The 52,722-nt window shown below is 52.6% G+C and carries 75 protein-coding genes (1 of these 75 only partly in view); 41 read left to right on the top strand and 34 right to left on the bottom strand.

The window, feature by feature from the left end; genetic code table 11:
* The 4 genes in view from FKW31_RS03260 to FKW31_RS03245 are tightly spaced (at most 56 nt apart) and all read left to right on the top strand, a layout consistent with a single transcriptional unit that may run on beyond the window.
* Positions 1–182, top strand: partial view of a ferredoxin family 2Fe-2S iron-sulfur cluster binding protein gene (locus FKW31_RS03260; protein WP_006115619.1) — the 3' portion only. The gene continues 133 nt to the left of window position 1, outside the view; only the last 182 of its 315 coding nucleotides appear in the window; its start codon lies beyond the left edge, outside the window; the stop codon is at positions 180–182.
* A gap of 27 nt (positions 183–209) precedes the next feature.
* The gene (gene mnmA, locus FKW31_RS03255) at positions 210–1,292 is read left to right on the top strand and encodes a tRNA 2-thiouridine(34) synthase MnmA (RefSeq protein ID WP_063354763.1); all 1,083 of its coding nucleotides are present in this window, start codon (positions 210–212) and stop codon (positions 1,290–1,292) included.
* 23 nt (positions 1,293–1,315) lie between these two features.
* Positions 1,316–1,987, top strand: coding sequence for a glutathione S-transferase (locus FKW31_RS03250; protein ID WP_166443375.1), 672 nt, complete (start codon positions 1,316–1,318; stop codon positions 1,985–1,987).
* Positions 1,988–2,043: 56 nt separating this feature from the next.
* Complete coding sequence (locus FKW31_RS03245) at positions 2,044–3,141, top strand: glycosyltransferase family 4 protein (RefSeq protein WP_150177685.1); 1,098 nt, start codon at positions 2,044–2,046, stop codon at positions 3,139–3,141.
* Positions 3,142–3,161: 20 nt separating this feature from the next.
* Here FKW31_RS03245 and FKW31_RS03240 read toward each other — a convergent pair whose 3' ends face one another.
* From FKW31_RS03240 to rfbB, 7 genes are all read right to left on the bottom strand, one after another.
* A complete protein-coding gene (locus FKW31_RS03240; RefSeq protein ID WP_238332730.1) occupies positions 3,162–3,782 on the bottom strand; it encodes an RluA family pseudouridine synthase in 621 nt (206 codons plus the stop codon).
* Positions 3,783–3,835: 53 nt separating this feature from the next.
* Positions 3,836–6,493, bottom strand: a complete 2,658-nt coding sequence (locus tag FKW31_RS03235) for a DNA translocase FtsK (RefSeq protein ID WP_193562036.1) — start codon at positions 6,491–6,493, stop codon at positions 3,836–3,838.
* 235 nt (positions 6,494–6,728) lie between these two features.
* Positions 6,729–7,703 (bottom strand): glycosyltransferase family 2 protein, encoded by a 975-nt coding sequence (locus FKW31_RS03230; RefSeq protein ID WP_193562035.1) that lies wholly within the window; start codon positions 7,701–7,703, stop codon positions 6,729–6,731.
* A gap of 80 nt (positions 7,704–7,783) precedes the next feature.
* Entirely contained in the window at positions 7,784–8,689 is a 906-nt protein-coding gene (gene rfbD, locus FKW31_RS03225; RefSeq protein WP_150177679.1) for a dTDP-4-dehydrorhamnose reductase, read from the bottom strand.
* 2 nt (positions 8,690–8,691) lie between these two features.
* Positions 8,692–9,264, bottom strand: a complete 573-nt coding sequence (rfbC, locus tag FKW31_RS03220; RefSeq protein ID WP_006115609.1) for a dTDP-4-dehydrorhamnose 3,5-epimerase — start codon at positions 9,262–9,264, stop codon at positions 8,692–8,694.
* A gap of 47 nt (positions 9,265–9,311) precedes the next feature.
* Complete coding sequence (gene rfbA, locus FKW31_RS03215) at positions 9,312–10,223, bottom strand: glucose-1-phosphate thymidylyltransferase RfbA (protein WP_035353063.1); 912 nt, start codon at positions 10,221–10,223, stop codon at positions 9,312–9,314.
* Positions 10,220–11,278, bottom strand: a complete 1,059-nt coding sequence (rfbB, locus tag FKW31_RS03210) for a dTDP-glucose 4,6-dehydratase (protein WP_006115606.1) — start codon at positions 11,276–11,278, stop codon at positions 10,220–10,222. Before rfbB ends, rfbA begins: the two co-directional genes overlap by 4 nt.
* Before the next feature lie 201 nt (positions 11,279–11,479).
* Here rfbB and FKW31_RS03205 point away from each other — a divergent pair, with 201 nt between their 5' ends.
* The 6 genes from FKW31_RS03205 to FKW31_RS03180 all read left to right on the top strand — a co-directional run bounded on the left by FKW31_RS03205 (position 11,480) and on the right by FKW31_RS03180 (position 18,975).
* Positions 11,480–13,627 (top strand): GMP reductase, encoded by a 2,148-nt coding sequence (locus FKW31_RS03205; RefSeq protein WP_150177677.1) that lies wholly within the window; start codon positions 11,480–11,482, stop codon positions 13,625–13,627.
* A gap of 54 nt (positions 13,628–13,681) precedes the next feature.
* Positions 13,682–14,377, top strand: coding sequence for a histidine phosphatase family protein (locus FKW31_RS03200; RefSeq protein ID WP_035353066.1), 696 nt, complete (start codon positions 13,682–13,684; stop codon positions 14,375–14,377).
* A gap of 125 nt (positions 14,378–14,502) precedes the next feature.
* Positions 14,503–15,960, top strand: a complete 1,458-nt coding sequence (gene tldD / locus FKW31_RS03195; protein ID WP_150177675.1) for a metalloprotease TldD — start codon at positions 14,503–14,505, stop codon at positions 15,958–15,960.
* A gap of 119 nt (positions 15,961–16,079) precedes the next feature.
* Positions 16,080–17,348: a tyrosine--tRNA ligase gene (gene tyrS / locus FKW31_RS03190; RefSeq protein ID WP_006115601.1), complete on the top strand. Its 1,269-nt coding sequence runs from the start codon at positions 16,080–16,082 to the stop codon at positions 17,346–17,348.
* A 21-nt stretch (positions 17,349–17,369) separates the two neighbouring features.
* Positions 17,370–17,759, top strand: a complete 390-nt coding sequence (locus FKW31_RS03185) for a hypothetical protein (protein ID WP_081461414.1) — start codon at positions 17,370–17,372, stop codon at positions 17,757–17,759.
* Between the two features lie 124 nt (positions 17,760–17,883).
* On the top strand, positions 17,884–18,975 hold the full coding sequence (locus tag FKW31_RS03180) for a glycosyltransferase family 4 protein (protein WP_193562034.1): 1,092 nt from the start codon (positions 17,884–17,886) through the stop codon (positions 18,973–18,975).
* A 258-nt stretch (positions 18,976–19,233) separates the two neighbouring features.
* On the opposite strand, the gene FKW31_RS03175 is transcribed toward FKW31_RS03180, so the two are convergent.
* The 23 genes from FKW31_RS03175 to FKW31_RS03065 all read right to left on the bottom strand — a co-directional run bounded on the left by FKW31_RS03175 (position 19,234) and on the right by FKW31_RS03065 (position 29,004).
* Entirely contained in the window at positions 19,234–20,124 is an 891-nt protein-coding gene (locus tag FKW31_RS03175) for a site-specific integrase (RefSeq protein ID WP_150177671.1), read from the bottom strand.
* 8 nt (positions 20,125–20,132) lie between these two features.
* On the bottom strand, positions 20,133–20,420 hold the full coding sequence (locus tag FKW31_RS16645) for a helix-turn-helix domain-containing protein (RefSeq protein ID WP_370513043.1): 288 nt from the start codon (positions 20,418–20,420) through the stop codon (positions 20,133–20,135).
* 25 nt (positions 20,421–20,445) lie between these two features.
* A complete protein-coding gene (locus FKW31_RS03165) occupies positions 20,446–20,781 on the bottom strand; it encodes a DUF551 domain-containing protein (protein WP_150177667.1) in 336 nt (111 codons plus the stop codon).
* Positions 20,774–21,013, bottom strand: a complete 240-nt coding sequence (locus tag FKW31_RS03160) for a hypothetical protein (RefSeq protein WP_150177665.1) — start codon at positions 21,011–21,013, stop codon at positions 20,774–20,776. Before FKW31_RS03160 ends, FKW31_RS03165 begins: the two co-directional genes overlap by 8 nt.
* Positions 21,013–21,357, bottom strand: a complete 345-nt coding sequence (locus FKW31_RS03155) for a hypothetical protein (RefSeq protein ID WP_150177663.1) — start codon at positions 21,355–21,357, stop codon at positions 21,013–21,015. The genes FKW31_RS03160 and FKW31_RS03155 overlap by 1 nt, the downstream gene beginning before the upstream one ends.
* Positions 21,354–21,596: a hypothetical protein gene (locus FKW31_RS03150; RefSeq protein ID WP_150177661.1), complete on the bottom strand. Its 243-nt coding sequence runs from the start codon at positions 21,594–21,596 to the stop codon at positions 21,354–21,356. Before FKW31_RS03150 ends, FKW31_RS03155 begins: the two co-directional genes overlap by 4 nt.
* Positions 21,593–21,958, bottom strand: coding sequence for a hypothetical protein (locus tag FKW31_RS03145; RefSeq protein WP_150177659.1), 366 nt, complete (start codon positions 21,956–21,958; stop codon positions 21,593–21,595). Before FKW31_RS03145 ends, FKW31_RS03150 begins: the two co-directional genes overlap by 4 nt.
* Before the next feature lie 162 nt (positions 21,959–22,120).
* Complete coding sequence (locus FKW31_RS03140; protein WP_150177657.1) at positions 22,121–22,315, bottom strand: Lar family restriction alleviation protein; 195 nt, start codon at positions 22,313–22,315, stop codon at positions 22,121–22,123.
* Complete coding sequence (locus FKW31_RS03135; protein WP_150177655.1) at positions 22,312–22,743, bottom strand: hypothetical protein; 432 nt, start codon at positions 22,741–22,743, stop codon at positions 22,312–22,314. Before FKW31_RS03135 ends, FKW31_RS03140 begins: the two co-directional genes overlap by 4 nt.
* Positions 22,740–22,979: a hypothetical protein gene (locus tag FKW31_RS03130; RefSeq protein ID WP_150177653.1), complete on the bottom strand. Its 240-nt coding sequence runs from the start codon at positions 22,977–22,979 to the stop codon at positions 22,740–22,742. The genes FKW31_RS03135 and FKW31_RS03130 overlap by 4 nt, the downstream gene beginning before the upstream one ends.
* Positions 22,976–23,224 carry a hypothetical protein gene (locus tag FKW31_RS03125; RefSeq protein ID WP_150177651.1) on the bottom strand — a complete coding sequence of 83 codons (249 nt, stop codon included), beginning with the start codon at positions 23,222–23,224 and terminating at the stop codon, positions 22,976–22,978. The genes FKW31_RS03130 and FKW31_RS03125 overlap by 4 nt, the downstream gene beginning before the upstream one ends.
* Positions 23,209–23,811 carry a 3'-5' exonuclease gene (locus FKW31_RS03120; RefSeq protein ID WP_150177649.1) on the bottom strand — a complete coding sequence of 201 codons (603 nt, stop codon included), beginning with the start codon at positions 23,809–23,811 and terminating at the stop codon, positions 23,209–23,211. The genes FKW31_RS03125 and FKW31_RS03120 overlap by 16 nt, the downstream gene beginning before the upstream one ends.
* Complete coding sequence (locus tag FKW31_RS03115; RefSeq protein WP_150177647.1) at positions 23,808–24,434, bottom strand: lambda exonuclease family protein; 627 nt, start codon at positions 24,432–24,434, stop codon at positions 23,808–23,810. The genes FKW31_RS03120 and FKW31_RS03115 overlap by 4 nt, the downstream gene beginning before the upstream one ends.
* Positions 24,431–25,189 carry an ERF family protein gene (locus tag FKW31_RS03110; protein WP_150177645.1) on the bottom strand — a complete coding sequence of 253 codons (759 nt, stop codon included), beginning with the start codon at positions 25,187–25,189 and terminating at the stop codon, positions 24,431–24,433. Before FKW31_RS03110 ends, FKW31_RS03115 begins: the two co-directional genes overlap by 4 nt.
* The gene (locus FKW31_RS03105) at positions 25,189–25,383 is read right to left on the bottom strand and encodes a hypothetical protein (protein WP_150177643.1); all 195 of its coding nucleotides are present in this window, start codon (positions 25,381–25,383) and stop codon (positions 25,189–25,191) included. The genes FKW31_RS03110 and FKW31_RS03105 overlap by 1 nt, the downstream gene beginning before the upstream one ends.
* Entirely contained in the window at positions 25,380–25,733 is a 354-nt protein-coding gene (locus tag FKW31_RS03100; protein WP_150177641.1) for a hypothetical protein, read from the bottom strand. The genes FKW31_RS03105 and FKW31_RS03100 overlap by 4 nt, the downstream gene beginning before the upstream one ends.
* Before the next feature lie 77 nt (positions 25,734–25,810).
* On the bottom strand, positions 25,811–26,269 hold the full coding sequence (locus FKW31_RS03095) for a hypothetical protein (protein WP_193562033.1): 459 nt from the start codon (positions 26,267–26,269) through the stop codon (positions 25,811–25,813).
* Positions 26,266–26,574, bottom strand: a complete 309-nt coding sequence (locus FKW31_RS03090; protein WP_150177639.1) for a hypothetical protein — start codon at positions 26,572–26,574, stop codon at positions 26,266–26,268. The genes FKW31_RS03095 and FKW31_RS03090 overlap by 4 nt, the downstream gene beginning before the upstream one ends.
* Positions 26,574–26,798, bottom strand: a complete 225-nt coding sequence (locus tag FKW31_RS03085; RefSeq protein WP_150177637.1) for a hypothetical protein — start codon at positions 26,796–26,798, stop codon at positions 26,574–26,576. Before FKW31_RS03085 ends, FKW31_RS03090 begins: the two co-directional genes overlap by 1 nt.
* Complete coding sequence (locus FKW31_RS03080) at positions 26,798–27,484, bottom strand: hypothetical protein (protein ID WP_150177635.1); 687 nt, start codon at positions 27,482–27,484, stop codon at positions 26,798–26,800. The genes FKW31_RS03085 and FKW31_RS03080 overlap by 1 nt, the downstream gene beginning before the upstream one ends.
* Positions 27,485–27,846: 362 nt before the next feature.
* Positions 27,847–28,248 carry a hypothetical protein gene (locus FKW31_RS03075; protein WP_150177633.1) on the bottom strand — a complete coding sequence of 134 codons (402 nt, stop codon included), beginning with the start codon at positions 28,246–28,248 and terminating at the stop codon, positions 27,847–27,849.
* A complete protein-coding gene (locus FKW31_RS03070; RefSeq protein WP_150177631.1) occupies positions 28,241–28,579 on the bottom strand; it encodes a hypothetical protein in 339 nt (112 codons plus the stop codon). The genes FKW31_RS03075 and FKW31_RS03070 overlap by 8 nt, the downstream gene beginning before the upstream one ends.
* A 26-nt stretch (positions 28,580–28,605) precedes the next feature.
* A complete protein-coding gene (locus FKW31_RS03065; RefSeq protein WP_150177629.1) occupies positions 28,606–29,004 on the bottom strand; it encodes a helix-turn-helix transcriptional regulator in 399 nt (132 codons plus the stop codon).
* Positions 29,005–29,295: 291 nt separating this feature from the next.
* On the opposite strand from FKW31_RS03065, the gene FKW31_RS03060 reads away from it, so the two are divergent.
* Complete coding sequence (locus FKW31_RS03060; protein ID WP_238332729.1) at positions 29,296–30,090, top strand: P63C domain-containing protein; 795 nt, start codon at positions 29,296–29,298, stop codon at positions 30,088–30,090.
* Between the two features lie 131 nt (positions 30,091–30,221).
* Here the strand turns inward: FKW31_RS03060 and FKW31_RS03055 are convergent, their stop codons facing one another.
* Together FKW31_RS03055 and FKW31_RS03045 are read right to left on the bottom strand one after the other, a co-directional pair.
* Complete coding sequence (locus FKW31_RS03055) at positions 30,222–30,452, bottom strand: hypothetical protein (RefSeq protein WP_150177627.1); 231 nt, start codon at positions 30,450–30,452, stop codon at positions 30,222–30,224.
* Between the two features lie 507 nt (positions 30,453–30,959).
* Positions 30,960–31,199 (bottom strand): hypothetical protein, encoded by a 240-nt coding sequence (locus FKW31_RS03045; protein WP_150177624.1) that lies wholly within the window; start codon positions 31,197–31,199, stop codon positions 30,960–30,962.
* A gap of 98 nt (positions 31,200–31,297) precedes the next feature.
* Between FKW31_RS03045 and FKW31_RS03040 the strand changes: the two genes are divergently transcribed.
* From FKW31_RS03040 to FKW31_RS02905, 29 genes are all read left to right on the top strand, one after another.
* Positions 31,298–31,687: a hypothetical protein gene (locus FKW31_RS03040; RefSeq protein ID WP_150177622.1), complete on the top strand. Its 390-nt coding sequence runs from the start codon at positions 31,298–31,300 to the stop codon at positions 31,685–31,687.
* A 58-nt stretch (positions 31,688–31,745) separates the two neighbouring features.
* A complete protein-coding gene (locus FKW31_RS03035) occupies positions 31,746–31,979 on the top strand; it encodes a helix-turn-helix domain-containing protein (RefSeq protein ID WP_150177620.1) in 234 nt (77 codons plus the stop codon).
* Entirely contained in the window at positions 31,979–32,251 is a 273-nt protein-coding gene (locus FKW31_RS03030) for a GapR family DNA-binding domain-containing protein (protein WP_150177618.1), read from the top strand. The genes FKW31_RS03035 and FKW31_RS03030 overlap by 1 nt, the downstream gene beginning before the upstream one ends.
* Positions 32,252–32,253: 2 nt before the next feature.
* Positions 32,254–32,613: a VRR-NUC domain-containing protein gene (locus FKW31_RS03025; RefSeq protein ID WP_150177616.1), complete on the top strand. Its 360-nt coding sequence runs from the start codon at positions 32,254–32,256 to the stop codon at positions 32,611–32,613.
* Positions 32,610–33,290, top strand: coding sequence for a hypothetical protein (locus tag FKW31_RS03020; protein WP_202878717.1), 681 nt, complete (start codon positions 32,610–32,612; stop codon positions 33,288–33,290). The genes FKW31_RS03025 and FKW31_RS03020 overlap by 4 nt, the downstream gene beginning before the upstream one ends.
* 12 nt (positions 33,291–33,302) lie before the next feature.
* Positions 33,303–33,659 carry a hypothetical protein gene (locus FKW31_RS03015; RefSeq protein WP_063353446.1) on the top strand — a complete coding sequence of 119 codons (357 nt, stop codon included), beginning with the start codon at positions 33,303–33,305 and terminating at the stop codon, positions 33,657–33,659.
* Between the two features lie 50 nt (positions 33,660–33,709).
* Entirely contained in the window at positions 33,710–34,498 is a 789-nt protein-coding gene (locus FKW31_RS03010) for a hypothetical protein (protein ID WP_150177614.1), read from the top strand.
* Between the two features lie 3 nt (positions 34,499–34,501).
* A complete protein-coding gene (locus FKW31_RS03005; protein ID WP_150177612.1) occupies positions 34,502–35,245 on the top strand; it encodes a hypothetical protein in 744 nt (247 codons plus the stop codon).
* 66 nt (positions 35,246–35,311) lie between these two features.
* Positions 35,312–35,545: a hypothetical protein gene (locus tag FKW31_RS03000; protein ID WP_166443368.1), complete on the top strand. Its 234-nt coding sequence runs from the start codon at positions 35,312–35,314 to the stop codon at positions 35,543–35,545.
* A gap of 1,249 nt (positions 35,546–36,794) precedes the next feature.
* Positions 36,795–37,337 (top strand): hypothetical protein, encoded by a 543-nt coding sequence (locus FKW31_RS02995; RefSeq protein WP_150177609.1) that lies wholly within the window; start codon positions 36,795–36,797, stop codon positions 37,335–37,337.
* Between the two features lie 65 nt (positions 37,338–37,402).
* Complete coding sequence (locus tag FKW31_RS02990; RefSeq protein ID WP_150177607.1) at positions 37,403–37,813, top strand: hypothetical protein; 411 nt, start codon at positions 37,403–37,405, stop codon at positions 37,811–37,813.
* A 65-nt stretch (positions 37,814–37,878) separates the two neighbouring features.
* A complete protein-coding gene (locus FKW31_RS02985; RefSeq protein ID WP_150177605.1) occupies positions 37,879–38,343 on the top strand; it encodes a hypothetical protein in 465 nt (154 codons plus the stop codon).
* A complete protein-coding gene (locus tag FKW31_RS02980) occupies positions 38,324–39,823 on the top strand; it encodes a hypothetical protein (protein ID WP_150177603.1) in 1,500 nt (499 codons plus the stop codon). The genes FKW31_RS02985 and FKW31_RS02980 overlap by 20 nt, the downstream gene beginning before the upstream one ends.
* Entirely contained in the window at positions 39,823–41,340 is a 1,518-nt protein-coding gene (locus FKW31_RS02975) for a phage portal protein (RefSeq protein WP_150177601.1), read from the top strand. The genes FKW31_RS02980 and FKW31_RS02975 overlap by 1 nt, the downstream gene beginning before the upstream one ends.
* A 45-nt stretch (positions 41,341–41,385) precedes the next feature.
* On the top strand, positions 41,386–42,030 hold the full coding sequence (locus tag FKW31_RS02970) for a phage scaffolding protein (RefSeq protein WP_150177599.1): 645 nt from the start codon (positions 41,386–41,388) through the stop codon (positions 42,028–42,030).
* 80 nt (positions 42,031–42,110) lie between these two features.
* Positions 42,111–43,505, top strand: coding sequence for a DUF4043 domain-containing protein (locus tag FKW31_RS02965; protein ID WP_150177597.1), 1,395 nt, complete (start codon positions 42,111–42,113; stop codon positions 43,503–43,505).
* Positions 43,505–43,726 carry a hypothetical protein gene (locus FKW31_RS02960; RefSeq protein ID WP_150177595.1) on the top strand — a complete coding sequence of 74 codons (222 nt, stop codon included), beginning with the start codon at positions 43,505–43,507 and terminating at the stop codon, positions 43,724–43,726. Before FKW31_RS02965 ends, FKW31_RS02960 begins: the two co-directional genes overlap by 1 nt.
* Positions 43,726–44,115 carry a hypothetical protein gene (locus FKW31_RS02955; protein WP_019089335.1) on the top strand — a complete coding sequence of 130 codons (390 nt, stop codon included), beginning with the start codon at positions 43,726–43,728 and terminating at the stop codon, positions 44,113–44,115. Before FKW31_RS02960 ends, FKW31_RS02955 begins: the two co-directional genes overlap by 1 nt.
* 6 nt (positions 44,116–44,121) lie before the next feature.
* The gene (locus FKW31_RS02950; RefSeq protein ID WP_089178514.1) at positions 44,122–44,511 is read left to right on the top strand and encodes a hypothetical protein; all 390 of its coding nucleotides are present in this window, start codon (positions 44,122–44,124) and stop codon (positions 44,509–44,511) included.
* Positions 44,471–44,680, top strand: coding sequence for a hypothetical protein (locus FKW31_RS02945; RefSeq protein ID WP_019089333.1), 210 nt, complete (start codon positions 44,471–44,473; stop codon positions 44,678–44,680). Before FKW31_RS02950 ends, FKW31_RS02945 begins: the two co-directional genes overlap by 41 nt.
* Complete coding sequence (locus FKW31_RS02940; RefSeq protein ID WP_150177593.1) at positions 44,680–44,868, top strand: hypothetical protein; 189 nt, start codon at positions 44,680–44,682, stop codon at positions 44,866–44,868. The genes FKW31_RS02945 and FKW31_RS02940 overlap by 1 nt, the downstream gene beginning before the upstream one ends.
* Positions 44,868–45,557 (top strand): hypothetical protein, encoded by a 690-nt coding sequence (locus FKW31_RS02935; protein ID WP_150177591.1) that lies wholly within the window; start codon positions 44,868–44,870, stop codon positions 45,555–45,557. The genes FKW31_RS02940 and FKW31_RS02935 overlap by 1 nt, the downstream gene beginning before the upstream one ends.
* Positions 45,557–46,603 (top strand): hypothetical protein, encoded by a 1,047-nt coding sequence (locus FKW31_RS02930; protein ID WP_150177589.1) that lies wholly within the window; start codon positions 45,557–45,559, stop codon positions 46,601–46,603. Before FKW31_RS02935 ends, FKW31_RS02930 begins: the two co-directional genes overlap by 1 nt.
* Positions 46,604–46,617: 14 nt before the next feature.
* A complete protein-coding gene (locus FKW31_RS02925; RefSeq protein ID WP_089178518.1) occupies positions 46,618–46,824 on the top strand; it encodes a hypothetical protein in 207 nt (68 codons plus the stop codon).
* The gene (locus FKW31_RS02920) at positions 46,824–48,308 is read left to right on the top strand and encodes a phage tail protein (protein ID WP_150177587.1); all 1,485 of its coding nucleotides are present in this window, start codon (positions 46,824–46,826) and stop codon (positions 48,306–48,308) included. The genes FKW31_RS02925 and FKW31_RS02920 overlap by 1 nt, the downstream gene beginning before the upstream one ends.
* 3 nt (positions 48,309–48,311) lie before the next feature.
* A complete protein-coding gene (locus FKW31_RS02915; protein WP_089178520.1) occupies positions 48,312–48,743 on the top strand; it encodes a hypothetical protein in 432 nt (143 codons plus the stop codon).
* Positions 48,740–49,063: a hypothetical protein gene (locus FKW31_RS02910; protein WP_150177585.1), complete on the top strand. Its 324-nt coding sequence runs from the start codon at positions 48,740–48,742 to the stop codon at positions 49,061–49,063. Before FKW31_RS02915 ends, FKW31_RS02910 begins: the two co-directional genes overlap by 4 nt.
* A 23-nt stretch (positions 49,064–49,086) precedes the next feature.
* On the top strand, positions 49,087–49,248 hold the full coding sequence (locus FKW31_RS15970; RefSeq protein WP_162870734.1) for a hypothetical protein: 162 nt from the start codon (positions 49,087–49,089) through the stop codon (positions 49,246–49,248).
* Positions 49,232–49,738 (top strand): hypothetical protein, encoded by a 507-nt coding sequence (locus FKW31_RS02905; protein WP_150177583.1) that lies wholly within the window; start codon positions 49,232–49,234, stop codon positions 49,736–49,738. The genes FKW31_RS15970 and FKW31_RS02905 overlap by 17 nt, the downstream gene beginning before the upstream one ends.
* A 6-nt stretch (positions 49,739–49,744) precedes the next feature.
* On the opposite strand, the gene FKW31_RS02900 is transcribed toward FKW31_RS02905, so the two are convergent.
* On the bottom strand, positions 49,745–50,089 hold the full coding sequence (locus tag FKW31_RS02900; protein WP_089178523.1) for a type II toxin-antitoxin system HicB family antitoxin: 345 nt from the start codon (positions 50,087–50,089) through the stop codon (positions 49,745–49,747).
* Positions 50,086–50,340 carry a type II toxin-antitoxin system HicA family toxin gene (locus FKW31_RS02895; RefSeq protein WP_089179873.1) on the bottom strand — a complete coding sequence of 85 codons (255 nt, stop codon included), beginning with the start codon at positions 50,338–50,340 and terminating at the stop codon, positions 50,086–50,088. The genes FKW31_RS02900 and FKW31_RS02895 overlap by 4 nt, the downstream gene beginning before the upstream one ends.
* Positions 50,341–50,452: 112 nt before the next feature.
* Here FKW31_RS02895 and FKW31_RS16180 point away from each other — a divergent pair, with 112 nt between their 5' ends.
* On the top strand, positions 50,453–52,666 hold the full coding sequence (locus FKW31_RS16180) for a hypothetical protein (protein WP_202878716.1): 2,214 nt from the start codon (positions 50,453–50,455) through the stop codon (positions 52,664–52,666).
* Positions 52,667–52,722: the final 56 nt, after the last annotated feature.

The raw sequence follows: 52,722 nt of genomic DNA, 5'->3' as shown, positions 1-52,722 counted from the left end.
GTGCAACGTGCCATGTGATTGTAGATCCAACTTGGGCCCCCAAGCTGGCAGCCCCTACAGATGATGAAGAAGATATGTTGGATCTGGCTTTTGGGCTGGAAAAAACATCTCGCTTGGGCTGTCAGATTGTCATGACAGATGCACTGGATGGTTTGGTTGTACGCCTGCCCAGCAAGGCCTGAAGCCGTTTTAAAAAGGATATAGCGCTCATGCGTATACTTGTTGCCATGTCTGGTGGGGTGGATAGCTCTGTTGTAGCTGCTCGCCTTCTGGAGGAAGGGCATGAAGTTGTGGGTGCTACCTTGCAGCTTTACGATTCGCGTGGGGCTGCAAAAAAAGGTGCGTGCTGCGCGGGGCAGGATATTCGGGATGCCCGTGCAGTGGCAGACCTTCTGGGCTTTCCGCATTACGTGATTGATGCGGAACGCCGTTTTAAGGATAGCGTTATAGAGCGTTTTGCAGATGCCTATGCATCGGGTGAAACGCCAGTGCCCTGTGTGGCGTGCAATCAGGGTGTAAAGTTTACGGATCTGTTGGGCCTTGCGCGTGAAATTGGCGCAGATGCTATGGCAACAGGCCATTACGTTCGTCGTGTAGAAGGGCCAGAGGGCGCAGAACTGCACCGCCCGTGTGATGAAGACCGGGATCAGAGCTGGTTCCTGTTTGCTACCACGCGGGATCAGCTTGAGTTTCTGCGCTTTCCGCTAGGCGATATGCCAGACAAGGCTGCCGTTAGAAAAGAAGCCGAGCGTTTTGGTCTGGTTGTTGCGGGCAAACCAGATAGCCAGGATCTATGCTTTGTAAGCGATGGCTCCTACGTGGATCTGGTTGAAAAAATGCACCCTGAAATGGCTGGTCCGGGTGAAATTGTGGATCAGCAGGGGCAGATTGTCGGCCAGCACGAAGGTGTTATGCGGTTTACTGTAGGCCAAAGCAAAAGGCTGGGGAATGCCGCGCGCCTGAATGGCGAACGCCAGATGGTGGTTGGTGTAGAACCGGGCCGCAGGCGTGTGATTATTGGCCCGCGGGAAAAATCTTTTGTTACGGCCCTTTCCGTGCGGAATGTGAACTGGCTGGTAGATGCCCCCCCAGAAGGTTTGGTCTGCCGCGTGCAGATGCGCGCGCGGGAAGAGCCTCGGGCCGCCCGCGTGGTGCCTACGCCGGAGGGGGCTATGGTGTATCTGGAAGAACCAGCTATGCCCGCCCCTGGGCAAGCCTGTGTATTCTATCAGGGCACGCGTATTCTGGGTGGTGGGTTTATCCGCCGTATGGAAGAAACTGTTCCAGCATAATTTTGGGGTAAAGGGCACGAATGATGGCTGATGGTCGGCTTGTTATTGGTACGCAGCGGTATTCTTCGTGGTCTTTGCGGGGCTGGCTGATGGTAAAGCTGGCACAACTGAATGTGGATATAGATGTTGTGCCGCTAGCAGGTGGTGGCAGAACCACAGTGCTTAAAACACTGTCTCCCAACGGGTGCGTGCCGTATTTGGAGCATGAAGGCGCTGTTGTGTGGGATTCGCTTTCCATTGCGGAATACTGCGCAGAACACCAGCCTGCACTATGGCCGTCTGAACGGTGCAAACGTGCGATCGCACGCTCCATATCAGCAGAAATGCATTCAGGATTCCGTGGCGTGCGTTCTGCTCTGCCGATGAATCTGGGGCGAGATTCTCGTCCGCTGGCAGAGCCTTTAGCGGAAGATGTGTTAAAGGATATCGCCCGAATTGATGCCATCTGGACAGATGCCAGAGCCCGTTATGGGGCTAATGGCCCGTATCTGTTTGGTGCATCTTTTGGAAATGCAGATGCCATGTTTGCCCCGATTGTCTGCCGATTCCTGTCCTATGACGTTACAGGGCTATCCGATGTTTCCCGCGCTTATATGGAAGCCGTGCGGCAGCACCCGCTGATGCGGGAATGGTATAAAGAGGCGGCAGATGAACCGGCAGAGTGGCAGTTGGATATGTATGAATCCATCCCCTGATACGGTGTGACGTTCTACAGTGTGCCCCACAGAATGTATGATACCGGAGGGGTAAAATGGCGCGTGCCTTACGGGTTTTAACAGTTTTACCCCCTCGAGAAAGATTTGCACCGCAACAGGCTGGGGCCATTGCGTTACTGGTGCATCGCACAGCCTTAGAAGGTGAAACTGTTGTAGGGTCACCTCTATCTGTTCCAAGTTTTCAGGGTGTGGCTTTCCAGCCCGTTCCTTCCATTTTGTATCTGTGGGGGCGGATTGGCCGATATATAGCCGGAGTAGCCAGAAAAATTCGGCAGCTTCAACCAGAACTCGTTGAGGTTCATAACCGGCCAGATATTGCACTGGGGCTACGCAAGCGTTTCCCTCATCTTCCTGTTTCTTTAGTGCTGCATAATGATCCGTGCGGCATGAAGAAAGCGCACACAGCAGCAGAACGAGAAACGCTAGCACGCAACGTGGCGGTGGTTGCCGTATCTGAATGGGTGCAAAAGCGCTTTAAAAGTTCAGTACCTGCTGCGGATGTGTATGTGCTGCCCAATTGTTTGGACTTTTCAGCTTTGCCTGAAGTTTCTCAAAAGCGCGAGAATCTGTTGCTGTTTGCGGGCCGTGTTGTTGCCGATAAAGGTGTGGATTCCTTTGTAGCAGCTTGTGCTGAAATATTACCCTCCCATCCTGTATGGCGTGCTGAAATTATTGGTGCAGACAGGTTCGGCCCGGATTCTCCGCAAACGCCTTTTTTAAAGCAGTTGCGTGTGCAAGCACAGGCAGCCCATGTGGCGATGGCCGGGTATCAACCCCATCATAAAGTGTTGGATGCTATGGGGCGGGCAGCTATTGTTGTCATACCTAGCCGTTGGCCAGAACCTTTTGGCATGGTAGCCTTGGAAGCTATGGGAATGGGTGCGGTTGTGGTCGCTTCCTCTCGTGGTGGTCTGCCAGAAGTGGTCGGAAATGCCGGGTTATATGCTAACCCGGATGATGTTCCGGCTTTAGCGAATGTTTTGCGTGGTTTGATGAACAATACGCAAAAGCGCAGCCAGATGTCTGTTGCAGGTAGTAAACAGGCCCAAAAATTTGATGCAGAAATTATCCGAAAAAAACGGCAGCTTTTACATGAGGACATTGTCAAAACGTGGCTGCATAAAAGAAAATAAACTTCCATCTTTTGGGGCGCTTAAAGTTTGGCTTCCTCGTTAGGTTTCCATCCGCAAGCTTGCAAAGCTGGCACCATGCCGGGGCGAGGCGGTGCAACCGCTGTAATGGGGGGAGAAAGTGGCAGGGTTAAACTTCTGGCCAGAAGGTGCAATCCTTCAGAGTGCGGCGTGCCATAAAGAGGATCACCTATAATAGGCCAGCCCATGGCGGCACAATGCACGCGGGCCTGATGTGTGCGCCCTGTTTCAAGGGTAAGCTCCAGCCAGCACATCCCCTTGCTTCGGCCAAGAACTTTCCATTTTGTGGCGGCATGCGTGCCAGAAGGAGATGCAACCATCTGCCAGCCTTTTTTAGAGGATTGTTTTTCAAGTGGCAGGTCTATGCGGCCAGTGTTTGCCTGTGGGCCGGTTTGTACAACGGCCCAATAGGTTTTCTGTGCCGTTTTGGTGGCAAAGGCTTGTTGTAAGGCCAGAAGGGGTTGCTTGCGTAAGGCTATGGCCAAGCAGCCTGATGTATCTGTATCCAGCCTATGCGCCAGCCATGGCCCATCCTTACGACGAGAAAGCAGCGGAAACCAGTCTTCAACACTTGGCCCACCAGCAGGGCCTGCATGAACAGGCAGGCCTGCCGGTTTATTCAAAATAACCAGATGATGATTCTGATAGAGGATGGGGGGCGAAGAAGGAGGAATGTTTAATCCTCCCGATTAGCGCCAACCAACACCTTGCGGCGGCCAACGCGGTCGGCTTGGCTGATAATGCCGTCTTTTTCCATCTGCTCAATCAACTTGGCGGCACGATTATAGCCAATGGAAAGCTTGCGCTGAATGAAGGAGGTAGAGGCTTTGCCTTCAGCAGTTACAATGGAAACGGCTTCATCATACATTTCGGATTCACCGTTATCACCGCCGCCAGAACGGCCAGAACTACTATTGGAGGATGCTGTTTCATCCACGGGTTCTGCCAACACGTCATCATCGTAAACAGGTTCTCCCTGTTCTTTCAGGAAGTTAACAACCTGCTCCACTTCACTATCGGCCACAAAGGGGCCGTGCACGCGGGTAATGCGGCCGCCACCTTGCATGAATAGCATGTCACCTTGGCCCAATAGCTGTTCAGCCCCCTGTTCGCCCAAGATGGTGCGGCTATCAAACTTGCTGATAACCTGAAAGGAAATACGGGTGGGGAAGTTGGCTTTAATAGTGCCGGTAATTACATCCACAGAGGGGCGTTGCGTGGCCATAATAACGTGAATACCAGCAGCACGCGCTTTTTGGGCCAGACGCTGCACGCAGGCATCAATTTCTTTCCCGGCTGTCATCATCAGGTCAGCCATTTCGTCAATAATCACGACGATATAGGGCATGGGGTCTAGCGTAACAGATTGTTCCTCAAAAACCGGGTTTCCAGTTTCGGGGTCAAACCCTGTCTGCACGCGGCGCACAACCACTTCACCATCGGCACGGGCTTCTGCTGCACGGGCATTATAGCCCGCAATATTCCGCACCTGCATATGTGCCATGGTGCGGTAACGGCGGTCCATTTCGCGCACAACCCATTTAAGGGCGTTTACGGCTTTTGGCGGCTCTGTCACCACCGGGGTAAGTAAATGTGGAATGCCATCATAGATGGAGAGTTCCAACACCTTAGGGTCAATCATGATCAGGCGGCATTCATCGGGGGAAAGCCGATAAAGCAGCGACAGAATCATGGCGTTTACACCAACAGATTTACCCGAACCCGTGGTGCCAGCTACTAGCAGGTGCGGCATACGCGCCAGATCACTGAATGTCGGCTCACCAGCAATATCTTTGCCCAAAGCCAGAGGAAGCTGGCCCGGATCATCCCGCCATGTCGGCTGGTTGAGCAGCTCAGAAAGGTAAACCGTTTCACGCGTTTGATTAGGCACTTCAATGCCCATCACGTTACGGCCCGGCACCGTGGCAATACGCACACTCAACACAGAAAGAGAGCGTGCCACATCATCTGAAAGGCCAATAATACGGGCAGAACGAATACCCGGCGCTGGCTCCAGTTCATAGAGCGTAACAACGGGCCCTGCGCTCATGCCTACAATTTTGCCCTGCACACCATAATCGGCTAGCACCTGTTCTAGAAGTCGTGCTGTTGCGTGAAGCGCTTCTGGGGAAGGGCCTGTGCGTGTATTGCTCGGGGCCGGTTTGAGAAGGCTGAGAGGTGGGAGTTCCCATCCACCTTTACGCACAGTGGCGCCTGCACGGGCCGTAGGGTTGGTGCTGCCTTCCTGATTTGCACTTCCAGAAAACAGACGCCCCAGAATACTCGATTTAGCCGCTTTTTCTGCAACGGGTTGCAGAGGCGGAGGGGGCGCTTGTGTGACGACTGGAGCCGGCGTAGCAGCAGGCGCAGGGTCTGGCATATGATGTGCTAATTCCATGGAAGAAGAAACCGCAGGTTTTTTGCTGTCTTCTTCATTATGCAAAACCAAGGCTGTGCCAGCAGATGCGGGCGTAGATATTGGTGCCGCGTGGGAAACTTCTTCTACCTCTGGTTCATCATGAGCAAAGAGAGACTGTGAGGAAGCTTGAGGTCGGTTTTTATAAAGATCGGCTGTTTCCGTGGGAGTATAGGCATCGGTCTGGGGTTTGCGGCTGGCATAGTAACGCACAAAGCGCACCCCAAGCTTGCCCGGCAAGCGCAGCAACGTAAGTGTTACCCGCCAGATGGCAAACCATTCCTCCCGCCGCAGGCCTGTTGCTAAAGCCATAAGCAGAAAAGCCAGTAGCAACCCAAGCAGCCACAGCACCATACCACCAGCCGGACCAATGGCCGCCATACCAGCGGCAATGGATGTTTGGGCAATGGAATGGCCAATGCCCCCGCCAACACCCGCTTGGGTTGGCCAGTTGATGGCGGGCAGGGCAGTGAAGAGCAGAGGAATAGCAGATAGCAATGCGCCAGAAACTGGTAACAGGCACAGAATAGCTACAACACGCATGGCAAATACAGGCCATGATTCGTGGCCCAGTAGCCGGTGGCTCATAAACCGCCAGCCCCATGCAATCAGAATTAACGCGGGCAGAATGGCTGCCAACCCCACGCCCTGCAACAGCGTATCGGCAAAAAAGGCCCCGCTTATGCCTAACAGGTTGGTAGGCGGCTGGCCTGTTGCTGTGTTGAAGGATGGATCATTGGGATTATAGCTGACAAGTGCAGCCAATAAAGCGCAGGCCAGAACGCATAGCGCAAGCCCACCACCTTCCTCCAGGCGCAAACGCAACGTGCTTTTGTGTGAGGATGGGGGATAATGATCGGATTGCGTAGGGCTTATGCGCGCCAAGGGTGTTGATCCTGACTCCAGAAGCCGAAACACGTTTCCAGCATGCCAGAAAAATGTTTGCGGGTGATTGATGAGAATGATTCGGTTTTAGCAGTAGCGGTAATCTATCGTGAACAGCTTTATAGCAGAAGCACTGGAACGTGGTTTTGTTAAGGAAGGTGTAAAGAAAATGCAGGTGTTGAGCACATTATCTTGCTCATAATGTTTTGTTTGCACGCTATCGGTAATGGAAAAGCGCAAAGCCAATCTCAAAACTACGAGATATTATTCAGCCCAGCAGAAACCACAGCCTGAAAATAATTTGTTCCGGCCAAGTATATCTACGCAGTTTGGGGGAGTGCTGTAGCATCTGCCATCTGTGCCATCTTCCTATTATACCTGATTGTGACAGCACTCTCTGTAATGCATCTAAAAAATGGCGGTTGTTTGCTGAAAGGTAAGTTTGTTTGCCAAGATAGGCCAGATTATCCCGAAAGATAGACATAAACTGCCAAGGCCCGCGCCGAAGGGCGGCTAATGCCCGTTGCGTAAATAAGGCAGGTGCGCCCACGGCATTATTATCATGCTGGCGATAAAATAGTGTGGGCTGATTGTCTGTAATAACTGTGCCATCTGCGCCAGTTACAACCAGATAAGCCCACCAATCATGCAAAATATGATTTGGCGGTGGAAAGCTGCCTTGCAAGAGGGAGACCGCCGCGGGGGCAAGCATAATGGTGCAGCCTGTGGCAATATTCTGCGTTAATGCCATTTGAAAACATGGATTTGGCGGTAACTGCGGTGAAATGCTGATTGGGCGCAGCTTGGTGTCTGTTAAGCGTTGGCGTGAGCAATAAAGCGCAGGTTTTTGGGTGGTTGTTAGCGCTGTGAGCCCACGTTCCAGTTTATGCGGAAACCAGACATCATCCTGATCACAGAAGGCAACAAAAAAGCCCGCGGGCACATCTTTCAGAAGTGTTGCGTAAGAAAGTACAACCCCCACATGCGCAGGGGATGACGTAATTTGCCTGCAACGTTGATGGCCGACATCCATGGTAAACTGATGCATGCATGCGATACTTGCATCTGTAGATCCATCATCTCGCCACAGCAGAACCCAGTTTGTATGCGTTTGCTGTTTAAGAGATGTTAGCAGATCATTTAAAAATGCAGCACCATTGTAAACAGAAAGTAAAACGGCAACAGGAACGGTTTCCTGAGATTGGGGAAGATCCATCCCGTGTTGCACGTTTGGTGTCTGCACCTGACTGTTCACTTCTGTATTTTGTCAGGCGGTATTGATTGAAATAACCTTCTGGGGCCGCCTGTTTCCCCAGAGAGGTGTCAGGAAGGTGTGGTGAAGATTTGGTGTACCACCTTGTTCACGCTTTCCTGCCATTGCGGCATTTGAATACCAAATACGTGCGCGAGTTTGCTGTTATCCATGCGGGAATCAGCCGGACGCTTGGCAGGGGTTGGCCAATCTTCTGTGCGAATGGCTGTAATGGTGGGTTTGGCTTGGCCATATTCAGCCGCTTTTTGTAGCGCGGCTTCGGCCAGACCATGCCACGTTGTCTCACCCGTGCCACAAGCATGGTAAATGCCTGCGTATTCATCTTTCCAGCCGGTGTTTTCAATAGTGGCCAGAATGGAAAGAATAGCCTGCGCCAGATCATCTGAACAGGTTGGGTTGCCGCGTTGATCCCCCACAACCTTCAAGGCTGGGTTTTTGGCGCCAACATTTAGCATTGTGCGCACAAAGTTTTTCCCGTGCGCTGAATAAACCCAAGAGGTGCGCAGAATGATGCTACGCGGATCAGCCGCCAGAATACGTTGTTCACCTTCAGCTTTGGTGCTGCCGTAAACAGTCTGTGGAGAAACAGGGTCTGTTTCCACATAAGGTGCGCCTTTGTCTCCAGCAAAAACATAATCTGTGGAAACATGGATAAAAGGTATGCCGCGTTCTGCACACAGGCGGGCCAGCAGTTCTGGCCCCGTTGTATTGGCACGAGCTGCGGCTTCAGGTTCACTTTCTGCCAGATCAACAGCCGTCCATGCTGCGGCGTTTACCACAGCAACCGGTTTGATGGCGTCTAGCGTAGCTTTAAGTGTTTCAGGGCGCTCAAAATCAAAATCAGGACGGCCGACGCAACGGATGCGCGGGCCACCGAGATTTACCAGAGATGTTGCCAGTTGGCCTTTTCCGCCAGTTACCAGAACAGGGCCGCCAGTTTCAGACAGAATGCTCATGCTTAGCCTTCTTTCCCCGTATACTGAAACCATCCCTTGGCTGCTGAAAATTCTGGGGCCAGCAAGTCTTTTTCAGACAATACGGCATCCTCAGCCTTAACGGGCCACTCAATCCCGAGTTCCGCGCTGTTCCAGATAACGGCGCGTTCAGATGCTTTGCTGTAAAGAGCCGTGCATTTGTATTGCACTTCTGCATTTTCAGTCAGGGTGCAAAAGCCGTGAAGAAAGCCAGGTGGAATCCAGAGCTGAGACCAATTTTCTTCAGAAAGTTCAGCCGCAACCCATTTGCCATAAGTAGGGGAGCCTGTGCGCGCATCTACGGCAACATCCCAAATGGCACCGCGGGTGCAACGTACCAGTTTGCCCTGTGCAAACGGATCAAGCTGGCAATGCAGGCCACGGATAACGCCTTTCTGGCGGGAAAGGCTCTGGTTATCCTGCACGAAAGGTTCCGTAATGCCTGCTTCGCGCATGCGTTCGATATTGTAGGTTTCTGAAAAGAACCCACGATTGTCACCAAAGCGTGGTGGCGTAATCAGAATAACATCGGGAATGGCAAGGCGTTCGGATTTCATGCGCGGGAAACTCCTGCGTTGCTATAGGGGAAAGGAAAAAGCAGGCCTTAGTGGCCTGCACCTTCAGATGAAGCGAGGTTGAACAATACCCGGCCCAGTTCTGTTTTACCCATGCGTTTGGCATGTTCTTTAAGATGATCGGCAGAAATATACCCCATACGGAAGGCCACTTCTGCAGGAGAACCGACAAGCATGCCCTGACGTGCCTGAATGGTGTGCACAAACTGGCTGGCTTCTAACAGGCTGTCGGGAATACCCGCATCCAACCAGGCGCAACCACGGCCCAGACGCTCAACTTGCAGGTTGCCTTCTTCCAGGTAAAAACGGTTTAGATCTGTAATTTCCAACTCACCACGTGCGGAAGGTTTTACCTTTTTGGCAAAATCCAACACACGGTTATCATAGAAATACAGGCCAGTTACTGCCCAGTTTGAAGGTGGGTTGGTGGGCTTTTCCACAATATCAAGCGCACGGTCTGTTTCATCAAAGGAAACAACCCCATAACGTTCGGGGTCACGTACCTGATAAGCAAAAACAGTAGCGCCTTGTGGGCGTGCAGCCGCTTTTTGCAAGGAAGCGCTGAGGTGATCGGCAAAGATCAGGTTGTCACCCAGAGCCAATGCGCAAGGTGCATCCTGTAGCCAGTCTTCAGCAATCAGGAAGGCCTGTGGAATACCATCTGGTGAAGGCTGGACACGGTATTCAAAGTTTACACCAAACTGAGAGCCATCTCCTAGCAGGCGCTTAAACTGCGGCAGATCCAGCGGGGTGCTGATGATCATGATATCCTTGATACCTGCCAGCATAAGCGTGGAAAGCGGATAATAGACCATTGGTTTATCATAAACTGGCAGCAACTGTTTGCTGGCTGCCAGTGTCATGGGGTAAAGCCGCGTGCCAGATCCGCCAGCCAGCAGAATGCCCTTCATGGGGGTAGGAGTAGCAGGTTTTTGAATCATGGAGCAGTGGTTCCCAGTCTCTGGCCAGTATAGCGGCGGGCGCGAATGCTTTCCCACCACGCGCGGTTGTCCAGATACCACTGGACAGTGCGGCGGATGCCGGTTTCAAAATTATGCTTGGCTTTCCAGTCCAACGCTTTTTCTGCGTGGGAAGGATCAATTTCGTAACGGAAATCATGGCCGGGGCGATCTGTTACATAACGGATCAGCCGTTCATGTGGGCCTGCGGCATCTGGAGAGAGTTCATCCAGAATGCGGCAGATTGTCTGCACAACTTCCAGATTGGTGCGCGGCTGGCGGGCGCCAATAGCGTAGGTTTCACCAGGTTTACCCGTTTCAACGGCTTTCACCAGAGCTTCTGCGTGGTCTTCCACAAACAGCCAATCACGCACATTGTCACCCTTGCCATATACGGGCAGTTCTTTGCCCTCAATGGCGTTAATGGTGATAAGCGGGATCAGTTTTTCAGGAAAATGCCAGATGCCGTAGTTATTTGTCGTGTTGGTGACAAAAGTGGGCAGCCCGAAGGTATGATACCAAGCCCGAACCAGATGATCGGAAGATGCCTTGCTGGCCGAATATGGGCTGCGTGGATCATACGGCGTTGTTTCGGTAAACGGCGGATCATTGGGGCCGAGTGCACCAAAAACCTCATCCGTGGAGATATGATGAAAGCGGAAGGCTTCTTGCGCTTCCTTATCCAGAGTCATCCAGTATTTGCGGGCGGCCTCCAGCATGGAGTATGTGCCCACCACATTTGTCTGGATAAAGACGCCCGGCCCATCAATGGAGCGATCAACATGGCTTTCCGCCGCCAGATGCATAACTGCATCTGGTTTAAAACTGTTGAACAGCTTTTCCAGCGCAGGTGTATCTATGATGTTGGTCTGTGAGAACGTATAGCGTTCGCTCTCTGGGGCGTCTTCAACTGTCTCAGGAGAAGCTGCATAAGTCATGCAGTCAACATTCAGGACAGAATGTGAGGTATTGTGTATGATGTGGCGAATAACGGCAGACCCGATAAACCCACAACCACCGGTTAATAAGATGCGCATGCTATGTCGTTCTTCAAGACCAGAATGATATAATTGCCTGATAACAGCTTATCAGTCATATGGGAGAAGAAAGCAATTCTCCAGCATTCTTACGTTTTTTCTATGCAAATCTGGATAGAGAAGGATATCTCACCCGTTAGACAAAAATATACACAGTCTAATTGAGGTAGAACTTCTATAAATGAGGGTGTTTTTAATTCAATGACAGGAACCCGCCAAACAGATCCAATGCAGTGGGTGCATATGGTTCCGGAACTGGCATTTCTGGCTGCTTCCTCTCCTGTTATTGGAAAACCAGAGCAATCAAAACCGTTTGTTTGTGAGCAACACAATGGAGCATGGACGCCGGTTTTTGGGAAACTGTTTCTGGAAAATAAAGAACAAATTTCTTTTTATGGGCGCATGGCGCTGGAATTGGCTTTTCTGCTGAATAGCCTGCCTGCGCATGATGTGAAGAAATATTTAAATCGCATTTGGGTAGCTTGCGCCCGCAGTGCGGCGCGGTGGTGGAAGATTTTTGGTGGGCCTGTAGAAAACTGCCCGGAAAGATGGGTGGAAGCGCTGGCAGCAGATAGGCTGCCTGATATGGAATGGTTGCAGCAGGTATGCCAACAGCAGTTATCTTCTGTATTTCAGGTAGGAAACGATCCGCAGGTTTTTTCTGGTCAAACTGAAAATGTTAATGATTTTTGCCAGTGGGTGCAGCGCGTCTGGCCTTATCTCGGATCTTCTGACGTGCTTATGGCAGAAGGTGGGGATGAAAGACTCGGCCTTAATCCTCAAACCCATCAGAATCGTTATGGCTGCACCTATAGTCCTTCTGTAACAGGCGGACAGTATTCTTCTTCCACGGCCTCATCGCCGTCTTTGCATGCATTTAATGCTGTGGAGAAATGTCGGCTGGGGCTGGTGCGGGAGATGCTTGTGCAGCCTCCAGAAGTGCCATTGCTTGCGCTTGAAGCAGATACCAAGGTCTTTTTGGCGCAATATTACGGTGTTGAAAAACCAGATAACTGTATTTTAGCGCCATCAGGTACGGATTCCGTGCTGGCTGCGTTGGCTCTTTCTTTGGTTGTTAACCCTGCCGTAGGTGTGGTTTTGGCAGGTGTGGAAGAAACCGGCAGCGGTGTGCCATTGGCAACGCAAGGTCGGCATTTTGCAAGCACAACTGCATTGGGTTTCCGTGTTCGCAAAAGCGAGAAGATATCTGGGTTTCCAGCAGGCACACAGTTGGTAACAGCTCCATTGCGCACCGAAAATGGCGAGCTGAATTCTCGGCAAAATATTTTCCATATTTGTCAGCAGCAGATTCATAAAGCCATACAGGCCGGGCAACGCGTGCTGCTTTATTTGCTGGATACCTCTAAAACGGGCCAGCTTGTTCCCGATATGCAGGTCGTGCAGGCGCTTTGCCATACATATCCGGGTCAGATTGATGTTGTGGTGGATGCTTGCCAAGCGCGCCTGATGCCTGAGCGTATCAAGGCCTATTTGCAGCGTGGCTGGGCTGTTATGGTTACGGGTTCCAAATTTTATACAGGCCCGGCGTTTTGTGGGGCACTGTTATTGCCAGAAGCGTGGCGGCAACGGCTGGATCATGCTGTGTTGCCATCAGGGCTGGTAGCCTATTTTAATCAGGCGGAATGGCCCGCCTGTAAGGCAACAGCTTCTTTAAACAATGGGTTTAATTTGGGGCTATTGCTGCGCTGGGTTGGTGCATGTGCGGAAATCAAACGTTTTTCTGACGTGCCTGCCACAGAAAAAATCCATCGCTTGGGGCAGTTTCTGGGTGGAATACGCCATATTCTGGAGCAGGATCAGACAATAGAGCTATTGCCAGATACCTTTGCAAAGCGGAGCGCTCTGCCCGATGCGTGGGATCAACAGCAAACCATTTTTTCTTTTCTGATCAATGGTGGGGGTAATAGCGGCATGACTCCCGTCTTAAACCTTGAGGAATGTCGCCAGCTACATGTGTGGTTAAAACAGGATATCTCTGGCTATCTGCCATTCGGCTGTCCAGATTCTGTGTATCAGATTATGGCCAGAAATTATCAGCTAGGGCAACCTGTTGCTGTGCCTTATGCACAGGTGCGCGGGCAAATGGCGGGTGCTTTAAGAATTTCTGTTAGTGCCCGCCATATTTCTGGGTCAGATATGCCTACAGGTATGGCGTATCAAACGTATCTGGATCAGGAGATACAAAATGTTCAATATGTCATGGAAAAGATTTCCCTGATCCTGCGCTATTGGCCATTTTTGCAGAAAGCGGAGGAAAAGGCGGCTTCTGCGCAGTCTGAAAACGTGGTGGATGTTGAGGCGGAAGTATTGCTTCCTGTTGCATTGTAGGGGGCACCATTTCGGCTCTTGCGTCACAAGTTAGCTGGCCGCACAACACACTTTATGAACGAAATAAGAGACCTTCCCAAAGTTTTACCTTCATCTCAGGATCATTTTCTGGATGGCCCTAAATTGGCACCGGGTATTACGCGTTTTTGGCTGATCCGCCACGCATTGGTGGAAGAAAATGCCCGTATGTGCATGTACGGCGCAATGGATGTGCCTTTGTGCCCCGATAGCCTTATTGCACAACGCCCTATGTATCGGGCTTTGGCAGAACGCCTGCCTAAGCCAGCACATTGGCTTGTAAGCCCGTTATCTCGCACACAACGCACAGCGCAGGCCGTGCAGGAAGCTGGCTATGGCCCCGCCAAGCTGACAGTAGAGCCAGATCTGATTGAACAGAATCTGGGCTCATGGCAGGGCCTGCCTTATGAGGAACTGCCCCAGTATCTTAATCTTGCACCGCATCCGTTCTGGGCTGTTGGGGCAACAGAATGTCCGCCAGAGGGTGAAAGCATGATTGATGTCTGCGCGCGCGTGGGCCGCTTGCTGGACAGGCTGGCAGAAAAATATGCGCAGCAGGATATTATAGCGGTAACGCATGGTGGCGTAGTGCGTGCGGCATTGGCCCATGCCTTGCGCATTCATGCGGAAACAGCACTTCATTTTTCCGTGCAGAATCTGGCGCTAACCATTCTGGAACGTTTGGACGTGGGCTGGCGCGTTGTAACTGTAAATGAATTGCCTGGCGTATAAGCCGGGCCCAGCCAAAATTACTACGGAAAAGCCAGCCATGCCGGGTTTACGTGGCGGTTTAACTTCCTATGTTTTGTGTATGCGCCATTACGGTGTGGCCATTTCTTCCTGAAGGGTTGTCGTGCATGTCTTCTTCCTCTCAGCATCCGGGTGCTCTCGCCGTTACGGACCAGCTGTTTTTTCATCGCCCAAATGCACAACTGCATAAAGATGATGCGGAAAAGCTGACAAAAACGGCATTGGCCGGAATGGAGGATGGTGAACTTTTTCTGGAATACAGAGAAAGTGAAGGCATTGCATTGGACGATGGTGTTATCCGTTCGGCATCCTTTAATACCAGCAGCGGATTCGGTCTGCGCGCTGTATTGGGGGAAGAAACGGGTTTTGCCCATTCGGATGAACTCAGCCGGTCTTCCTTATTGCGTGCTGTAGATGCTGTAAGCGCCGTGCGTGCCGGACGCTCAGGCCAGATGGCATCACCGCCACGGGCCACCAACCAGCGGCTTTACACAGACGCCAACCCGCTGGGTGATAGCGATTTTGCAACACGTTCTGGCCTGCTTTCAAAAATAGATGCCTATGCGCGAGGCAAAGATAATCGTGTGGTGCAGGTTATGGCCTCCCTTTCGGGGGAATGGCAGGCTGTGCAGATCATGCGGGCCGATGGCACACGTGCGGCAGATTTGCGTCCCTTGGTGCGGCTGAATGTCTCTGTTGTGGTGGAACATGATGGCAAGCGTGAAAGCGGAAGTTACGGGCTAGGTGGCCGGTATGAGATCAACCGCTTGCTGAATGAAGAAACATGGCAGGGCGCTGTGGATGAAGCGTTGCGGCAAGCATTGGTTGCATTAGAAGCACAACCCGCACCAGCAGGTGCCATGGAGGTTGTGTTAGGCGCAGGTTGGCCCGGCATTTTGCTGCATGAGGCCGTTGGCCACGGGTTGGAGGGGGATTTCAACCGCAAAGGCACATCCGTATTTGCTGGGCGCATCGGTAAGCGTGTGGCTTCCCCCGGCGTTACGGTTGTGGACGATGGATCTCTACCCGACCGGCGCGGCAGCCTGACTATTGATGATGAAGGCACGCCCACAGGCCGCACCGTGTTGATTGAAGACGGTATTTTGCAGGGGTACCTGCAGGACAGGCTGAATGCACGCTTGATGGGCATGGCGCCTACAGGAAATGGGCGTCGCCAGTCATACGCGCATATGCCTTTGCCGCGCATGACCAACACCATCATGCAGCCCGGGTCTTCTACAACGGAGGAAATGATCTCCTCCGTAAAGCGTGGCCTGTACGCGGTGCACTTTGGGGGTGGGCAGGTGGATATCACCTCAGGCAAGTTTGTGTTTGCCGCATCTGAAGCTTATCTGATCGAAAATGGCCGTGTAACGGCGCCTGTAAAAGGTGCTACCCTGATTGGAAGCGGGGCGGAGGCCATGACACAGGTTTCCATGATTGGCGGCAATCTGGAGCTAGACCCCGGTATCGGCACCTGCGGTAAAGCTGGGCAAGGCGTGCCGGTTGGGGTGGGCCAGCCTGCCCTTAAAATGACTGGCCTGACCGTAGGCGGCACAGCTTAAGGCTTTTTTCAGCCAAATGCTTTTGGGCTGAGTGTTTCTGTTCTCTGCTCTCTCATGCTAGAGCGTCTGTCTGCTGGTTCTGCCCTGCAGACAGGGGCCGGAGAGAAGGGACAGGATAAATGGTCGAGAACGGGTTTAAGAGTTCTTTCATGCGGGAGGCCGCTGCACGCGGCTTTATTTTCCAGTGCACGGATGCCGATGCGCTGGATGCGCTGATGGCAGAAAAATCCGTGGCGGCCTATATCGGGTTTGATCCTACGGCAGATAGCCTGCACGTTGGCAGCCTTATCCAGATTATGATGTTACGGCTGTTGCAAAAACACGGCCACCGGCCAATAGCGCTGGTGGGTGGCGGCACAGCCCGTATTGGTGATCCATCCTTCCGGGAAGAAGCCCGGAGGTTGATGACGGAAGATATCATTCAGACCAATCTGGCCGGTATAGAAGGTTGCTTGCGCCAGTTCCTCACCTTTGGTTCTGGTGCATCAGAAGCAGTGCTTGTGAACAATGCAGATTGGCTGGACAAGCTGGCCTATATTGACCTGCTGCGTGATGTGGGGGTGCATTTTTCCATCAATCGCATGCTGGCGTTTGATTCCGTAAAAAATCGCCTTGAGCGCGAGCAGGGGCTGACATTTCTGGAATTCAACTATTCCATTCTTCAGTCTTACGATTTCCGTGAATTGAACCGCCGCATGGATGTCGTGTTGCAGCTTGGCGGGTCAGATCAATGGGGCAACATTATTTCTGGTGTGGAACTGGTGCGCCGCACAGACCAGAAGAGCGTTATGGGGCTAACTACACCACTGCTTACAACGGCATCTGGCGCCAAAATGGGCAAGACAGCCAACGGTGCCGTGTGGCTTTCTGAAAAACGTTTACCAGTGTTTGATTACTGGCAGTTCTGGCGCAACACGGAAGATGCAGATGTAGGCCGTTTTCTGCGGCTGTTTACCGAACTACCGCTTGAAGAATGTGCACGTCTGGAAGCCCTGCAAGGCGCGGAAATTAACGAAGCCAAGAAAGTTCTGGCAACAGAAGCAACGGCTCTATGTCATGGACGCAATGCGGCCTTGGCTGCGGCAGAAGCTGCCCGCCAGACGTTTGAAGAAGGCCGCGTAGCTGCGGCAGATCTGCCGGTGCATGAAGTGGCAGAGGCCGATATGGCCGCAGGCATTCCAGTTTTTCGCCTGTTTGCAGAAGCAGGGTTGGTTAAAACAAATGGGGAAGCTCGGCGTTTGGTACGAGGTGGCGGGGCGCGCCTTAATAATGATGTGATACAAGATGAAAATAGGCTGATTACACAGCAGGATATGGTGGATGGAGCCATCAAACTTTCTGCTGGTAAAAAACATCATGTTCTGGTGAAGGTTGGGGGTTCAGCCTGATAGACCGATAAGGAGGCTACCGTGAAAAAACTGGCGTTAAAACTGTCTGCTTTGGGGCTGTTGTGCAGCCTAAGCGCATGTGGTGGCCCCTATTATGGTGATGGCGGCCTGTATTATCCATACGGGTATTCAGGCTATGGCCCCGTATATGATGATTATTATGGTTATGGCCGTTGGGGCGGTGGTGGCCGAGGCCCGCGGCCTCGCCCAGGTTTTGGCCCCGGTGGCCGACCCGGTGGGCATGGTGGCCCCGGTGGCTTTGGCCCTGGCCCACGCCCAGGCGGTGGTGGTGGTCGCCCACCAGGTGGTGGCCCTGGCGGCCCCGGAGGCGGCGGTCGTCCCGGTGGTGGTGGTCCGGGTGGTCATGGCGGTCCCGGTGGCGGTGGTGGCCCTGGTGGTGGTCACAGATAATCTTGCCAAGGCAGCATTTTTCAAAGTTTGAAGGTGCTGCCTTTTTACTGGAAACAATTTTTTGCTTACCTAATCAGTTCTGAACAGATGGGTTTTAGTGTTTCTCTGCGCAGGAGCTGATGGCGTGCTGTACCCTAAAAAAATTGCCTACGTTATTAACTCGCTAGAAGGTGGTGGCACGGGTGCTATGGTGCCTTCCATTACGGGTTTTTTTCGTGCGCGTGGGTGTGATGTTGGCGTTTTTGTGCTGACCCCACGGGATAAACGGGCAGAGCCAGCGCTCCAAGCTGCGGGGCTGGATATACACATTAGAGAAGGTGGAGAAAGCGATCATCTCCAAGCATATTTATGGTTACGCCGTAAACTGGCTGCGTGGCAACCCACCCAGATTTGGACGTCTTTAACACGCTCTACTTTGATCGGGCAGCAAGTTGGGCGCAGCTTGCGGGTGCCGGTTATCAGTTGGCAACACAATGCGTTTTTGAAACCGGGAAATATTCGTCTTTTACGGGCAGCCAAATCGCTTTCAAAATTATGGGTATGTGATTCGGAATGCGTGGCAGATATTACGCGCGCACGCCTCAAACTGTCGGCAAATAAAGTTATGTCTTGGCCGGTTTTTCAAGCTTTGCCGGATATTCAGCCAGCACAGCCTTGGACGCAGGGAGAGGTGATTCGTGCAGGCTCACTTGGGCGGCTGCATGTTGCCAAAGGTTACGATATTCTCTGCACAGCCCTTAAGCGCCTTCAGGCCTATACATCCTTGCCTGCGTTTGAAGTGACTGTTGCAGGAGAAGGGCAGGAGCGGGCTCATCTTGAGCAGATGGCAAAAGAATTAAAGCTCACGAATATTCGTTTTTCAGGCTTTGCATCTTCATCGCAGGATTTTCTATACACCCAGCATCTTTATCTTCAGCCATCTCGGCGCGAAGGGTTCTGTATCGCCATGCATGAGGCCATGCAGGCAGGCTTGCCTGTTATTGGCAGTGATGTGGGGGAGATGGATCGGTCTATTGTAGAAAATGTAACCGGGTGGAAGGTGCCGCCAGAAAACCCGATTATGTTGGCCGATACATTGGCAACAGTTCTTGCGCAGCCACGGCAGCTTGCTGAGGTTGGTCAGAACGCAAGGCAATTTGTGCTGGAAAAGTTCAGTAAAGAGAAGTTTTTTGAAAATGGAGATGCCATTTTCCGGCATCTGGCAAGGCAGATTTAAGGTGGTAAGGGTGGCCACCTTAAAGGCGAACAGCTTCCTGTTTTGCACAACGCAGCACAGAAACAGCAATTCTTATAAAGTATTAAGGGAGAGACTGGTGCTGCTGGACAGGATTGAACTGTCGACCTCTCCCTTACCAAAACTCTATTGGCCGCTCAAAACTGCCATTTTGGGATAATAAAAATGCCAAAAAACGGCAGTTTCGCAAAATGGAAATGATGTTTTCTCGTCCTCTGGCCGAGCATAAAACACCGATTCTCACCCGGTAAATCCTGATAGTGCGGTCGCGGCCTTGCGGAGCCAATCAGGGCTATGATGGCCGTAGACCCTCTCTATCATATCCACGCTATTGCCCAGGAATTTGGCGACCATCTCAAACGGCACGCCCTGCATTACCATCCATGTAGCGCAGGTGTGCCGCAAAGTATGAGGGGTCACATCTTTAAGTCCTGCCGCCTTGACGCGCTCACGGAAGGCGTGGCGGATGCTGGCCACAGGGCCACCTCTAAATTCAATCACATAATCGCGGGTACGAATCGTCGCGGCGTCCCATAGGACGGCTCGCAGCTCTGGTATGATCGGTACGATTGCTCGCTTTTTGTTGCCAGAGCCAGCACCGTAATTGATGACATTTCGCTCGAAATCAACCTGCCCCCATTGCAACTCCAGAATCGCGCTTGTACGTGCACCAGTGTACAGAGCAAGTTGAATGAAAAGGCGGACGTGAGGCGTCTCCGTGACTTCCACAAGTCTTTTAGCTTCAGCGCGCGTGAGCCACCTTTCTTTTGGCTGAGGCGATGGTGGGGCTTCTACTTTAGGAGCTGTCTGTATCCAGCGCTCATTGACAGCCCAACGTAGGGCGGCGCGTAGAGTGACAATCTCCTTAATAATTGTGCCATCACTCAACGGCTTGCCGTGTCCAGTTGCGCCTCGGCGTCCTTGGGCGCGTCTTTTCTGCGCATATTTCCGGCTGACCTGAGTGGTAATGTGAGCTGGCCGGAGATCGCCAAAATGCTCGTTGAGGGCAGCGCACGCATATTGTATTGAGGAGATATTCCGGACGCGCCCGGTGCGATCCTGTATGTAGCCATCCAAAATATCAGATATAATCGGGCATTCAGGGGCGGCTGGTGAATCTACACCAGCCATAAACTGCCTTAGTGCGCGTTTTGCCTCTTCCCGATCTGTTGTCCCAAGCGAAAGGCGCTTGCTTTGTTTACCGTCCCACCATTGGACGTAGTATTTCCCGCCACGGTTGCAGAGGCTGTATGTGGGGGTATCTGACTTGGGGCGTGACACTGTGTGCTCTCGTAATCGTAAACAGCAGTAGGTTGGACTCGGTAGCGTGACCCAATTCGTATTGCTCTTAACTGCCCACGTTTAATGATATTTAGGACAGTTTGAGATGACACAGACCATCGCTCAGCAACATCTGACACGCTCATCATTTTAGGCGGTAACGATAACGCTTCACCCATTCCCGCCTCCTGTCGGTGGAGCGGGCAGGGGTTGCCAGTGGGTTGGCTCATCCTTGAGGCGCAACATATTTGTTGTTTCTCTCCATGCCCCCAATTCATAAGAAACCACATCTGCGCCAATAAATTTCATCGGAACGAGAATATGGGTTCCGTCCTGTGGAGCCGTCTCAATCGGCCTCCAAGCCGCCGCGTCTGCTGCTGCGAGGGCGATGCGGGCATCTTCATAATAGTCTGCCCTGGTTTCATCGTCGGCGTCTCGAGGCCACTCTAAACCAACGGTGTTTTCGTATAGAGCCCGCGCAGCCGCCTCAATCCGTGGGTCAGTCATTTTTATTTTCCTGATTGCAGTTTTCGCAAGGTATTCCACGCTTTACGGCTGTGACATTTTCCATCCAAACCCAATCGCTTTCCCAGCCGCATTTATGGCATTTGAACTGAGCAATCTGCGTCAGATTTCTGTCGTGGGGAATGCAATCACCAATCCCCACATCAATCATATGAGCTAAAAAACGGCGTGGCGCTCTGGGTTTTTTGAAACCAAATAGGTCAGGATTTGCCATCACCCCACCTCCCGCGCTGCGTCGATGGCTGCCCTGATTGTTTCAGCACTACCGATAACGCGTTCTTTTGGATCGGCCATGTAGTGCTCTATAATATCGCAATAGGTATCTGCATCTCCGGTGTCTGCGATTGGCTCTGCTCTAAACCGCACATCGCAACAGCCACTACCCAGAAAATCCAACCGCTCACTATCGCGCCCGATCTCCGTTCGTATGCGTAGTTCTGCTTCTCTGATATGTGATTCTATCCACATTTTTAGGATTTCTATGGAATAATCTGGGCGACACACAGGCTTTTTTAGTGCGTCAACGAGTTCGTTAATCTGCTCCTCTCTCGTTCTCATGACGCGGTTTCTCCTGTTAGGATTTCATATTCTCTTGGAGGCCAATTATCACGATACCAATTACTGATTTCCCATTTGCGTTTTTCGCTGATATATACGTGTAATATGCAAACCACGGGGAAAAGAAATGGCCCCAATATTACCCCTATAAATGCTGCTTTCATTTCCGCTTTATCGTCTATAACCGCCACTAAAATCCATAGTGTGGTGGCGTACCATGCCCATAGAAAATAGATCATGACGCAGATCCTAGGTTGCGGATTTCACTCTCAGCAGTTTTCAGGGCATGGCGCGCCACTATTCCATGCCTCTCTGCCTTGGCGTATTCGCTAACTTTATCTGCGCACCGCTCCCGTTCCGCCGCCAGCATCTCGTTTATCTGCGCAGGGGTAAGGGCTGGAGCATAATATCCCCAGTCCATACTGACTATTTCTAGTGGCGTGAGATAGCCAATCTCTGTACAGTAATGCTCCTGTTGATGATCCCAAAAAACTAATTTTAGAGATTTTCTTCTTTTATTATCCAGAACATGCCGAGCAGAAACATCAGGAAACATCGGCACACCGGGGCGATTTGGGTCGGGCCAGTTGGTATCAGTCATTTTTCCATGCCTCCGGGTCAGCAGATGTAGCGGGTATGCCGTGCTTATTTTCGATTACGTCATTTATGCCCCGGTCTGGGCAGCAATTCACTGCTCCGCGTGCAAGAGCAGCAATCCGATTTGTTTCTGATGATCCGCAGCCGCGGCAATATTTTTCATGTTTCACGCCTCCTCTCCTGCGCGGGTGTTCCATGCGGTGATGGCCTCAATCCGTGACTTCTTAAGCGGCCCTTCGGCATCACAATTTTCGCAAGAGACCCAGTTGTTAAGTACCAATGCGCTGACTTCATCCGTAACTGTTGCAACCAACCGGTGTGCGTCTCCACAAAACGGACAAGCTTTCAATCCCTCGCTCATGCGTCCGGGCCTTTCAGGGCTTTGCGGGCGATGTTTTCACGGTCGAACATTTCAGGTGTCGCTCCCAAAATACCAACCTGGTTAATTGCCTCAGATGCTTCGTAATACTCCCGCAACCGCACAATCTCTGCATCACGCTGGGCGAGGGCAGCGAGGGCGCATGGCATTTCAGTAATGGTTTCTTGAGCAAGAAGATCAGATTTTGCATGCATGGCAAATACTCCCCCCTCCCAAGTAGTCTTCAGCGCCTTTCTAATTCCTGCTGAAATAAGTTTGTGGATAATTCCACTAATTTCTCCACTCACAACAGGCGTACCAATAGCGAGTAGATTTTCATTCCCCGAACCATTGGGGTTATAAAGTTTCATGATCTGCACATCACTCAACGGCAGCCGGATGAAAACGCCTGTGGGTTTCTGGTTGGTCATTCTGAAACTCCTATGTCGTAGACAATTCCAGATCGAACCCGAAATTTTGAACCATTCTCGCTAGTAGTTCCTAGCAATTCAAAATCAGCAACAGTCATTATAAAAGGTTTGCTGTTGGGGCGTCTAACCATCGCATACCCCGCAATTTCACCCATTTTTTTGATAGGCCCTCCCTCATCAAACCTAACTGTTATAGGCGTAGGTGCTTTTGTTATGACTTTTGGGTAAATACTCATTCGCCTTCTCCCGGTATCACTTCGCGGGCATTCATCAAATCTAATGTATCTTCGGAATGTGAAAGGAAATGCCCTTCCAACGTCCAACAATCGGGGGTGTCATCATCATTTATGATACCGACGATAGGGAACGCGTGGCCGCCAGCACTCCGCGTTATAATTCGCACTGACTGTCCATCCCGCGTGCAGAACGGCCCTTTATGATCAGGCGTGTAGGGGCCGAGGATTTTTAGTTTTTTGGCCATGCTGCGGCTCCTTTTACATCCCGCAGATGGAAGAACAGACGAGCGCAGGCTCGAACATCTACCATTGCATCATGTGCGCCTATCAGTTCTTCATTGAAGAAATGCTTGACGCACTCTTCCAGTTTTGGGGCCTTGGGTTTATTTATCCCTGCGGCAATCATGCGCTCTGTCGGTGGTAGATTTACCAGCGGAGCGGATGCATCCATTGTGCAGAACTTCTCACCCAGCAGGCGCCAACCGCGCGGGACACGTGCAAACATAATGTCGATGATCTGCACATCGAATTTGATATTGTGCGCGACAAGCAAGTCGGCCTTTTTGGTTAGATCATAGAAGGCCGCTGCGGCTATCGCTTCACGCACACCGCAACGCTGCGCCATTTCCGTTGTGATTCCATGAACCCTTGCTGCGGCCTCCGGTATCTCCCATCCATCGGGGTGGACGATCAGGTTCAGGCTTGCGCGTTCCGTTCCATCATCTTCTGTCAGCAGGGCTGCAAGCTGCACGCAATGCGGCTGCCGGTCGGAATTAAAGGGAGTGTACCGGTCTGGAAGTCCAGTTGTCTCTGTATCAAAAAAGAGGATCACGCAGCCATCCCTTCAATCTGAGCTGCACGAACTTTGTGCAGCATTTCCATTTTCATTTCGTGAAAGTCTTTGAGAGCCTGAGATAACTTCTTCAGGAATGGTTCATCTCGATATGTTCGCTCGATATAGATTGGTAATTCATCGCTATATGAAACGCGATCATTCCACTCCCGCTCAGCGAAAAGTAACTGCCCTTGGGCTTGAATGTAGTAATCCTTTTCAAAACCCATAGTCATGTACAGGATGTGATTAGTAGGCATCGGGCATTTGATTTCCACAAGTCCATCAACACCGACCAGACGGTCTGGGCTTACTCCAATCGTGCTGTCATCATTTGTGATAAATCCAACCCGTTCTGTCTTGAGGTCTGTCGCAAATTCATAAGCCAATGCAGCAGTGGGCTCTAGTTCATGCCCGCGCTGCACCGCTTCAACATGCGACAGATCCTTATCCATTGATCGTCCGAGAACAATCTCAGCGACTAGGCGCGCTGCATACCTCTTTGCTTGATCGGATGGTTTCCCAGTCTTAGTCAGGATCAGGGAAAATTCTGATGCTGTCGGTATACCAAGGCGCAAGTCATGCCATGCCTGCGAACCCTGTTCTACATTATGGATTTTCATTTGCTGCTCCCGTTTATTTTTTGCAGCAGCTTCGTCTTGGCATGACCAAATGCATTTTCAGGCATCCCATCCAATGTTTTGCAGTGGAAATATGCGAGAAATGCTGACGTATTGGCTCCAGACTTTTGCAAAAGGCCCACAAGCTCATCTTTTTGCTCTGGTGTGATTAACTTTATTTCCTGTTTTTGCGGGGTATATGCGCCGTCATTATCCTCGTTTGTACGGACAATGTTGAGCAACATTTCTGCGCAGTACCGTTTGCCGTAAGAAATAGTTGAACCTCGCGCCTGAACTTCCGTTCTTCCGGGCCCATTATCAATGGGCAATTCCATGGATGATTCCTGAAACTGGCCGTTGGCATGCGTTATCCTGCCAATGACACGGATATAATTTCCTTCTGTTCTCTCTGTGGTAAAAGACAGACGCAGGCCGTGGCGCAACAATACGGGGCGGATGGCACTATCCATATCTTCCCAGCGCGCAAACCTATACGAACCTTTGCCATTCATTTCTTTGATGCCAGCCTTAAAAATTTGCGGCATTTCACCCATAGCGGCAGACATGGCCTCACTAAATTCTTTGCGATCATCTATTTCCATGACCTGCTTTTTCATATCCAGCAGCGCACGGAGCTTTTCCACATCGCATTGAGGGTTGCTGGCCGCTTGAGTGATAATGGAAAGAAGCTGATCACCTTGGTCTGGTGCGACCATTTGTTTTTGCGCCTCCTGAGGGCGTGTCATAACTTCATTCATCACGCAGCCTCCAGCTTACGAAACGGATGCACACGCCGCACCGCTTCCACCGCATCGCGGTGCTGCAATTCTAGGCGCACGTATTCGCGCGTCAGGTTGGAAAGCGCTCGCATTGCAATGTCGCGTTTTTCATGCGGGATATGTTGCAGGAGTAGCGAGTGCACGGCTGCCTCATGCTCGTTCCACGCGCTCATACATCTTCTCCTGCGGCAATCTCAGCATGGCGCACATCGTCTGTTTCGACTTCTTCGGCCATAGCCTCTAGGGCAGGAGCAACGTCCAGGCAGGACATTCCTGTGCAGTGTGCACCATCGACATCTGCTTCTGTGTTCGCGTAATTCAGGAGCGCGACTTCTTTTGAAATCTTGCTTGCTGCATCACGAAGAATGGATGCGATACGGTTAAGACTTTTTGCATCCTGTGAAGCTTTATGACCCGCAAAGCTATTCTTGCGCTGGAAAACTTTAGGTGCTGCATACGGGCTGATACCAATCCCGCCGCGCATCCCATCTGGGTAACCGCCCATTGTCATTGATTGTGACATTACTTACTCCTGTATGGAGAAACATTCGGCCAATGCGGCCACAAGACCCGGCCCGCGAGCCGGGAAGTGCGGGGGCATCAATCGGTAATCTTCGTGTAAGTGAAGGCCCCACGCTCTTTGTTGCCATAAAGCGTTAGGTCGCGATGCCCGAATGTGCCGTCTCCAAGCGCATCAATGATGTCCTGCGCGGTTACAGGGCCTTCGTATTTCCCCCTGTACACCATCGTGCTTCCGGAACTGGCATCATAGTCGTAGTCATATATGCGCTTGCCATTGCCGAGATTTTTGGATGGGTTTTTGCAATAAAGCTTAGAGCCAATGCCGATCGACCGGAGCGCCATAATGGGCATTTGCTGCCGCTCATCTTCTTGCTCCCGTTCTCTGCATGTGTCGCAGATCAGAAATGAAGAAGTGCAGATGCTACATGGCGCACAAAGATGGCAACGGCACTCTCCTTCTGGATAGCTGAATACGAGATGTCCAGAGCAGCCAGCGTTGGGGCATTTGCTGCCTTCTTCCCATACAAATTTTGTCATGATGTTTCACCACTCGCTTTAGCGAGGGCGGCACGAGCCTCCACGATGAGCACAGAATTTTGGTGTATGTTGAATCCGTTATGTGTGGCTGTAATGATGTTATCCAAAGCCTCATAAAGCTCAGGCGCGGCGCCGATTAGGCGGGCGTTGGCCACTTGTTCGACCTGAGAAATTCCGCCGATATGTTCCGCATCATGGATATGGCAAATTCCTCCTCTATATTTATTTGAGACAGGCTCAACTTCCCAAAAATTCCCGTTGTCGAAGGGACCCCACACCCCCGGCGTAAACTTGGCTTCGCCCATCACACACCCACCATCATCGCGATAACGCCAGCCATTGCCATATCCAGAAAAGCCACGACCTTGAGGCCTGTATCCGTGCAAAGTGCCGCAAACATTAGGGTGTAGAAAAACGCAAAGAATACGATGCACTGACCGAGAATGGTGTATTTCAGGAAATCATAAATATCCCGCGCACCGCTTCCGATGCGTTCTGGGATGCCATCTTTATGGAGTGTCCCGGACATTATGCGGCCTCCGCTTCAACGGCGTTTCCGCTATCATCAATCTTGTACCAAATTCCTGATTTAATGCCGTCCTCGCCTACATATATTGCTGTAAAGCGCGTACGCTTTCCGTCATGCCATGCAATGCAGGCTGATCCGTTTTCTCCGAGTTTCACACGGGAGTTAATTCCCGCTGATGCAACAACGGAGTTTTCTCCCGATGCGCCAATCCGGGCATTGTAGCCACTGGAGCCAATCTGGGCATCGTCGCCACTGGAGCCAATCCGGGCATTGTAGCCACTGGAGCCAATCTGGGCATCGTCGCCACTGGAGCCAATCTGGGCATCGTCGCCACTGGAGCCAATCCGGGCATAGTTGCCACTGGAGCCAATCTGGGCATTGTAGCCACTGGAGTTGGCATCTATCTCAGCATCTTCCGTCAATTTGATAATGGCATTGATATCAGACGCGATAATTTCCGAAGAAAATGCCTTGTCAAAAACCTTACTGGATAACCAGCGAGCATCTTCGTAGCGTTTATCGGCATAAAGTGCGGTCAGTGTTTCGCCGTATTCTGCGCCCTGCGGGAATTTATCGCTAAACCATGATTTTCCATCCTGACACGCTCCCCACTTGCGGAGCATCGTCAGCGTAATCATTGCCGTGTTTGTTTCTTCGGGAGCCGTCTGCTCGACTGTATCGGTCATTGCCCATCGCCTGTTCGGTTGTGATGGGACATATATGTCTCATTATGAAGCGTAGCGCAAGGACAAAAATGTCCCATATCAGACAAAAAATATCCCGCCCAGTTACGGGCGGGATAAAAATGGGCCTGATTACCGTTGGGGAGCGTAAGCCATCATGCGTTCTACACCAAACCACCTAGCTACAGAGAGGAGCGAGAAAGCCTGCCTAGTAATGTCGATCACGTAGTAAGGAATGCGTTTCATATGGCCATACCCTCTTATTGGATAAGAGAAGGTTGGCAGGTGAGTGTGCCCGCGAATGGGCGAGAAAAGGGCAGGGATTGGGCGAAAAATCCCAACAAACCGCAAAACGAGCTTTTAAGTTAGCGATTAAATATCCATGGGAAAAATTTCAGAATGGCTCCAATCAGTGCCACTGCGGCAGAAATCTTTGCAATCCCCGGCAGGGAATCCACTCTGCCTTTAAGCTCAGCCATAGACGAAGCGGTAGCTTTTGCATCTAGGGAGGTTTTGATCGCAACTATATCCGCCCTAATAGGAGACAAATCATCTTTTGTGGAGATACTAGCCTCCATACGAGCAAGCGTGATCTGAATCTCATTCAGAGTGCTCTGGGCGCTATCCATTTTATCTTCAAGTTTAGATACTCGGCGTTCCATATCTGAATCATGTGGCGGCCCACCGCCAGAAGCAAATGAATTTCTACCATTCTGAGATTCAATTCTCTTAATACGCTCCCCGTCCAAATCTATAGTATTAACCATTTTTCTTGATGCCTCTTAAAAATTCTATTGTGTTTAAAAGGCCATCCATCCCGTCATTATACCGTTTTATATTAACTGAATCTTTTTCTAATTCATTGTTATAATTATGAAAATTTCTTATCGTAACCCGAATGGCGTGTAGGCAGCGAGCTGTATCAAATGCTATAGAACTTACGAGCTTCTGTAGCTCCTCAACTGTGAGGTGCGGGGGAATGCCATTGTGTTCGTTGTTTTCCATCATATCTCCCATATTTGTAAATTTTATGCTGCACAGTCGATAATTGCCGCCTTGATGTTCCTGTTTCGTTCTGACATACTGCCCGAATGGCACGGGTAGACAGAATCACTGGCGAAGGGTTAGGCGGCATCGGTATCAATGGCAGCCTGTATCATCGCAAGCGCTATCCGCCTTTGCTTCTCGTTCATGTCTCGCCAGAGCCCGACCCAAGCAGCCTCCTCGGCATTATCGAGAGCCTGCGCAGGCGGGTGCGAAGAAGGAATAAGGTGAGACCCGTCCCTGTCTATGCTGCCGGGGATAAATCCATGCCCATCGAAAGAAACGAAAAAGGGAATGTTATTCGATTGAGCAATCCGGGCGAGGGTGTCCACTTTAGGGCTTCCACTCGTTCCTCGTAAGATATGCTTGATAGCTGACTCGCTTAAGCCTGCGTTCAAGCTTGCCACGCGCGCGGACAGATCGCGCGACTGAATCGCCTCTTCTATAGCTTGAGCTAATGTTTCTGCCTGTTTTTTCATGGGACAATTATGCCCTGAAATCAGTTGGCTTTCACGGGACAAGAATGTCCTTGCTTCTGCGCTTATTTTGGGACATATATGTCTCATGTCGATACGAGATTCACTTCTGAAAGAGATTGAGGCTACTCAGAAAGAGATGTCTCTCTCTGATCGCGCCTTTAGTTTAAGAGCTGGGGTTCATCCGAAATTCATGCAGAGACTTCGTCAGGGGAATGTCACGTTGTCTTCTATGGAGGCCGCCAAAAAATACGTGGCTTCCTTAAGGCGCACTCCTGTGAAGGAGGCAGCCCAATGACTGCCGAGATCATTCCTTTCAAGATTGAGCGGCAGGCTGATGGTGAACTGCGCATCAGCGATGTGGAGCTTTCCAAGCACCTTGGATACTCTTCCGTCCGTGCTTTCAGAAATGCAATTCGGAAAAATCTTGATGATATAAGGAAACTCGACTTTTGCACCACTGCGATGCAAAAGTCCTCTGGCGGCCGCCCCGAAAAAATCTACTGGCTGACAGAGCGGCAGGCCGTCCACATGACTTACCGGGCGGATACCCCGGAAGCGCGTCAAATAGCCATCCTTCTGACCAAGGCTTTTGTTGACCTTCGCCGTAAGACAGAGCGGCATTTGCTACTTCCTGAATTCTTCCGCCTTCAACTGATTAACGAACAGGTGCGCCAGTGGCAGCGGGAATACCCTGCCACGTTCTTTATTGAACTGCATCGTGTCCTTGGCTTGCGCCGCCCAGCAATCGGCAATCACTCTAATTGCTCTCATTTCATCAATCGCTATGTGTACCAATTCCTGTTTGGAGCGCTTGGCTTGGACGCCATACGCAGCGCTAACCCAGCGGATGAGGAGCATGTACGCGCTCACAAGCATCATCAGGTGCTGAGGGAGAAGCATATGCCCCGTCTAAGGCAACATATCGACAAGGTTGGTGCGTTACTCGCCAACGCAGTTTCGATTTCTCATTTTGACGATATGTTTAATCGCTCTTTCCCGTCAGTGGATACGCAAATTGGCTTCATGTTTGCGGAAACTCCGCTGCTGGCTATCTCACGCGTCTCCACACAGGAGGCACGGTCGTGAGTATTGAATTACGCAAATATGCCCTGGAGGAGGCCCGTAAAGCGCTCTGCGATTATTCATATGAACCAGAGGTCCATATATCAGTCGCAGAGGCTCTGCATGAATGGCTATGCAAGAAAGATCAGAAAGCTTTACCGCGCTACTCTTTGTGCCAGCTTCGCGTAGTCGCGCTTGGGTTTGGGGTCACGCTTAAGGGCTTCATCAACCGCATTGGCAGCGTCTTTAAGCGCGGCAGCGATATAAGCCCGGTCAGCGGATCCTTTAATGAAGGATTCTCCGCTAACCTTTCCATCAAGTTGTGCATAAACAAGAAAAACGCTCCAGATCATATCTTCACGGGAGACTGGGACTTCAGTATTCATAAAAAAGATTCCTCTCAAAAAGAAAATACTCGCGGCTCGGAGCTTCCGACTCCCTCACGCACTGAAACGGTAGTCCCAGACGCTCAGACGGTCATGCAGCCTTGTACGCATACCCGTACAGACGGTGGCCTATAATGGCGGCGTGGACTTCGGCGGACGTGAAGATCCTTGAGCGCATGGCAAATGCCGGGGATAGCTGGGAAAAAATCAGCCGCACGCTCAACCGTACGCCGGGCGCTTGCCAATATAAGGCGTGCGCATCTCTGGTTATTTCTGAGGCCGCCAGAAAAAAGCGTTGGGAAGACAGCCGGAAAAAGCAGGGCGAAAAGCTGCGGGGAAGGGCGCATAGGTGGAAAGAGAAAAAAGCCGACAAGGCAAATGCCAAAGGCAACACTGATTCCCGTACGCGCCCCTGCATTCGGTGCGGAATTGTTTTTACGACCCCGCATAAATGCCGCTTTTTGTGCATTAAGTGCAATTCGTATGCGTCTAGTTTGGGCTGGTAAGTTACCCAATGCAAGACGCATCAATCCCCAAACTTCTAGCTACATCCTGTAGCAACAGCACGCGCTGCCCTATGGTAGCGTGGGGGTTGAGCTGCGCCCAGATTATCGCGCTGCGTACAATAGAGTTCCAGATGTATGGTGTGCCAAACGGCAAGTCTGGAACAGCCTCGCAGGCGTTCAGCAAATCGGGGGAGTATGTTCCCCCGAATTCTACAGTTCCAAATTCAGTCTCCCTCTTCATCGTTTCTCCAGTTCACAACCTCAACAATTGTGAATTTGGCAGGGATGAATTCCGTGGAGAGAGAAAAGTTTTCCGTGAGAGCAGAAAGGGGTCACGACATGACGCCTGAAGCTATTGCACGGCAGGTTCAGTGCCAGTTGCGTGAGGTTGTTGACGCAACCGGAGAACGCTCCTGCCTGAAGCAATCGTTCGCTTCCATCGCCCGCAAGACCGGGTTGACGGAAGGGCAAATCAAACGGCTGTTCTATGGGGAATGGAGCGTTATTCCAGCGCACATTTTCCTGAATGTAGAACGGCTTTACCGAAATCATCTGGCGCAGATGCGTGCGCGGTCTGAACATCAGGCCGCCCTGTATCGCGCCAGAAGTGACGAATGGGATCGCAAATGGGGCGACTATTCCTCCAATGGCACATCAGCATCACCCGTTGGCGTGCCTGCCGTGCGCTCAATCGAGCATTCTATTTCCGAGAGCTTGCCCAATGGCTGAATGCCAAGGCGGATCGGTTGCAGGAAAAGGCAGATATTTTGGAGCGGGAGTGTAGAGAATGAAACGCGGGAACAGCATGGATGATGCTGACGTATTCAGGATTGTTGACCGCGCAATCAACAAGGCCGGGTCACAATCCGCCTTTGCAAGCAAGGTTGGAATAACTCGTTCAGCACTCTGCAAGCAACACAATGCCAAAACGGCCAATGGATATACCGACGAAGTGCTTCTCGCAGCCGGGATACAGCGCATCCAGCCGCCTGTAGAATATTACCTGATGGATGAAATCTGATGTCTGAATTTCCAAAAGATCACAATGAAACAGCCGATGTTGGCGGCATTGCTGCAGATCGTCTGCGGTCCATTATTGAGCGCGTTGAGCGCTTGGAAGAAGAGCGCAAGGCTCTATCCGGCGATATCAAGGATATCTTTACAGAAGCAAAGTCTGCCGGGTTCGATGTGAAAGTGATCCGCCAGATCATCCGCCTACGCAAGCAGGAACCGGTTGAGGTCGAGGAGCAGGAAACCTTGCTCGACGTGTATCGGCGTGCATTGGGAATGTAACTATGGCTCAGCACGAAGAAGATAAGCTGCACACATTCATCTGGAAGGCGTTGCAGTTTATGCTGCCAGATGATGCTGTTGCGTGGAGCAATGAAAATCGCCAGTGCGGGCCGCGAGAAGGGTTTCGGCGGAAGCAGCGCGGTTGTGTGCCGGGCGTCCCTGATATGGTGGTGAACTGGAAAGGCAGGCCGCTTTATATCGAGATCAAGACGCCTAAGGGGACGATCTCGAAAGTGCAACGGGATATGCACAAGCGTTTAAAAGCTACAGGTGCGCCCGTAGCCGTCTGCCGGTCTCTGGAAGACGTTATGTATTTTCTGGAAACGCATGATGTGCCGCTGAAAGCTGCGGTGATGGCATGAAAATCCTGATCGGCTGCGAATACAGCGGTATCGTGCGCGATGCGTTTATAGCGCGGGGGCATGACGCAATGTCGTGTGATCTACTCCCAACGGAACGTCCTGGGCCGCATTACCAAGGTGATGTTCGGGATGTGTTGGATTATCCGTGGGATATGGCAATTTTCCATCCGCCCTGTACAGACCTCTCTGTGTCTGGAGCGCGACATTTTGCCGCCAAGCGCATGGATGGGCGGCAGCATGCCTCAGTTTCGTTTTTTATGCGGTTGGCAAAATGCGGTATCCCGAAAATAGCAATCGAGAACCCGGTCTGCATTATGTCCACCCTGTGGCGCAAACCGGACCAGATCATTCAGCCGTGGGAATACGGACATGGGGAGACAAAGGCCACATGCCTGTGGCTTAACGGTCTCCCGTTACTGAGGCCCACTAATATCGTTCCCGGTCGTGAGGCTCGCATTCACAAGATGCCACCCTCTGCTGACCGGGGGAAACTCCGTTCACAGACGTATCAGGGTATTGCGGATGCAATGGCGGAACAATGGGGAGGTGATTGGAAAACATCACCATTATTCCAGCAGATTCCGCACCGCATAGAGTACCCAACGGGGCGCAAACCTGCTAACATGACGAAGGCCGCTGGTTCGGGGGAACCGGGCGGCCTTCTGACCAATTCTTGAAAGCACCAAGTAATGGCTATATCCGCTTGTACCAAAGAAAAACAAAAAATGCCAGATGCTATAAATGGCGAGCGCCCAATATGGGTTGATGGTAAAAAATTTTATGCAGCCCTAAAAGAGTGCTCGATTGAAACCGCTGGATGCGTCCCCGGTCTCTTGGGTTATGGAAATAACGGGCCGTTTGAGTGGGATGCTTACAGCATCGCAATATTTTTAAACGGCGGTAAAGATGGCCCTGTAACGGCAGAGAAAATGGAAAGCCTGCGTCCAGAGCTGGAGCGATTTTTTGCGCCAGTTCGGGGCGGAAAATGGCTTGCGCCTAGCGCCGAATTTTTCTGCATAAATGATCCATATAGCGAGGTGAACTGATGGCCCGTATTCGTAGTGTTCACCCCGGCCTTTACACGGATGAAGCGTTTATGACGCTCTCTATGGCTGCGCGGGTTTTAATTGTTGGGCTGTGGGCTCATGCTGATGATGGCGGCGGATTTGAGTGGAAGCCACTTGTCCTGAAAGCGCGTATTTTCCCGGCTGACAACATAGACCTAGATCCCATACTGACCGAGCTTGAGGAGAATGACGTCATAAAAAAGTATGACGTGTCCAGTAAGAGTTATGGAGCGATACGCAACTTCGGTAAGTGGCAACGCCCTCAAAAGCCAAAGCGGTTTGTGCCCATGCCTAAACCAGTACGAGAATACTGCCAGTCAGAAGCCGTCTGCCCGGATAAAGAAAATGATAGCGGTAATAACCAAGTACGCGACGAGTATAATACCGGTACGCAACCAGTCATCGACCAGTCATCAAATTCTTCCGCAGAAGGTAGGAAGGTAGGAAGGTATGAAGGTAATAACTCTCTTACGCTTCGCTCCAGAGAGTCTGACGCGCCTTCGACGCCCAAAGCCGAACAATCGAGCCAGCGAGGCTCCCGCCTACCGCCGGACTGGCGACCCACGGACGAAATGCGATCGTTCGCCCTGAGCCTGTTGCTGAACCCCACGGACGTTGGCGAGCAGTTTCGGGATTACTGGATTGCCCAACCCGGCGCCAAGGGTCGGAAATCGGATTGGGAGGCAACGTGGCGGAATTGGTGCAGGCGTGAGGCCGAGAGGGTGCCGAAGCGGACGGCTGCCCACGCTCAACAGCCATCGCGGCACGACCGCGTTCGAGACGCATGGGCCAATGTGCCCGACATTCCGGGAGTTTGACCGATGACCGCAATTTCGACACTCACACCCGCAGCCGTTTGCCAGCCTAGCCCCGACCTGAGCGTGCTACTCGATGCCGTCCGCAACAGCGTGCCTCTGTTGGCCCGTGACCTGACGCCGCAGCGCATTTCCGAGGCGCGGCGCATCGCGGCTGTTGCGCTCCAGCCTGCTGACCCGGTGCTGATTGCCGCATGGCTGAAAAAACTGGCTGTGCTGGTTGTCAACGGGCCAGATGAGGCGCGGGCACGTCAGCAGGCTGAGGCGATGGTTGAGGTTTGCGGAGATCTGCCAGCAGCCGTGTGGTGCCCCGAAGCGCGTAGGGCATGGGCTCGCTCTGGTGAGCGTGGGAAATTCTGGCCTGCCCCCGCTGAACTTTACGCCCACCTGCTGCCGTTCGCTGAAAAAATCCGCTGGCAACACCACGCAGCCCGCAAACTGGTGGAGATGGCCGAGGCTGCCAAGGAAGCGCCACAGCGCCGCACGCCAGAGGAGCGTGCCGCCGTTGAGCGTGCCGTCAACGCGTGGAGGGGACGCCAGCCTGTGCAGCCCAAGGATGCCGTGCGGCGGATGCAGCCAGATCAGCCGAGCCTACACCAACGCATCGCTGAGTGTCGCCGCCAGCTCGAAACGGCGGATGAGACGGCCCGCGCTTGGTTGGAGCCGTTCATCGCAAACCTAGAGGCACAGCATGCAGCGATATGCACGAAAGAGCCACGAGGCTTCGCGCACAGCACGGTTTCACCTTGATTACGATAAATGACCGCATTGAGTGTTTGAACGCGCTATGCGGGCAATGTGGGGGATTTTAGGGGTATGTCAAAAGTTAAAGATTTTCCGATGATAACCGTCAGGGTGCAGCCAAATAGAGGCCGCTCTCATGTGTTGTGGTCGGTTGAAACGATGGATGGAACGCGTGCAAATGGAGTTGCTTACAGCCCTGTTGACGCTATGAAAGACGCGGCAGCATTTGTTGAGGCTATGTCTATGCCGCGGCTGGGCGGCCATTTCCGCAAGCGTGAATTGCGCGTTGTGGATGGTGGGAAGTGAAGTGCCAACTGGGTGCAGCAAAAATTCTGCTGGTAGGCGGCCCGCTGGACGGCGAATATCGGAGCCTGCCGTACGCATCAACCATATACGTTGTCAGGGTTAATCCTGCGATAGGGCCGCGCAAGAGGGGCATTTATGAGCTGGAGGTTGAGACGCTGGACGGCGGTGAGTTTTATTTTCAGGGGTGGGAGGATCTGAATGATGGGGATCGCAGGCTATGACCTAATCGGCTGGGACGAATGGCCGACAAACCGGCGCGAAACTACACAGGAAACGCGCAACGATCTGCCGCCCGTCCATGAGCCAGAGCCGGGGTTGCTAGACGAAGAAATCCTTCCCCTGCGGGTTGATTGGATGAGGGGGTCGGGGAGGGCTTCATAGCTCTCCCTGAGGAGTGCGTCGTTCTTCCCAGCCCTTTGGCAGGGGATGTTCAAGGCGAAATTTGGCTTGCACCTCTAGCCATTCAGCGAGGTTGTTAGGGATTAACTGTTTACCTTTCGACCACCGTTGAACCGTAGTATTGTGAGCACCTAGTATTTCGGACAGCTTGCGCATAGATAACCCCAGAATATCTAGGCATTCGTTAAACCGCTCGGGTGTCACAGGTAGTTCACTCCGAAATAAAACCCGAGAGATAGCCCGATAAGAGCGGCAAGAACGAAAATGACTGATAGCTGTTTATTGCTCATGGTCATGCCAAAATCCTTTACATGGATCGGTGAGGGGCCGAAGCCCCTCGAGTTGTTAGTGATGTTTGAGAAGTTTTCCGATTACCGCGCCAAAGGCAAGAAATGTTGTTGCTATGGTGCAGGCGGTTTGAATAATCGCCATGATGTAAATCTGGTCTTTTTTCTTCATTAAGGAACCCTTCCTTTTAACCGTGTAGCACATTGCTTTCGGTATGTGTTCATTATGACCACATTAAAGATGATTGGCAACGCCTTTTTTGATGTATTTTGCGTTTATTTTCCCTGTACTTTTTGAGCGGTTTGTGATTCTGTTGAGGCATGAAATGGCATGAAAACCTCCCAGATTTTCTCAGGCCCGGTAACGTAGAGATTTACACTCCGCCAATTAATTGGGACGTAGCTTGCGCGTTGCAGAATGTGCGGGCTGGCGTGCCGTTGACCGAGGCGCAACAGGAGTTGGTCAGAAATGCGAACAACTGACCGCACGCCACCTCGTATCGTGATAGGCCTGTGGCTGGCGCTGGCTGTTTTTGAAATTTTTGCAGGGATTGGTGGATAAAATGCAGACGGCAAAACCGCACTATATTATCCCGCGCGCACAGGATAATGGGCCCACGCCTGAGCGGGCAGTTAAATCCGTTTTCACGCGCGGAAATCCGCCGCGCGTCCTGACGACAGTGCAATCATTGCTCAATGCCGGGGATATCAGCCAGGACGACGCAAACGCAGGTGAGCGCTGGTATCGGGATTATATTTTTGCGTATGAGGGGATCATTGAGTTTCCGGATAACCACGTGTCCGATACTACCGTGCGGCATGATGCGGTTTCATGGAATGTCACGCGGGCTGTGGCGCTAGATCGGATTTTAGACGTGCGTGATGCCCTCGGTGAGCGCGCTAACCAGATTCTGCGGATGATGCTCGTGGATGAGTTAAGTTTTCGGCAGATAGGAGAGACGTTTTTCCCGCGCCTGAACGCCACCGTGGCTCGCGGGAAAATGTCCGCACAATGCAGCATGCTGCTCCAGCAGCTTTCAGGATTTTATCAGATGCAAAAGCGGCGCAAAGAAAAGACTTGTACCCCGCATGCGGTTTCTGTATAAACCTAATCACGATGCAATAATTGTATTAACAGCCGCCACGTGCGGCTTTTTCTTTGCCCGGACAAATGCAGATACTCCAGCGTGGCGACATCGTGCGTTTCAAGCGCCGTGATGCTCTGTGTGTGGGTATCATGTCTGGGCTGTCGCTACTTTGCGACATCATGCCCGCAACAGAAAATATATGGCACCGTGCAGACTTGCTGCTGTCGATGCTGGAATGCGCAAACGCCGGGCTCCGTCCTGACGTGCGCATCAGGTGTTGGCCACGGTTTGGATTGATGCGGGGGAATGTGTCTGGGCGAGCCCCCAACGCTCTGTTGATTGCAGTCGATGGGCGCGTTCAGCGCGAGGCAATGTTGCGGCAGTTTGAAAACAGTTTCGGGGCGGATATCCTTAACGATGTAGCGCGCATCGCAATCCTGCTCTCTCTAACCGTTGGCTCCCGTGAATTAGGTTTTGGTCAACGGCATGGGTAAAACGTACCGCCTTAAATTAGCAGCGTTAAGACAGGAAGCGCATTTTCCATTCTGGAGTGTTGGATATGGCCGGACAAAAGGGGCCGGTTAAAAAACTGCCGGGGCGTCCTACGAAATACAGTGATGAACTTGGCGATATTATCTGCGCAGAGATATCTGAGGGAAAGAGCCTGCGCTCTATATGTGAGCGGGAGGGCATGCCGTGCCGTCTTACTGTTTTTAGATGGCTGCGCGAATATCAAGGGTTTTGTAACCAATACGCGCATGCGCGCGAGGCTGCGGCTGATTGGTTTGCCGAAGAAATTATCGATATTGCTGATAAGGCAAGGGACAAAGAAGACGCACCAGCCATCAAGGTGCGGGTTGATGCCCGGATATGGGTCGCCTCCAAGCTACGACCAAAGATTTACGGGAACAACTCTCGCCAAGAACTGAGTGGCCCAGACGGCGGCCCGATTGAAGTGAAGGGCGGCGGTGTTTCCGGTTTGCTCAACGCGGCACTAAAGGAAGATGGCTCTAACTCAGACTGATATTGCTGATTACCGCAAACTGCGCGGTATTTGGCGTACTGATCCTGTTTTATATGCCCGGCAGCAATTGGGGCTGAACCCGACCACGCAACAGCGTCAGTTGCTGGAGGCCATTGCGCCGCCCGGGGCCAAGGTGTCGGTGCGGGCTGGTCATGGTGTCGGCAAGTCGGGCTCCACTTCTGCGGCAATCTGGTGGCATCTGGTATGTTACGAATACTGTCGCATTCCATGCACGGCCCCAACGGCATCGCAGCTTTACAATGTGCTTTGGGCAGAGCTTTCCAAGTGGGGGCGTCGGTCTGAAGAGCGGGCGCGTGCAGATGGGCTACCGGAAGAATTGTGGCTGGCAAACCTGTTTGACCGCAATCAGGACAGGATATCCGACAAGGGGCAGCCTGCCGAGTGGTATGCTGTTGCGCGCACAAGCCGCCGGGAATCTCCTGACGCGTTGCAGGGCTTTCATGCCTCTGACGTGCAGATCACGGATGATAACAGAGCGGTAGAGCGTTCAGCGTCTGGTGGCTCAATCATGTTCGTGATTGAAGAAGCCAGCGGCGTTCCTGACGAGATATTCGAGGTTGCGGAAGGTGCACTTTCTTCTCATGGCGCACGCCTGCTCATGGTTGGAAACCCAACGCGCAACACAGGCTTTTTTGCACGTTCCCAGAAGCAGGACAGGGCGCTTTACACAGCACTTCACTTTCGCTGCTCTGACAGCCCGTTGGTTGACCCCAGCTATCGCGCCAATTTGGTGCGTAAGTATGGGGAGGGTTCAAACGTTGTTCGCGTGCGTGCTGATGGGGATTTCCCCAAGCAGGACGACGATGTTCTGATTCCGCTGGAAACGGCAGAAGCTGCGCTTGCGCGTGAACCAGCGAACGGAAAATACGAGCGCAGGCTGGGTGTGGACGTTGCCCGCTTTGGTGACGACAGAACAACATTTGTCCTGCGCGAAGGCCCGCGCGTTGAGAAAATAGAAATCAGGGCCAAGCAGGATACGATGGCTACCGCTGGTATGTCGGCAGATTTCTTTCGCCGCTGGAAGGCTGACAGCATTTACGTTGATGTTGTTGGCGTGGGTGCTGGCGTTGCTGATCGGTTGCGTGAACAGAAGCTGCCGGTCGTAGATGTGAACGTGGCCTGCCGCGCACCTGATGAGGTTGTTGCGGAAGACGCCAAGCCCGCAAAACTGCGCGATTATCTCTGGCTGCAGGTGGCCGCATGGTTGCGCACTGGTGATGCCTCCATTCAGGCGGAAAGCAAGGATAACGCAGAGGATCTGGCCGCCGAGCTTTCAACGGTTCGGTATGGTTTGGACAGTTCCGGCAATCTGCTGGTGGAAAGCAAGGACGCCATGAAAAAGCGTGGCCTGCGTTCTCCAGATATTGCCGATGCTTTGGGGCTTACTTTCGCACCGGGGCCGATAGTTAAAGCACCGGCCCGCTTCGTAACAAATAAACGGTTCTCACTGAGTAGATAATGGACTGGCAGGAACTACAGAAAACAATTCTGGTGCCGCAGCAGGTATCTGCGCGGGCTAAGAGGTTGCTGCGTCTGTCTGCTGTGCGTGATGGCACGATGTATGACGCGCTGCCATATCCATTTTCGGAAGAGTGGAATAACAATGAGTATATTCCACTCTCTCAGCGTAGGCCGTCTGTGCGTTCGCATCTGTGTGCGGTTGTAGTTGAGGATGCGGCCAGCCTGACATTTGGGGAAACACATTGGCCTACACTGAAATGTGAGAATTCAGACACTGCCGATGCGCTCTCTAGAATTACGAGAGAATGTCAATTACCTGCGGTTCTGATGGAAGCTGTTCTTAAGGGATCGATTGGTTCAGTTGCGGTGCTAGTTGAGGCTGTTGGCGGCGCTTTATCGGTCTCTGTGCTGGATACGCCATATCTGGAACCTGAATGGGACGCTAAAGGTGATTTAGCGCGGGTTGTCAGCCAGTATCTCATTAAGGGCCATCAGGTGCGCGCTCTGGGGTATGACGTTCCAGACGGTAGTGATGGGATTGATTACTGGTATCGGCGGGAATGGACGCGAACCGCAAGCAGCGTTTATAAGCCGTGGCCTGCTTCTAGCGATGCCAATCCGGAAATAGATGCAGAGCGTAGCGGGCCGCCGCATGGTTTGGGTTTCGTGCCGATTGTGTGGGTGCGCAATCTAACCCCCCCGAGTAATGATCCTGATGGGGTGTGCACTTTTGAGCGCGCGATTGATACGGTTATTGAGGGTGATTACCAGCTTTCACAAGTTGGGCGTGGCCTGAAATATTGCTCTGACCCTAAGCTGGTGATTACTGGTGTGGGAGGCGATACATCTGGGAATGATGGCGCTCCAGCTAGCGAAGGTGGCTCTGCGACGGCAATTGTTCTACCGGAGAAAGCCAGCGCGAAAATGCTGGAGATCAACGGCAGCTCTGCTGGTACTGTGATGGAATACTGGCGCGAATTGCGTGCGCTGGTTCTGGAAATCCTGCACGGTAACAGGGCGCATGCTGATAAGATCAGTGCTGCGCAATCTGGCCGGGCTATGGAGATGATGTGTCAGTCGCTTGTGTGGCTCGCGGATCGGATGCGTCTGTCCTACGGCGAAGGCGCGTTGCTTTCGTTGTATCGGATGATCTGCGATTTTTCTTTGGCCATTGAAGGCGGTATCCAGATTGATGGCGAGCGCATCACACTGGATGATGCAGGTTTGGCGCTGGAATGGCCTCCGTATTTTCCTGCTACAGATGGCGAAATTTTGCAGTTGTCGCAGGCTCTTGTGACAGCGGTAAAGGGCGGCATTCTCTCAAATGAGAGTGCATGTTCGATATTTGCTGCAAAGTCTGGCTGCGCAGACCCGGCTACGGAGTGGGGGCGGGTGCAGGCAGAACTGCAAGACCCAACAATACAGGCTGCTCGAAGCGCGGATGCGTCAGAGATTAAAGTTGTGCGCACGGCAGCGGGTGTTGGGAAAACAGATACGCATCAGGTTACGGCTTGATGCTCCCGGCTGATGCCGGTGTTTCAATCAAAAAGTGAGAGACTGATGTCCGATAATGCAAACCCGGCCAATGCTGGGAACGGTGGCGCTGATCCTAACACGCCGCGTGAATTGGCGCGAGCGCGTGCCGACCTTGTGACTGTGCGTAACGAGCTTAAGGCTGCGCGGGAAGATGTGGATGCAGTGCGTGCTGAGCGTGATGCGGCCATTAAAGCCCGTGATGGTTTCAAAGGGCAGCTTGCGCAGCAGAAGTCCGATTTTGAAGGCAAGCTGGCCGAGGCGCAACAGGCCGTTGAAGCGGCTAAGACCGAAGCACAAACGGCAGTTGCGCAGTCCAAGGCACAGGCGGATCAGGCTGTCATTCGGGCAGAAGCCAAGGCGCTAGCAACCAAGCTGGGCGCTGTTTCTCCCGATGATGTAGTGCGCCTGATTGATCTTTCTGAGGTCAAGATGGGCGAAAATGGGCAGGTCGAAGGGCTGGATGCTGTGATGGACGCAGCAAAAGAAAGCCGTGGCTATCTGTTCACGCAACCTGTTGAGCCCGGTACCAAAACCGGCACCACCAAAACGGCACCAGACCCCAAGCCGGGTAAGGCCGAACCGTTTGATGCGCGTAAGGCAACGCCAGAAGAAGTGGCGGCCAACGCACTAGCGGCTGGGCTTAATCCCAAACTTTTCAAAACATCCTAACCGACTGCCGATGCAGTCTCGCCCAGCGGCTGATGCTGCGGGCGCTGTAGCAATTACTCTGCAAACAGTGAGATAACGAAATGGCAATCGCCGATTTCCCCGCAGTACTACAACCTATTATCCAGCAGGGCTTTCTAGCTCGTGCGTTTGAGGCAAGCCTTGAATCCAAACTTGGCTTCCGCTCCATTGCTGATCGCATGGATTTCCCTGCCCGTATCGGTCAAACGATTACGGACACGCGACGTGGTTTGCTGGCTCCAGTTGAAGCGCCGCTGAATCCCGCCTCCAACACCAATTTCGATAATGGTATGTCTCCCACCGAATGGTCTGTGGAGCAGTACACTCTGGAGATTGCGCAATTCGGCAACACGATGGATCTCAATCAGGTCACGGAAGGTGTCGGGATTGCGAACCAGTTTGTCCAAAATGCGCAGGTTTTAGGTATTAACGCCCGGCAGTCCCTTGATCGTCTTGCACGCAACTCCCTGTTCGGTGGAGCGATTGGCGGCGTTGGTGGTTATCTGGGTGGGAATACCCGTGTAACCACAGCACTTGCAGCGGCGGGCACAACCATTCAGGTTGACGATATTCGTGGCTTCCAGCGCGTCATGAATGATATGGGGCAGGTTATTCCGGTTTCCGCAACCAGCGGTATGACCGTTACCATTGGCTCCGGTTCTTACACGCTAACTAATGTTGCGGCAGACGCAACAAACGTCAGCAAGGCACCAGGCGGAATTTCAGGCACACTGACGTTCTCTGGCAATGTTGCGACAACTGACGCGACAGAGAATGTCGCTGTGGTTGCGGCAACTGCGCCGCTTGTGCTTCGTCCGAATGGCCGCGCAACAACAGCAGCTCTGCTGGCATCTGGTTCTAAGGACGCCAACGGCAATGTGGCGACAGGTGATTACCTGACCATTGACACCATGTTGGGGGCAGTCGCTGCGTTGCGTAACAACAATGTCCCAACGATTGACGGCTGCTTCAACTGTTTCTTGGACAATTCCCAGCTTCTTGGTTTGTTCCGCGATCCCGACTTTAAGCTGTTGTATCGTGGTCAGTATGGATCTGATGAATATCGGACGGGTCAGGTGTTCGAACTATTGGGCATCCGGTTTATCCCGACCACTGAGGCCCCGCAGCAGGCATCTTTGGGGCAGGGGCAGATTCACCGCGCTATCATTTGCGGCGCTGGGGCGCTGATTGAGGGCGACTATGCCAACATGGCACAGGCTTATGCCGATCTTCCGGGTGAAGTGGAGCATATTGACGATGTGTTGATGGTTACCCGTCCGCCGTTGGATCGGTTGGGGCAGATCATTGCGCAGTCGTGGTCGTGGATTGGTGGGTTTGCTCTGCCAACCGACCTGACTGCCAATACGACGATCATTCCCACGGCGACCAACAGCTACCTGAAGCGTGGCGTGGTGATTGAAAGCCTTGGCGCAACATCTCTGGGCGCTACGGCCTGATGAGCCAAGCGCGGCGTGGGGCGGCTAAACCAGCCGTTCTTCCTGCGCAGGACGAGAAGAAACCCGCTCCTGTGCAGGCTGTGCGGCTTCTGTGGCCTTTTGGCTTCATTGAGGAAGAATTCAATCGTGGCCGGTTCGAATGGAGCGCAGGGGAGGTTGTGAGTAACCCTGCGGAAATAGAACTGCTGCGTTCTCGTGGAGCGCCGCTGGAGACAGCATAATGGCAGATGCAACCGACCCTTTGACGGATGATGAACTTGTAACGGTACGCCGCTTCATGGGCTATCCCGCAATGGGCGGCATCAATAGCAGCCAGCAGTCTTGGCGCTTCTTTCGGGTATATGGCTTCAATGAATGGCGCCTGCGCAACCTCGCTGATGCCGAAGTCGCACAAGTGCGACAATATGTGAAAGACATTGCCAGTTTGGAAACGGCCATTCTGACTGCCAGTGACAATCTGGATACGGATCAGGCTGCTGTGTGGACGCACAACAAGAACGAAGTGCAGGACAGGATGGGCCTGTTTAATCGGTGGCGGCGGCAATTGTGCCAGTTTCTTGGTGTGCCGCCGGGCCCCGGCCTGCGTTCTGCAAATCGCGTGGTGATCTGAGGGAATATGACAACCAACAAAGTTCCGCCCCAGAGATGGGCACGGGTAGAAAATGGCGTTGTGGTGGACATCCGTTCAATTGACGTAGGAGAGCCTGCGCCGTGGAGGGATGGGCGCGCTATTCGTGTGACTGGCGTCCCGTGTGAAATTGGATTTATCGTAGACCATCATGGGAATGTGGCTCCACGAAATGGGGGGCGTACTTTATCCGAAGGTGAGGCTGCATACAGCGCGCCACGTGGCATTCCTGCGCCTCCATCTGGCGCGGTGTCTGTAGCTCTGGCGGCTGCAAACGTTCATTTATCTGAAGATGAAGAACGGCAGGAAGCTGAGCACGCAAAGCAGGAGGCAGGTGATGGCCAAGCTGACAACAGCACGCCGCAACCGGCTGCCTAAAAGTGCATTCGCTTTGCCCGGTTCTCGGCGTTACCCGATTGATACGAAAGCGCGTGCGGCCAACGCCAAAGCAAGAGCTACGCAGGAAGTGAAAAAGGGCAACCTTTCACCCTCCACCGCAGCCAAGATCAAAGCAGCAGCCAATAAGGTTATTCGGAAGAAGAAGTGATGGCAAAAGCTCCCAGTCGTCCGACAAGCATGAATGCGTATCTGCGTTCGACGCAGGACAAAAAAGAAGACCGGTTTATGTCCGATTTAACAGGCATGACGATGCGGGATTTCAAGAAAACACCGCAGGCCCGCTCTATTGATCGTGATGTTGTGGCCCTGAACCGGCAGCGGGCAAACCGTAAATAATGGATCAGGCACGCCTACAGGCCAAGGTCGCCAAGGGTTACGGTAAAGCAGCACAGCGTGTTGGCGCGTTAACCACGCAATATCGGCCCATAGACCTTATTGATCCCATGGGCGCAGCAGCGTATGCGGCACTGTTTGCCGACTTTGCCTCTGATGCAGTATTTTCGTTCAAGAGACCGCCGCTTTGGGATAAGCCTACGGCTTTCGGGTTGTTCGATACGACCGATGTGCGGGCGGGTGATATTCTTGTTGCGCCTATGGGAACGTATTTCGTGGCACGGTTTGAGCCGTTTCGTCCAGCCGTGTGTGTTCTGACAAACCGTACTGCCAGCTTTACAGCAACAGGCCAGAGTGGGTCTGGCGTGACTGATGGCAGCTCAGGCGATGTTTGCACGCTCGCTGGTTATCAGGATGGATATAACGGTCAATCCTCTGACGGCTCTGGCTTGGTTGAGGCGTCTGGGTGGCCAGTAAGCATTATCCTGAAAAACAAGGGCGAGCGTGTTTCTAGTGGATTACCCGGTAATTTGCGTTCCGGTCAGTTTGAGATGCTTGCGCCTATTATTCCCGGCTTTACGCCACGGCCCTACATGACGGTTACAGATGATATGGGCACGGAATATACGGTTGATGCTGTGGAACTCTCGCAATATGGCAACCGGCTCATGATTTCGGTGAACCAGATTTAATGGCTGATGTTGGCACAATTTCTAAGGCTCTAGCCTACACCATAGCGCAGATATTGTATCCCAATGGTATTGGCGCGGGTGTTTCGCCGTTAACTGGTAGGCGTACGATTGTGCGGCGTGGGTGGCTGAATAATGCTGATTACACTGGCGCGTGCAGTATCAAGAATGGCATCGATTATGTGGGGGTGACGGCTTATTCAACAGCTTACCGCCAGATTGCCGAGCCTCTTGGTTGGCCATGGCGCGAAGGTGCGGTTAGCCCCTGCACTGTCACACTTGCAGCATCTGGCAATCAGGCCACTGCCAGTATTGCAAGTGGGTCTACGCCCAGTGGCGTTGTAGGGCTGCGCGTCATTCCAGATCGAAGCGGCCTGATCCCTGACAAAACCAGCGTAGCCTATGCCGTACAATCTGATGATACGCCGGAGTTGATTGCCCAATCTTTGGCTGGATTGATTGATGGAGCTTACGCCAGTGGGGCCACTGTAATCGTGCCCAACGCAGCTGTGGTGGAAGTGGCCACAGCAGGATATGGCCAGATTACACGCGTAACGCGCAGGCAGGAGCAGCTTTTCACAGTCTCCATTTTTACGAATGGAGGTAATGCGCGTGACATCTTGGGAAGCGCGTTGGATGCGGCGCTTTCTGCGCAGTCTTGGTTGGCCACGTTGGATGGGCAAAACGCTCTGATGCAGTTTGCTGGGGCCAGCGATGCAGACGCGATGCAGACTAGCAGCATTTTCCGGCGTGATTTCCGTTTCAAGATCACGTTCGACACCCTCAATATGCAGACAGCCGCGCAGATGATGTTTGGTGTGGGTTTGGCTCATACGGCAACTGATGTTGGCGTGGTGTTGCATACGTTTGGTGATGTGCCGGGCAGTGTTGGGGCTATTAGCACTGACGATATGGGCACATTTTACAAAGATGCAGCCGGGAACATTATATTCGCGGTTGAGCAGCCCTATGCGGGGTTAATGCTTAATCAGGCTGGCGATGTTGTCCTGCAGGACGCGGCCACCAATCTTGCCGGGCAACCGGCTTAAATCAGCGAGACAATATGACGGATACACAGGGAAGCGCGCCCGCTCAGCCGAGCGCGAAAACTGCTGTCGTGCCTGCTACACCCAAGCAGGGGGGCACGCTCTATCGCGTAACGCAACCCGGATATGGGTATGCGGTAGGCGCGACCATTTCAGATCCCAATGAAATCAAAAAGCATGGCGTAGATATCCGGCGCTTTGCTGTGCCCGTTGGAGGCGTGTGATGGCAAAAATTTACCAGCAAGGCGCGTTGAATACGACTTCTTTGAGCGTGCCTAATGTGTATGTTCAGATACAAGCGCCCGTAACGTTGCTGAATGGCGTTTCATCCAGTCGTATTGGCGTTGTTGGCACGGCCTCGTGGGGGCCGGTTAATACGCCTGTCGTGGTTGGTGGGATGCCAGATTATTTGCTCGTATTTGGAGCCAAGCAGGCATTGGCCACGGATATGGGGGTAAACGTCAATATTGGCGTGTATCAGGGCGCTTCTGACTTTCGTTGTGTGCGTGTGACTGACAGTACGGATAAAGCCGCTACGGGCACGCTTTCCGGCGCTACGATTACGGCGGTTTATACCGGTACGGCAGGGAACGCGATTACTGCTGTGCTGTCACATAGCACGATTAACGCGGCTTTGTGGACATTGAGCGTAACGCATGGCGTGTTGGGAACGGGCACGTATCAGGGCACGACATGGGCCGAGATTGTTGCGGCGGTAAATGCTGACGCATCGTCTCTGGTTGTCGTTACAGGCGGTACGACCCTTGCCGCTGGTAATGTTACGCTTACGGGTGGTGCAGACGGTAGCACTCCCTCAGCAACAACCTTCATAGGCACCGACGGCACATCTCGCACGGGTATGTATGCGCTGCGCAATCAGGGGTGTGCTATCGGCCTGTTGTGCGGCCTGTCTGATACGACATCATTTTCTGCACAGATTGATTTTGGGCTAGGCGAGGGGCTGTACATGGTTGCAGCCTTGCCATCGGGCACGAGTGTTTCTGCGGCTGCTTCTGCCCTTTCTGGAGCGGGTGCTGACAGCTACGCCATGAAGGTGATGCACGGCGACTGGATTTGGTGGGATGATGACACTAACGGCAATATGCTGGTGTCTCCCGCCGCATTTGCAGCAGGTTTGCTGGCAGCCCTTTCTCCCGAACAGTCAACGCTGAATAAGAAGCTTTACGGGGTCATTGGCAGCCAGAAGGCGGGTTTAACCAGTTCTGGAACGCTGCTTTCGTATTCTGATGCTGAGTTGTCGGCTCTGTTTGGGTCTGGGATTGATGTGATTTGTTACCCAGCACCGGGCGGGAACTATTGGGCAGTGCGCGGCGGCATTAACTGCTCCACATCTGCGGCGGTGAATGGCGACAATTACACGCGCCTGACCAACTATCTGGCGGAGACGTTCGCCACAGGTATGGGGACATATATCGGGCAGACGATTAACTCTGATTTGTTCATCAGCATTGAAGCAACGCTTCTTGGTTTTCTGTCCAATATGCTGACGGAAGGTGTTCTTGGTAGCACTGATGGTAGCACTCCGTATTCGGTCGTGTGCGACACCAGTAATAATCCGGATAGTCGTATAGCCCTTGGTTATGTGCAGGCCGATGTGAAGGTTAAATACATGGGCATCCTGCGTTACTTCATCGTTAATTTGCAGGGCGGTCAGGGTGTGACTGTCACTGTCGCTTCTGGGGGCTAAGAAATGGCTACCAACCCATACAGTATTGGCCGGAATTGTCGGCTGACCCTTCTTTGGGCAGGCACCCGTATTGATCTGCGCGATGTGACCGGATTTACAGCCAATCAGGAAACCACAACCCAGCGCGCCGATCCGCTGAACAGCACGCCTGTTGAATTTGCAACGCCTAACGGCTGGCGGGGTAGCTTTACGATTGCCCGCGCCAACCGTGCCGTTGATGATTTGATTGCTGGGATTGAAGAAGGGTTTTGGTCGGCTGGCACGATTAATTCCGGCACCATTTACCAGTATATCAGCGAGCCAGACGGCAGCACTTCAAAGTGGCAGTTTAGCCAAGTAGGGCTTTCACTTTCCGCTGGCGGCACATGGCAGAAAGAGGGGATTGTTTATCAGACCCTCAGCTTCTTTTCTCCGATCAGGACTAAAATTTCATGAGCATTCCAGCAGAAGTTAAAACAGCAGCAGGCAAAACTCTTTCCCTAAAAGAAATTGATCCGGGTAACATGCTGGATCTTATTGAAGCCGCAGGCTCTGCCATGAGTTCTCAGTCCGCTGGTGCATGGCTGGGGTATGCGCAGATGATTTGTTCTGTCACCGCCATTGATGGCGTGCCTGTGCAGATGCCAATCACGAAAGACGAAGTGAAAGAACTTGCCAATGATATCGGCAATGATGGCGTAACTGCGCTGATGCCGATTTTTTACGGCAAGAAAAATGCCAGTACCGCTGAGGAAAAGGCCGCAGCAAAAAACTGAGTGAGCACCCCATTTTTAGGGAAATGCTTTTTCTCGTTCAAAATGGGGTGCCGTGGGATGTTTGCGGAACATGGAGCGATAAACGCAGGTTGGCCGCCTGCGTTGCTCTGCGCGAAATGCGTGGAGAAACGTTTGATTGGGAAGCGATGATGTTTATTGAGGTGCCAGATGGTGCGGCAGTTTAAGACCATTGAAGGCTTTATCGGCCATATGGCCACCAGAGCTGCGGCGGTGGATGTGGCCGTTCATCGTGGGGTGGAGGAGGGCGCGGCTCTTATACAGCGTGATACGAAAGAACAGATAGGCCATTACCTGGACGGCCCTGAGCCCGGTTTGCCGACTGCCCCACTGGCGGATAGTACCGTGGATGAGCGTATCAGGTTAGGCTTTACACCTGATGATCCGGGGTTACGAACAGGCGATATGCGTGAGAGCTACGGCATACGCATATCTGAGTCTGGGCCAGTGGTGCATGCCTCTGTTGGTTCTGACGACATTAAGGCGATGGTGTTTGAGTTGGGGCGCATGGAGCAGAAAAATTACCAGCCGCCCCGCCCGGAACTTTCCGTGGCGGCTTTTCGGAATGAACACAAAATCGTACGGCGCATTGGGGCGCTGGCTGCTAGGGCAATGACCGGGTTGCCTTTGCCAAACCGCCGAGAAGGGGATGAGTGAGCCGGTTTAACGCGTAAGAACTGGCTTGGCGGCTTCATTGAGGGCTGCCTCAGCCCATTGGTTCATGCTCATACCTTGCAGCTCTGCTGCAATGGCAGCGCGGGCGTGAACCTCTGGAGAAAGGCGAAGCATGACTTTGCCACTATAAGGTTTTTGCGGGTCTTTACCGATTTCTGAGCAGGTGCTGATATAATCATCAACAGCTTCCTCAAACGCGGCCCGCAGTTTTTGAACGCTTTCACCTTCGAAAGTGATGACATCCTGAATGCCCGCAATGCGACCGGCAAAGACGCCATCTTCCGCAGAAAACTCAACGCGGGCATGGTAGCCTCTATAAGCCATTCCGCTCATGGTGTTACTCCTAAGTTGGTCAAAAAGTCCCGCACGGCACGGACTTGGTATGCCTTTGCTTCCTTGTGCGGGTGGGGGCGATGAACTGCCAGAACCTGCTTGCGGCAGACGAACTTCACGCGAGAACCATTACCTTCCATCACTGTGCAGCCAACGGCCACCAGAAGGGCTTCAATATCCATCCAGTTTAGGCTTGTGCTCACTGGGTTGGTGAAGATGGCTTTCAGGAGGCGTTCTTGCTTGCGGTTCATGATATTATAATGCGCTATCATCAAAAGAAATGCAAGCAAAATATGATATCATAAATACGGCATGATGTTCCCCAAAAATGAGACTCTGGACGCTCTCCAGTAGGAAAGAAATATGACTGTTGAAGCCTATAAAATCGGCGTCTCGCTCGTCGCGGATGCCACGCAGGTTGTTGGCCCTGTTGGTGAAATGATCCGTGCATTGGGGCAACTGGCATCTGCTCAGAAAGACGCGCAGATGGGCTTCAACAACATGGTTTCGTCTCTGGGCGGTGCGCGGCGGCTGACCGCTGGTATGGCCTCGGACATGGAGCGTGCAGCACGTGCAGCGCGCACGATTGCCTCGGCATCTTCTAAATTCCGTGTGCCTGTTGCTCCACAAACTGGCGAGAGCGGCGGGGGATTTGCGCCGTTTGTTTCGCCTGCGCCCTCTGGCCGTGCGCGTGCGGTATCTCCTATTCCGCCATCGGCTACCCCAATTACGGATGCAGGCGGCTCTTACGTCTCTCCATATTCTGCGGCAGCTATGAATGTGCCGGGGGCTCCTGTTCCGCTATTGCCGCCCCCGCAAACTGGAACCGCGCTTATTCCGCTGCCGGGGCAGGGCGATAGTATGGGGAATACGCCCAACTTTCGGCGGCGCGACAATCCCGCTGATTATCGCCCCAACTGGACGCAGAGCGAACCTGCCCCCGGCACGGCGCTTATTCCGTACCCGGGAAACCTGCGTATGGATGGCAAGTGGATGGGCGGCAACCAGACCTATGGGCCGTGGAAGCCGATTTCTAATGCACCTGCTGGCTCACCCGCTGCGCAAATGGCCGAGCGTGGCGCAACCATAGCAGCCGCAGCACGTCTGCCCCATTGGGTGGGGCCTCTAGCCGCTTATGAGGGTGCGCATAGTGTGGCGCACTTTGCCGCGAACGGGTTTGATCAGGCTGCGGGGTATGACCAGACATTCCGAGGAATGAGTGGTGACCCGGTGGCTGTGCAGAATATGGGGGCCATTCAGGCAATTGCACAGCAATCCATGAAGGACAATCCATTCCTTGCGCCTAATGATGCTGCTCGGATTGCGCAGGAAGCGTACGAATTATCAGGCGGCGAAATGGGAGAGTCGCCACACATAGCAAGACTTTTGAACCGCGTAGATAAGTCCTTTTTGTTGCTGGGTAAGAGCCCAGAAGACGCAATGCGTGAAAGTATTGCGTTCATCCGTGCACAAGATATTTCCAATAGGTTTTACGACAAGAAAACAGGTCAGTTTTCGCTGGACCGCGCAGAAAAAAGCACGAATACAGCGTTAGCTATGGTTATCGCTAATCGTCAGTTCATGCGCGGGCAGAACTTCCTAGCATTCGCTAAGTCAGCTGGCGCGGCAGGAATGCGTATGTCCGATGAAGGAATGCTGAATATGGCGCACTTTATCGACGTGAACCCAGCGAATGCAGCTACGGCCGTTAAATCTTTTGAAGATTTATTTCTCGGCAATCACACCCGTATGAGAGATAAGGACTTCGCGTATTTTAGTCAAAAGAAGTTTGGGCTGATTGGTCGTGGCGGTCAGTTTGTTGACCAACAAATGCTTGCGGAAGATCCGATTGGATGGATTGCGCACCATTTATCACCTTTGGTCAGAAAAAATCCCGAATTAGTTGGATATTTCCAGCGTATGAACATTCAGGGGTTGGCTAATGAAACAACCGGGGCGGAAGGAAATATTGCTAGGCAGGCCGCCGCAGTAAGGCGCACGGATGCAGCAAGAACACTGGATGCCTTAGCGAAAGGCCCAAAAGCTGCCCAGTTAGCTATGGATACTTCCTTCGAACGCCTTGAGTTCACTATAGGCCGCATTACACAAGGGCCGTTTGTAAAGTCCATCAACTTACTGACCCAAACCTTTAACGGCATGGCAGACTTTGCGGAGAAACATCCCGACGATATCCGCATGTTTGCCAACGATGTTTATATGCTGCTGAAGGTGATTACGGGCATTGGTAGCATGATCGGGAAAGTTATGGATACCTTGCCCGGGTGGGCTAGGCACTTAATTGAGTCTGGCGCGGCTGGTGCTGCAACAGGCGCTGCGGCAGGGTCTTTCATCCCGGGATTGGGGACGGCGCTTGGTGCGTTCGGCGGTACGATTTTGGGAATTGGCGCAGGCGGTGTGTACGATTTTGATCTGCGCATGGATCGTAAATTAAACGTAACCCCAACAGGCGCATGGACGCCCCCCGTGCAAATGCGAACCCAACCTGCGGCGGGTCAGGAAGGTGACACGCATGTGTCTGTTTACCTAGGCTCAGGACCTATTAATTTATTGAACTGAGCGAGACGTTGTGATTCACAGGCTTACCAATGGAGGTGAGGCTGTGAGTGAGTTGT

This window comes from Acetobacter sp. DmW_136 (assembly GCF_008690365.1).
Taxonomy (GTDB): domain Bacteria; phylum Pseudomonadota; class Alphaproteobacteria; order Acetobacterales; family Acetobacteraceae; genus Acetobacter; species Acetobacter oryzifermentans.
Note: the sequence above shows the minus strand (reverse complement) of the source record. Positions and strands in the feature narration are given on the sequence as shown.

Excerpts from the sequence above, each read along its gene's own strand:
- mnmA (WP_063354763.1), top strand. The coding sequence starts at position 210 with ATGCGTATACTTGTTGCCATGTCTGGTGGGGTGGATAGCTCTGTTGTA.
- FKW31_RS03250 (WP_166443375.1), top strand. The coding sequence starts at position 1,316 with ATGGCTGATGGTCGGCTTGTTATTGGTACGCAGCGGTATTCTTCGTGG.
- FKW31_RS03245 (WP_150177685.1), top strand. The coding sequence starts at position 2,044 with ATGGCGCGTGCCTTACGGGTTTTAACAGTTTTACCCCCTCGAGAAAGA.
- rfbD (WP_150177679.1), bottom strand. The coding sequence starts at position 8,689 with ATGAGCATTCTGTCTGAAACTGGCGGCCCTGTTCTGGTAACTGGCGGA.
- rfbC (WP_006115609.1), bottom strand. The coding sequence starts at position 9,264 with ATGAAATCCGAACGCCTTGCCATTCCCGATGTTATTCTGATTACGCCA.
- rfbA (WP_035353063.1), bottom strand. The coding sequence starts at position 10,223 with ATGATTCAAAAACCTGCTACTCCTACCCCCATGAAGGGCATTCTGCTG.
- rfbB (WP_006115606.1), bottom strand. The coding sequence starts at position 11,278 with ATGCGCATCTTATTAACCGGTGGTTGTGGGTTTATCGGGTCTGCCGTT.
- FKW31_RS03205 (WP_150177677.1), top strand. The coding sequence starts at position 11,480 with ATGACAGGAACCCGCCAAACAGATCCAATGCAGTGGGTGCATATGGTT.
- FKW31_RS03200 (WP_035353066.1), top strand. The coding sequence starts at position 13,682 with ATGAACGAAATAAGAGACCTTCCCAAAGTTTTACCTTCATCTCAGGAT.
- tldD (WP_150177675.1), top strand. The coding sequence starts at position 14,503 with ATGTCTTCTTCCTCTCAGCATCCGGGTGCTCTCGCCGTTACGGACCAG.
- tyrS (WP_006115601.1), top strand. The coding sequence starts at position 16,080 with ATGGTCGAGAACGGGTTTAAGAGTTCTTTCATGCGGGAGGCCGCTGCA.
- FKW31_RS03175 (WP_150177671.1), bottom strand. The coding sequence starts at position 20,124 with ATGGCTGGTGTAGATTCACCAGCCGCCCCTGAATGCCCGATTATATCT.
- FKW31_RS16645 (WP_370513043.1), bottom strand. The coding sequence starts at position 20,420 with ATGAGCGTGTCAGATGTTGCTGAGCGATGGTCTGTGTCATCTCAAACT.
- FKW31_RS03165 (WP_150177667.1), bottom strand. The coding sequence starts at position 20,781 with ATGACTGACCCACGGATTGAGGCGGCTGCGCGGGCTCTATACGAAAAC.
- FKW31_RS03160 (WP_150177665.1), bottom strand. The coding sequence starts at position 21,013 with ATGGCAAATCCTGACCTATTTGGTTTCAAAAAACCCAGAGCGCCACGC.
- FKW31_RS03155 (WP_150177663.1), bottom strand. The coding sequence starts at position 21,357 with ATGAGAACGAGAGAGGAGCAGATTAACGAACTCGTTGACGCACTAAAA.
- FKW31_RS03150 (WP_150177661.1), bottom strand. The coding sequence starts at position 21,596 with ATGATCTATTTTCTATGGGCATGGTACGCCACCACACTATGGATTTTA.
- FKW31_RS03145 (WP_150177659.1), bottom strand. The coding sequence starts at position 21,958 with ATGACTGATACCAACTGGCCCGACCCAAATCGCCCCGGTGTGCCGATG.
- FKW31_RS03140 (WP_150177657.1), bottom strand. The coding sequence starts at position 22,315 with ATGAGCGAGGGATTGAAAGCTTGTCCGTTTTGTGGAGACGCACACCGG.
- FKW31_RS03135 (WP_150177655.1), bottom strand. The coding sequence starts at position 22,743 with ATGACCAACCAGAAACCCACAGGCGTTTTCATCCGGCTGCCGTTGAGT.
- FKW31_RS03130 (WP_150177653.1), bottom strand. The coding sequence starts at position 22,979 with ATGAGTATTTACCCAAAAGTCATAACAAAAGCACCTACGCCTATAACA.
- FKW31_RS03125 (WP_150177651.1), bottom strand. The coding sequence starts at position 23,224 with ATGGCCAAAAAACTAAAAATCCTCGGCCCCTACACGCCTGATCATAAA.
- FKW31_RS03115 (WP_150177647.1), bottom strand. The coding sequence starts at position 24,434 with ATGAAAATCCATAATGTAGAACAGGGTTCGCAGGCATGGCATGACTTG.
- FKW31_RS03110 (WP_150177645.1), bottom strand. The coding sequence starts at position 25,189 with ATGAATGAAGTTATGACACGCCCTCAGGAGGCGCAAAAACAAATGGTC.
- FKW31_RS03105 (WP_150177643.1), bottom strand. The coding sequence starts at position 25,383 with ATGAGCGCGTGGAACGAGCATGAGGCAGCCGTGCACTCGCTACTCCTG.
- FKW31_RS03100 (WP_150177641.1), bottom strand. The coding sequence starts at position 25,733 with ATGTCACAATCAATGACAATGGGCGGTTACCCAGATGGGATGCGCGGC.
- FKW31_RS03095 (WP_193562033.1), bottom strand. The coding sequence starts at position 26,269 with ATGACAAAATTTGTATGGGAAGAAGGCAGCAAATGCCCCAACGCTGGC.
- FKW31_RS03090 (WP_150177639.1), bottom strand. The coding sequence starts at position 26,574 with ATGGGCGAAGCCAAGTTTACGCCGGGGGTGTGGGGTCCCTTCGACAAC.
- FKW31_RS03085 (WP_150177637.1), bottom strand. The coding sequence starts at position 26,798 with ATGTCCGGGACACTCCATAAAGATGGCATCCCAGAACGCATCGGAAGC.
- FKW31_RS03080 (WP_150177635.1), bottom strand. The coding sequence starts at position 27,484 with ATGACCGATACAGTCGAGCAGACGGCTCCCGAAGAAACAAACACGGCA.
- FKW31_RS03075 (WP_150177633.1), bottom strand. The coding sequence starts at position 28,248 with ATGGTTAATACTATAGATTTGGACGGGGAGCGTATTAAGAGAATTGAA.
- FKW31_RS03065 (WP_150177629.1), bottom strand. The coding sequence starts at position 29,004 with ATGAAAAAACAGGCAGAAACATTAGCTCAAGCTATAGAAGAGGCGATT.
- FKW31_RS03060 (WP_238332729.1), top strand. The coding sequence starts at position 29,296 with ATGACTGCCGAGATCATTCCTTTCAAGATTGAGCGGCAGGCTGATGGT.
- FKW31_RS03055 (WP_150177627.1), bottom strand. The coding sequence starts at position 30,452 with ATGAATACTGAAGTCCCAGTCTCCCGTGAAGATATGATCTGGAGCGTT.
- FKW31_RS03045 (WP_150177624.1), bottom strand. The coding sequence starts at position 31,199 with ATGAAGAGGGAGACTGAATTTGGAACTGTAGAATTCGGGGGAACATAC.
- FKW31_RS03040 (WP_150177622.1), top strand. The coding sequence starts at position 31,298 with ATGACGCCTGAAGCTATTGCACGGCAGGTTCAGTGCCAGTTGCGTGAG.
- FKW31_RS03035 (WP_150177620.1), top strand. The coding sequence starts at position 31,746 with ATGAAACGCGGGAACAGCATGGATGATGCTGACGTATTCAGGATTGTT.
- FKW31_RS03030 (WP_150177618.1), top strand. The coding sequence starts at position 31,979 with ATGTCTGAATTTCCAAAAGATCACAATGAAACAGCCGATGTTGGCGGC.
- FKW31_RS03025 (WP_150177616.1), top strand. The coding sequence starts at position 32,254 with ATGGCTCAGCACGAAGAAGATAAGCTGCACACATTCATCTGGAAGGCG.
- FKW31_RS03020 (WP_202878717.1), top strand. The coding sequence starts at position 32,610 with ATGAAAATCCTGATCGGCTGCGAATACAGCGGTATCGTGCGCGATGCG.
- FKW31_RS03015 (WP_063353446.1), top strand. The coding sequence starts at position 33,303 with ATGGCTATATCCGCTTGTACCAAAGAAAAACAAAAAATGCCAGATGCT.
- FKW31_RS03010 (WP_150177614.1), top strand. The coding sequence starts at position 33,710 with ATGACGCTCTCTATGGCTGCGCGGGTTTTAATTGTTGGGCTGTGGGCT.
- FKW31_RS03005 (WP_150177612.1), top strand. The coding sequence starts at position 34,502 with ATGACCGCAATTTCGACACTCACACCCGCAGCCGTTTGCCAGCCTAGC.
- FKW31_RS03000 (WP_166443368.1), top strand. The coding sequence starts at position 35,312 with ATGTCAAAAGTTAAAGATTTTCCGATGATAACCGTCAGGGTGCAGCCA.
- FKW31_RS02995 (WP_150177609.1), top strand. The coding sequence starts at position 36,795 with ATGCAGACGGCAAAACCGCACTATATTATCCCGCGCGCACAGGATAAT.
- FKW31_RS02990 (WP_150177607.1), top strand. The coding sequence starts at position 37,403 with ATGCAGATACTCCAGCGTGGCGACATCGTGCGTTTCAAGCGCCGTGAT.
- FKW31_RS02985 (WP_150177605.1), top strand. The coding sequence starts at position 37,879 with ATGGCCGGACAAAAGGGGCCGGTTAAAAAACTGCCGGGGCGTCCTACG.
- FKW31_RS02980 (WP_150177603.1), top strand. The coding sequence starts at position 38,324 with ATGGCTCTAACTCAGACTGATATTGCTGATTACCGCAAACTGCGCGGT.
- FKW31_RS02975 (WP_150177601.1), top strand. The coding sequence starts at position 39,823 with ATGGACTGGCAGGAACTACAGAAAACAATTCTGGTGCCGCAGCAGGTA.
- FKW31_RS02970 (WP_150177599.1), top strand. The coding sequence starts at position 41,386 with ATGTCCGATAATGCAAACCCGGCCAATGCTGGGAACGGTGGCGCTGAT.
- FKW31_RS02965 (WP_150177597.1), top strand. The coding sequence starts at position 42,111 with ATGGCAATCGCCGATTTCCCCGCAGTACTACAACCTATTATCCAGCAG.
- FKW31_RS02960 (WP_150177595.1), top strand. The coding sequence starts at position 43,505 with ATGAGCCAAGCGCGGCGTGGGGCGGCTAAACCAGCCGTTCTTCCTGCG.
- FKW31_RS02955 (WP_019089335.1), top strand. The coding sequence starts at position 43,726 with ATGGCAGATGCAACCGACCCTTTGACGGATGATGAACTTGTAACGGTA.
- FKW31_RS02950 (WP_089178514.1), top strand. The coding sequence starts at position 44,122 with ATGACAACCAACAAAGTTCCGCCCCAGAGATGGGCACGGGTAGAAAAT.
- FKW31_RS02945 (WP_019089333.1), top strand. The coding sequence starts at position 44,471 with ATGGCCAAGCTGACAACAGCACGCCGCAACCGGCTGCCTAAAAGTGCA.
- FKW31_RS02940 (WP_150177593.1), top strand. The coding sequence starts at position 44,680 with ATGGCAAAAGCTCCCAGTCGTCCGACAAGCATGAATGCGTATCTGCGT.
- FKW31_RS02935 (WP_150177591.1), top strand. The coding sequence starts at position 44,868 with ATGGATCAGGCACGCCTACAGGCCAAGGTCGCCAAGGGTTACGGTAAA.
- FKW31_RS02930 (WP_150177589.1), top strand. The coding sequence starts at position 45,557 with ATGGCTGATGTTGGCACAATTTCTAAGGCTCTAGCCTACACCATAGCG.
- FKW31_RS02925 (WP_089178518.1), top strand. The coding sequence starts at position 46,618 with ATGACGGATACACAGGGAAGCGCGCCCGCTCAGCCGAGCGCGAAAACT.
- FKW31_RS02920 (WP_150177587.1), top strand. The coding sequence starts at position 46,824 with ATGGCAAAAATTTACCAGCAAGGCGCGTTGAATACGACTTCTTTGAGC.
- FKW31_RS02915 (WP_089178520.1), top strand. The coding sequence starts at position 48,312 with ATGGCTACCAACCCATACAGTATTGGCCGGAATTGTCGGCTGACCCTT.
- FKW31_RS02910 (WP_150177585.1), top strand. The coding sequence starts at position 48,740 with ATGAGCATTCCAGCAGAAGTTAAAACAGCAGCAGGCAAAACTCTTTCC.
- FKW31_RS15970 (WP_162870734.1), top strand. The coding sequence starts at position 49,087 with ATGCTTTTTCTCGTTCAAAATGGGGTGCCGTGGGATGTTTGCGGAACA.
- FKW31_RS02905 (WP_150177583.1), top strand. The coding sequence starts at position 49,232 with ATGGTGCGGCAGTTTAAGACCATTGAAGGCTTTATCGGCCATATGGCC.
- FKW31_RS02900 (WP_089178523.1), bottom strand. The coding sequence starts at position 50,089 with ATGAGCGGAATGGCTTATAGAGGCTACCATGCCCGCGTTGAGTTTTCT.
- FKW31_RS02895 (WP_089179873.1), bottom strand. The coding sequence starts at position 50,340 with ATGAACCGCAAGCAAGAACGCCTCCTGAAAGCCATCTTCACCAACCCA.
- FKW31_RS16180 (WP_202878716.1), top strand. The coding sequence starts at position 50,453 with ATGACTGTTGAAGCCTATAAAATCGGCGTCTCGCTCGTCGCGGATGCC.